The following is a 43521-nucleotide window of genomic DNA, read 5'->3' on the forward strand; positions in this document are numbered from 1 at the left end:
CCTATAATAGAATTACGACTAAAAACGTTTGCAATTACGCAACTACATGGGAGGGATAGTCGATCAACACTTGACTATCTGTCTGAGAAGAAAGAGGAGGACAATGATGAAACAACGACAGCATTCTCAAAAATTGATATTAGGAGGAGAAGTCCATAATTCCACTGCTTCATCTATCACTTACATGGAGGAAAAAGTATGGGATAAGATTGACAAAGTCGCAATCAATACCCTTTTGATACCTATTTATTGGGAGCTGATCGAACCAGAGCCTAATCAATTTGATTTTTCATTAATTGATTCCCATTTAGAAAATGCCGCTGAGAAGAAAATCGATGTGATTTTTTTGTGGTTTGGCCTTTGGAAGAATGGTTTATCCACGTATGTTCCTGAATGGATCAAAACGGATCCCAAATATTTTCGCATAGAGGATAGCGCCGGAAACAAGATGAATAGTTATAGTCCGCTATGTCAAGATGTGATAGCACAGGCTCAATCAGCCTTTGCCGCCATCTGCGACTATTTGGGAAGTCATCCTTTGCGGGCCTCCATCAGAATGGTGCAGATTGAAAACGAGATTGGTAGTCTTGGCACTAGTCGTGATCATTCGTCAGCAGCAGAAAAAGTCTATCAGATGGCGTTGCCGCAAGAAATCAGAAACCTCTATCCCGGAGCTAAACAATGGTCAGAAGTCCCCTCTGGAGATGAAGTGTTTATGGCCTATCATTATGCCGCAGCAATCCAAGACTATGCAAAAATTGCAAGAAAACGTTTAGCGTTGCCGTTATTTACGAATGTATGGCTCAAAAAGCCAGACAGACAGCCGGGAGAATATCCCAGTGGTGGCGCTGTATCCACCACTTGGCAAATTTGGAAAGTTATTGCCTCGCAGTTGGATTTTATTGCACCAGATATTTACGAAGAAGAAATCAAACCGATCATCGCGGAATATGGGAATGATCAGCCGTTGTTGATTCCGGAAACCCGAATTGACAAAAGATATATTTCGAATCTATTTTATGCTTTTGGTCAAGGAGCAATCGGCTATTCACCTTTTGGTATCGAAGATCTTCTAACGGATGATACTAGTCAGGATTACCGCTTTTTATCCCAGTTAGGTTTAGCAAAAGACGCCTTTGATTCTTCCGGTACACTGCCTCATTTAAACCAAGGGTATCGAATCATTGCTGCTCTTGAGCCAGTGTTGCAAGATCAGGAAGCTCAGATCTTTTCATTTAAAAAAGAAGGGTCTCAGAACCAAATTGTGTATGAAAATGGGCAGGATCGCTGGGTAATCAAATTATTTTCTCGAGACAAAATGATCAATTCCGCAGGTCTGATCATTAAACACAAAGAATATTACTATATCACCGGTGCTAATTTCGCATTGGATCTGCAAGCGCAGCAGGGTTCTAATCCCGTAGGTATCCTTTCTTTAGAAGAGGGGATTCTACAAGATGGGCAATGGCGGACAAATCGTCGCCTGAATGGGGATGAAGCCTATTTTCCATTTATCGGTGAAGATTTTAAAATTTTGCGCATGCGATTGTATTCTTATTAACGGATAGCAGTGAGATCTGCTTCTAACTGCTTTTAAAGCAGAGGCGTTTCGAGATAATCTTACTTATGATAGAATGGGGAGCGGATATACCTCGGATCAGGTTCATTTGCTGCGAGTCGTATTTATGCAGTTGAACGTTGATTTGATCTCTGAAAGGAATAAAAAAATGCAAACCATGAATAAGATTCCAATCAATACACTTCCCACCAGTACTTCTGCCTATATTCACATTCCATTCTGTGAACATATCTGCTATTACTGTGACTTTAATAAAGTTTTTTTAGAAGGGCAACCGGTAGATGAATACATCGACTGTTTGCTGAAAGAAATCGAATTGACGGTAAGCAAGCAGCCGATCACTACTTGTGAAACGATTTATATTGGTGGCGGAACGCCAACTTCTCTTTCCGCTGCACAGCTAGATCGTCTGATTACGGGCGTGCATGAATTGCTGCCTACCCAAACAACCAAAGAATTTACGGTAGAGGCAAATCCCGGAGATTTAACCGAGGATAAACTGCTGGTCTTGAAAAATCTGGGCATTGATCGGTTGTCTATGGGGGTGCAGACTTTTGATAACCGCTTGTTGAAGAAAATTGGCCGCAAACACACGGCAGAGGATGTCTATCAAACGATCCGTTTGTTGGATAAACATGATTTTCAAAATATTACGATCGATCTGATTTATGCGTTACCTGGACAAACGATGGAAAGTTTTCGGGATACATTGACACGTGCTATCGACTTAGGGTTGCCTCACTATGCTATGTATTCGCTGATTTTAGAGAATAAAACAATGTTCATGAATTGGGTAAGGCAAGGAAAAATGGAACTGCCTTCTCAAGAATCTGAGACGCAGATGTTTGAAGAAGCAATCACTGCCATGGCTAAAGCTGGCTTGTCGCAATATGAAATCAGCAACTTTGCCCGGCCAGGTTATGAGTCTCAGCACAATCTTGTTTATTGGAATAATGAACACTATTACGGCTTTGGCGCAGGAGCGAGTGGTTATATCGGACAGACGAGATACAAAAACTTTGGACCGATCCAGCACTATCTGCGTCCGTTGAGGGAAGGACAGCTGCCGATCCATGAAACAGAGTCGTTAACGACCAGCAACCAAATGGAAGAAGAAATGTTTCTTGGGTTACGAAAAAAACAAGGTGTATCAAAAGCTATTTTTGCAGAAAAATTTGCTTGTTCCTTTGATTCCATCTATGGTGATGTCGTCAATCAGCTTGCGCAAAAAGGCTGGCTTGTTTCAGAAGAAGAGCGTGTGTATTTAACAAAAGCAGGAATGTTTATCGGCAATGATGTCTTTGAAAAATTTTTATTGAGTGAATGAACGGTTATCGAAAGTGTGTCTGTGATAGAAGTGATGCGCTTCAAGAAATAAGCGAAGATTTCCAGAAATTATTTCTTGTTTTTCATGACATTTTGGTTTGATAGCGAAGGGAATACTGCTGATTAGTTGTTCTAGCAAGGCGCTGTGACAAGACTTTTGTCACAGCTTTTTGTTTTTCACCGATAAAAATGGGCGATTAGCACTCTCCATATAAGAGTGCTAAAAATGTGTGTCAAATTCTTGACATTCGTAAGAAATATGGTATATTAATAATCGTGTTAGCACTTAATGAGAAAGAGTGCTAACGGAGGAGTGGATAAGATGTTGACACAACGACAACAAACTATTTTACACCTCATCATCCAAAATTATACGGATACTGGTCAGCCTACGGGCTCCAAACGATTGATGGAGGATGGGGTTGAAGCAAGTTCGGCTACCATCCGCAATGAGATGAAGGCCTTAGAAGAAGCGGGTCTCTTATTGAAGACACATTCCTCTTCTGGACGTGTTCCTTCAATGGCTGGTTACCGCTATTATGTTGATCACTTATTAAAACCATCAAAAGTCAATCAAAATGAGATCAAAGCGATTCGCCATTCCTTTGGGAAAGAGTTTCATGAGATCAACGAAATTATTAAGCAATCTGCGACGATCTTGTCCAATCTTACTAGCTATACTGCATTGTCCCTTGGACCGGATGTAAAAGAACGGAAATTGACTGGCTTTCGGATCGTTCCTTTGAATGCGCGGCAAATCATTGCGATCATTGTTACGGATAAAGGCAATGTTGAAAATCAAGTTTTCTCATTACCTTCATCGATGGATAGTAGCGATTTAGAAAAGATGGTTCGGATCATCAATGAAAAATTAGTGGGGGAACCCCTCATGACGGTCTATCATCGATTGCGAACAGAGATTCCGATGATTTTGCACAAGTATTTTCAAACGACAGAAGGAATCATTGATTTATTCGATGATATGCTGAGTCATCTCTTTGAAGAGAAAGTTTATGTTGGCGGACGAATGAATCTGTTGGATTTTGAAGCAAGTCAAGATGTGCGTCAATTCAAATCGATGTACTCTTTCATGAAAAATGCAGAGGAACTTACGCAATTGTTGGCACCAAGAGATTCAGCGATTCAAATCCGAATCGGTCAGGAACTCGGGAACGAGTTACTTCAAAATATGAGTTTGATTCAGGCGAGCTATGACATTGAAGGTCATGGTCAAGGAACGATTGCGTTATTAGGTCCTTCCAGTATGCCTTATTCACGAATGTTTGGACTGATGGATGCCTTTCGAAGAGAGTTAGCAATGACATTGGCTGATTACTATCGCACACTAGATGCAAGCAGTGAATGATCAAATAAGTGAATTATAGAAGGGATGGTAAGCAAGTGTCAGAAAAAGAAGAACAGTTAGAAAAAGATTTAGAAACAACTGAAGAACCTCTGACAGAACCGTCAGAAGAAGCGATCGATGATGCTGGTCTATCAGAAGCAGAAGTAGAAAAAAGCGAAATCGATCTCTTAAAAGAAAAAAACAATGAATTAGAAGACCAATTTCTGCGAGCACGAGCGGAAATCGCTAATATTACAGCTAGAAACCGTAATGAACGCGAGTTGTTGCAGAAGTATCGTTCACAAGATTTAGGCAAAAAACTATTGCCGGCGATCGATAACTTGGAACGGGCGATGGCAGCAGATGTGGACAAAGACCAAGCGGCTAACTTGAAAAAAGGTGTCGAAATGGTTCTAGAAAGTTTACGTCAAGCGTTGAAAGAAGAAGGAATTGAAGAAATCCCTGCTGAAGGAGAACCTTTTGATCCAAATCTTCACCAAGCGGTACAAACCGTGCCTGCCACAGAAGATGTGCCTGCAGATACGATCGTGACAGTCTTGCAAAAAGGCTATAAGCTACATGATCGTGTCTTACGTGCTAGTATGGTTATCGTAGCACAATAAATAAAAAGACGATGAAGGAAAAGGAGCGTATTACTTATGAGTAAAATTATCGGTATTGACTTAGGTACAACTAACTCAGCTGTTGCTGTTCTTGAAGGCGGCGAAGCAAAAATCATTACAAATCCAGAAGGAAATCGTACAACACCATCTGTTGTTTCATTTAAAAACGGCGAGATCCAAGTAGGGGAAGTTGCAAAACGTCAAGCAGTTACAAACCCACATACGATTTCATCAATCAAACGCCACATGGGCGAAGCTGGCTACAAAGTAGAAGTTGAAGGAAAATCATATACGCCTCAAGAAATCTCTGCAATGGTCCTACAATACATCAAAGGATTTGCGGAAGATTATCTAGGCGAAAAAGTAGACAAAGCAGTTATCACTGTTCCTGCTTACTTCAATGATGCACAACGTCAAGCAACGAAAGATGCTGGTAAAATTGCCGGTTTAGAAGTAGAACGGATCGTCAATGAACCAACAGCTGCAGCATTGGCTTATGGATTAGATAAAACAGATAAAGACGAAAAAATCTTAGTGTTTGACCTTGGTGGTGGTACATTTGACGTATCGATCCTTGAACTAGGCGATGGTGTCTTCGATGTATTGTCTACTGCCGGAGATAACAATCTAGGTGGAGATGACTTTGATAACAAAATCATCGATCACATGGTTGCTGAATTCAAAAAAGAAAATGGCATCGACTTAGGCAAAGACAAAATGGCATTGCAACGTCTAAAAGATGCTGCTGAAAAAGCGAAAAAAGATCTTTCTGGTGTAACAAGCACACAAATCAGCTTGCCATTTATCACTGCTGGCGATGCAGGTCCATTGCACTTGGAAATGACTTTAACTCGTGCAAAATTTGATGAATTGACTGCTGATTTAGTGGAACGGACAAAAATCCCTGTACGTCAAGCATTGAAAGATGCTGGCCTTTCACAATCAGAAATCGACGAAGTTATCTTGGTTGGTGGTTCAACACGGATTCCTGCAGTTGTCGAAGCAGTACGTAAAGAAACCAACAAAGAACCAAACAAATCAGTGAACCCAGATGAAGTAGTAGCTATGGGTGCAGCAATCCAAGGTGGCGTGATCACTGGTGATGTCAAAGACGTTGTCTTACTTGACGTTACACCATTATCATTAGGTATCGAAACCATGGGCGGCGTGTTTACGAAATTGATCGACCGTAACACAACGATCCCAACAAGCAAATCACAAGTCTTCTCAACAGCTGCAGACAATCAACCTGCTGTAGACATCCATGTCCTACAAGGTGAACGTCCAATGGCTGCTGACAACAAGACATTAGGAAGATTCCAATTAACGGAGATTCCACCAGCACCTCGAGGAATCCCACAAATCGAAGTAACATTCGATATCGATAAAAATGGTATCGTAAATGTTTCTGCCAAAGATTTGGGAACTCAAAAAGAACAAAAAATCACCATCAAATCTTCTTCAGGTTTAACCGATGAAGAAATTGAACGGATGGTTAAAGATGCCGAAGCAAATGCGGAAGCAGACAAACAACGTAAAGAAGAAGTTGATTTACGTAATGATGTCGACGCATTACTCTTCACTGTTGACAAAACATTGAAAGAACTTGAAGGCAAAGTAGATGCTGATGAAGTGAAGAAAGCGGAAGAAGCTCGTGATGAGTTGAAAGCTGCTGTCGATGCAAACAATATCGAAGAAATGAAAACAAAACGCGATGCATTGAATGAAATCGTACAAAACTTGACAGTCAAGTTGTATGAACAAGCTGCACAACAACAAGCACAAGAAAATCCAGAAGCTGCACAAGGCGGCGCAGACGATGTGGTAGACGCCGATTTTGAAGAAGTAGACGGCGACGATAAATAATCGCTGTTTGTGAAAAAGCCAAAGTCACCACTTTGGCTTTTTCTTATGAATTTCTGAAACGTATTTTTCTGAAGCAAATTATATGCTAAAATACGAGGGACGCAAGAAAATAGTGGAGGGAAGCCAATGGCAGACAAAAGAGATTATTATGAGGTCTTAGGTCTACAAAAAGGGGCTTCGGATGACGAAATAAAAAAAGCATATCGGAAGCTTTCCAAAAAGTATCATCCAGACATCAATAAAGAACCTGATGCAGAAGCAAAATTCAAAGAAATTTCTGAAGCATACGAAATACTGAGCGATCCTCAAAAACGCGCTGCCTATGATCAGTATGGCCACGCTGGAACAGATCCAAACTACGGTGGTGGTTATGGCGGCGGCTTTGGCGGCTTTAACGGTGGAGGATTCTCCGGCGGCGGTTTTGGTGGTTTTGAAGACATCTTTGAATCTTTCTTCGGTGGCGGTGGCAGAACAGCGAATCCGAATGCTCCGCGACAAGGAGCTGACTTGCAATATGCTGTCGATCTTTCTTTCGAAGAAGCGATTTTTGGTGTGGAAAAAAATATCCAGTATAACCGCGAAGAAACCTGTCATACCTGTGGCGGGAATGGGGCAAAACCCGGCACGCAACCTGAGACCTGTCATAAATGTCATGGCTCAGGTACGATCAATGTGGAACGTCAAACACCCCTTGGTCGTGTCATGAGTCGTCAAACCTGTGATGTATGTCACGGTACAGGGAAAGAAATCAAAGAACCTTGTACAACTTGTCATGGAACAGGTCATGAAAAGAAAAAACACAGTGTGAAAGTCAATGTACCTGCTGGTGTGGAAGATGGCCAACAAATGCGCTTATCCGGCCAAGGAGAAGCCGGCAGCAACGGTGGACCTTACGGCGATCTATATGTCGTTTTCCGTGTTGAGGAAAGTGACATCTTTGACCGTGATGGCTCCGAGATTTATTACGAATTACCACTGAACTTTGTTCAAGCCGCTTTAGGTGACGAGGTCAATGTTCCGACTGTTCATGGAAATGTCAAATTGAAGATTCCGGCTGGTACTCAAACTGGCACGAACTTCCGTCTAAGAGGCAAAGGTGCTCCGAAATTACGGGGCAATGGCAATGGCGACCAACAAGTCAAAGTCAAGTTGATCACACCGAAGAATTTGAACGAAGAACAAAAAGAAGCGTTACGGGCCTATGCAAAAGCTAGTGGTCATGTAACGACTGAGCAACAACCCGAAGGTTTTTTTGACAAAATGAAAGATGCCTTTGGTGGCAAGAAAAAATAAAGAATGATGGGTCTTTGACATAAGTTTTTCAATTGATTATCCGTAGGCGGCTAGTATTTCTCGGCTTTGTATCTCCCTTTGAGAGTGCAGGGGAAAGGAGTACCTCGCCTGCGGAAATTCCAGTTGTTCCTTCTGTCGGAGACTCGTTCTTTTTTACTGATACTTGTGATTTTATTCACAATAAAAAGATCGAAAGAAGGAGATTTCGTGGAAAAAATATTTGTCAGTCCGCAACGGTATATCCAAGGAGAAAACTTATTAAAAAACGGATTGCATCATATCGTTTCGCTAGGAAGCAAATTGTTGCTGCTTACGGATCCTTTTGTCTGGAAGATCGCTGGTCAAGAACTAGCGGAGGATTTAGCCCACCAGGGAGTCCTAGTTAGTGTCAATTTCAGTGGCGAATCTTCACAGGAAGAAATCACGCGAATCGTCAAAGAGGAAAGTGCAGGAATCGAAGCAGTAGTTGCGCTTGGTGGTGGAAAGGTGATTGATACCGGTAAAGCAGTGGCTCATTTGTTAAAGGTAGCGATTGCAGTTGTCCCTTCAGTTGCCTCGACTGACGCCCCGACTTCTTCCATTTCGGTTCTTTATTCAGCGGAAGGAAAATTTGAACAGTATCATTTTTATCCCAAGAATCCAGAGTTGGTCTTGGTTGATACCGCTCTAATAGTCAAAGCACCTGCAAAATTATTAACTTTTGGTATCGCAGATGGATTGGCGACATATGTTGAAGCTAGAGCAGTGGCTAAAAGTGGCGCTCAGAATCTCGTGGGCGGACGACCGACTTTAGCTGCTTTGGCGATTGCTGAAAAGTGCGAAGCAGTGCTGTTTGCCAATGGATTGGCAGCGTATCAAGACAATCAACAGCAACAAGTGACGGATGCCTTCGATCAAGTTGTCGAAGCAAATACTCTCTTGAGCGGACTGGGCTTTGAAAGTGGCGGACTAGCAGCAGCCCATGCGATCCATAATGGCTTGACAGCCATCACTGGAACATTGCATCAACTTTCCCACGGCGAAAAAATTGCCTATACGACATTGATGCAATTGCTGCTTGAAGAAGATACCCAGGAATTGGATCGCTATATTACGCTATATCAAGCATTGGGATTACCGACAACGCTAGCTGAAATGCGGATGGCTACCCTCAGCGATCAGGAATTACTAGCGATCGGTGTCCAAGCGACTATTCCAAATGAAACGATTCATCGAATGCCATTTACGATCACAGCAGAAGAGGTAGCAAAGGCGTTTAAGGCTGTCGATGCATATGTCACCCAAAATTTTTCACAAAGAAAAAAAGATTGACTTCTATTTTTTCCCGTGCTATTTTGTTTACAAGCTTAAAAAGGAGGGAACGTAGACATGACAAACAACAACTTTGCATTGGAATGTTGTTGTTGTATGGTGCTAAAAAGCAGCATACAGATTTGTCATGCCTATTAATCGTTCCTTCATCTGGATAAATCACTCTAAGGGTCTTTTTCATCAAGGAAGGGTCTTAGAGTCATTCTCTAAGAGGTACTGATTGAATAGTCAGTGCCTCTTTTTGTTTGCTTAAATTTTCCTGGTAAGGATCGGCAGATGAGCACAGATGATGCTTTTTGAGCGGGTGATCACCAAAAAAACAGTGATAAAACGCAGTTTCTCTGATTTGCTGCAGCACTTTAGCGGACTGCTACCAATAATTTCATTGAAAAGAGGGTTGACCATGATTGTATCAGATATCAAAGAACTAATTGGCAAGACGCCGATTTTTCAGTTTTCAGCTACTGATTACGGGGGACAAGATCAAAGCCGAATTTATGCAAAATTAGAATACTTAAATCCAGGAGGAAGTGTCAAAGATCGCTTAGGGCATCATTTGATTACCAAAGGAATTGCTGCCGGACGAATCACAAAAGATACCACAGTGATTGAACCTACCGCCGGCAATACTGGGATCGGGCTAGCTTTAGCTGGCTTGGCATACGGATTAGAGATGATTTTTGTGATCCCAGATACATTCAGTCAAGAAAAGCAACAACTGATCAAAGCTTTAGGAGCACGAATCATTCACTCGCCTGGTCTTGAAGGGATGCAAGGAGCAATTGAGAAAGCAAAATTGCTTGCTGCCCAATTGCCAAACTCTTTTTTGCCCCTCCAGTTTGAAAACCAGCAAAATCCGGCTGCATATTATCGAACACTAGGCCCTGAAATTGCTCAAGAAATTCCTGGAAAAATTACCAGTTTTGTCGCAGGAGTGGGAAGTGGCGGGACTTTCGCCGGGACAGGCGCATATTTAAAGTCGATCGATTCTACGATACGTTTGATTGCTGTGGAACCTGAGGGCTCTACTTTGAATGGTGGGCCTGCCCACGAACATGCGATCGAGGGGATAGGCGTTGAAAAGAGGCCAGTCTTTTTTAAGAATCTTATGCTAGACGGCATTGAAACTATCAGTGATTCAGAGGGATTTTATTATACCCGGTTGTTGGCAGCTCGTTACGGTCTACTGGTAGGCAGTTCCAGTGGTGCAGCATTTGCGGCTACTATCCGAGAAAGCAAGCGACTGCCAAAGGGAAGCAAGATCGTCACCATTTTTCCTGATGGTGGAGATCGCTACTTGTCAAAAAATATTTATGGTCAACTAAAGGAGGCATCATCATGGAATTTCGCACAAAATTGATTCACGGTGGGATCAGTCAAGATCAAGAAACAGGGGCTGTGAGTGTCCCCATCTATCAAACATCTACCTATAAACAATTAGCTGTTGGGCAGCCAAAACAATATGAGTATTCTCGTTCGGGAAACCCTACTCGTTTTGCTTTAGAAGAACTGATTGCTGAACTGGAGGAAGGCGTAAGGGGATTTGCTTTTGCCTCGGGTTTAGCAGCTACCCATACTATTTTTTCTTTATTTCAGTCAGGGGATCACATTTTGTTGGGAGATGATGTCTACGGAGGCACCTTTCGGCTGCTTCAGCAAATCTTCAAAAAAAATGGACTAACCTATACTTTGATCAAAACAGATGGTCCCCAAGCCATTCAGAGGATTGCAGCAGCAATTCGGCCAGAAACTAGAGGAATCTTTCTAGAGACACCTACCAATCCATTGTTAAAAATCACAGATATTCAAGAAGTTGCCGCGATCGCCAAGAAAAAGGATCTCTTGACCATCGTTGATAATACATTTGCCACACCTTACTTTCAGCGTCCACTGGCATTAGGTGCGGATATTGTCATTCATAGTGCAACGAAATATCTGGGAGGACATAGTGATGTTGTTGCAGGTTTAGTCGTAACCAATCAACCGGAACTGGCAGAGCAAATCGGATTTCTCCAAAATGCTATAGGCGGTGTATTAGGCCCTCATGACAGCTGGCTAGTGCAGCGAAGTATCAAAACATTGGCTTTACGAATGGAAGCCCATCAAGCCAATGCCCTAAAAATCGCTAGGTTGCTTCAAGAACATGGGGCTGTAGCTAACGTCTATTATCCGGGGCTACCAAGCCATAAGGGGTATGAAATCGCCAAAAAACAAATGTCTGGTTTTAGTGGGATGATTTCATTTGAATTGAAGGCGGAAAAACAAGTCGCTAATTTTGTTGAATCCCTCACTCTTTTTACGCTAGCTGAAAGTCTGGGTGGCGTTGAAAGTTTGGTCGAAGTCCCTGCCATCATGACCCATGCTTCGATCCCATCTTCAATCAGAGAAAAAGCGGGGATCAAAGATGGCTTGATTCGTTTATCTATTGGTATTGAAGACGCTGCCGATTTATGGCGTGATTTGAAGCAAGCGTTGGAAAGGGTGAGCTAAAATGGGTCGTGAATTCATTCCGATTTTTTCTGAGTGGGCCGAAGAATATGACGAGACAGTCAAAGGGAAAGATGAAGAATATCGGGAGGTTTTTCTTCACTATTCAGAATTGTTAGCAGATATTGCTGAAAAAGCAGGAGATTCTGTGATAGAATTTGGTAGTGGTACAGGTAATTTGACGTTAGAGTTGATCCGCAGAAATAAAAAAGTTTTTGCAGTTGAGCCATCGGCTGCGATGCGAAAAGTAGCTGAGGCAAAGCCGGAGTTATCACAGGTAACTTTTGTGGATGGGGACATGGAACGATTTCCTCAGAATGATTTTCCGATTGATACGATCGTTTCTAGTTATGTCTTTCATCACTTGAATGAAACAGAGAAACTGCGAGTGATCAAGAAATACAGAGCACTGCTTCCTGAAGGCGGAAAAGTCATTCTGGGAGATACGATGTTCTTGTCCGCCAATCATAAAGAAAGTATCCTAAGACAAGCTGTCAAAGCCAATCACTTACGATTGGCAGCGGATCTGCAACGAGAATACTACCCCTTGATACCAGATATTGAAGCCTATTTTCGAGCCAATGGCTTTAGCATTCGCTTTAAGCAAATCAATGCTTTTGTTTGGCTCGTCGAAGCGAGAGGAGAAAAAGAATGAAAATGAACGTGGAAAGCTTTAATCTAGATCACACGAAAGTCAAAGCACCCTATGTACGGGTCGCAGACAAAAAACAAGGGACAAAGGACACGATTATCAAATATGATGTTCGGTTAAAACAACCAAATCAAGCACATATGGAGATGGCCAGTCTCCATTCGTTGGAGCATTTGACCGCAGAATTGATTCGTAATCATGCCGACTATATTGTTGATTGGTCACCGATGGGCTGCCAAACTGGCTTTTATTTAACGGTTTTAAATCATGAGGATTATGATGAAATTTTAGCCGTGTTAGAAAAAACGATGGAGGATGTGTTGAAAGCAACGGAAGTTCCAGCTAGTAATGAAGTTCAATGCGGCTGGGCTGCTAACCACACCTTAGAAGGCGCCCAACAATTGGCGAGGGAGTTTTTAGCTGAACGAGACAACTGGTCAACAGTCTTTGCGTAGATCCTTTCTGAAAAAGCTGTAAGTCACACGAAACGTTTCCGTGTGGTTTATAGCTTTTTTATTTTATTTTATTGTGTAGAAAGAATCTTCTCAATGCGTCAGCGACAGTGATATACTATTCTTACTTTACTATTTTTTTGCAACTTTCTTGGTCTTCGCCCGTCTATATAAGTAAGGAGGGAGCGTGTTGGAGGAAATCTATCAGAAATATTATGAGAAAATTCAGCGCTACTTTCAAAAAAGGGTGGTGGATGAGTACCAAGCAGAGGATTTAACACAGGATGTATTTATCAAAGTATTCTTAGCACTACCGAAAACCCAACCGGAAGACTTTGAACGATGGCTCTTTACGATTGCCAAGTTTACATTGTATGATTTTTATCGTCGTAAGCGATTTCTTTTGATCGCGGAAGAAGTCGACACTTTGATGCAAGCGATTTCTGCAGAGCCACAAGATCCTCTTATGAGAGAAGAAGCACTTCGCAAAGTAAACCAATTGCCAGGCAAATTCAGGCATCCTTTGATATTGGTGATTCGTGGCTATAGTTATCAAGAAATTGCGGAAATTCTTGATCTATCAGTAAGCACTGTCAAATCTCGTGTCTTTCAAGCAAGAAAACAAGTAAAAAGCAGGTGGTTAAATGGATAAAAAGCAATACCAGCAATTACAGAAATCAGTGAATCGTACAAAGAAAAGTATGCTGCTGCAAGTGGTTTATAGTGTGTTTTTTTGGGGACTAGTAGGGATTGTTTTAAGCTACTTTTTGCCGTTAGCCTATTATCGGGCAACGGGAGATGATCGTGAGGAGTATCAATCGATTCCATCAGCATTTAATGCCGGATATCAAGAAGACTCATTGAAAGATGATACCTTAGAAAAGTACCGCTATTATTGGTACGAAATGGGACAGAGAAACCTTCATTATGATCCGATTGATCGACAAGCACAGCTTGGCTTTTTAGGGAAAGAGGAAGTTTATCCAGTTATTTCCCGTTTAGGAAATCAAAAACGGGTTGCTTATACAGTTGAAGAACGCTATCTATTCAATCAAGTCATGAATACAACGGTTTCCAGCGACACATTGACCGCATTTGCGCCTTCGACGACAATTTATGAACCGGGCAATAGTGTTTTAACCTATGATTCTTTTCTCGACTATTTGCGTTCACTTGGTGAGTACAAACAGGCTGAAATTTCTATTACGTTAAAAAATGCCCAAATTCCTAGTGAACTCCGGGAAAAACTGGCTGATTTATTTGTCCAGCACTATAGCATTGACTACCGCTCAGGCAATATTTTTGGTTATTCGGATGAAATGGTTCGTCAGACAATCAGCAATGATTATGATCAGCAAGTAACAGAAAGCGTCACGCAAGGACTCGTCTTTTTGGAAAAGCATTACAAAGATTTTGGAAATTTAGGTTGGGATCGGCAAGATAATCTCCATTTCACCAATAATTTAACCGATCAAATCTATTTATACGACTTTGGCGACATCCTGGACTACGTCAAAGACAATGGTGTCAAGGTAAGTGCCGTTCATGTATCGGGGTCTTGTGCTGAATTAGCCCAGTGGTTAACAGAGAACCGTTCACTGGTCATGAGAGTTCAGTTGCAACAACTCTCAGATATCATGATCCAAGATGTGGTCACGGAAGGAGAATGAGGATTGATGAAAAAAATTCCCTATAGCAGAGTTTTACGTTGGTTTGTAAAAGGATATTCGTTGGTGTTTTTGTTTATTTATTCCGTCAACCGATTTCTTTTTTTTCAATTTAGCAATGTAGTTATCAGCACAAATACAAACGCTGTTTCTTGGCCTGCAAGCACAAATACATTTGGCTGGATGAGCTTTGTATTTAGCCCGATTGGATTGTTTTTGGTCACGATCAGTCTTTGTTTGCTTGCCTGGAAAGAAAAGCGTTGGATCAGTGATTTGATTTATCCTTTTGTTGTTTTGTTATTAGTAATCATTGGTATATTTCTGTATTGATCAAAGGAGGGAGTACGATGAGTTTTTTTAAGGAGCTAAAGGAGCAACGTCAGGAAAAAAAGGAAACGAAGAAGCAAGAATTGCGTAAAAAGAACGCTAAATTGCGGAAACAAGGAAAAGATCCGCTGAAAGGCTGGGGGCAAATGATGAATACTGGGGCTGGGGGATTCAATAAAGCCAATCCAATCGATACAAAAGTTTATTTTGGTGAAAAGCAGAAACGAATCGCTTCAGAAACACAGCACAAAAAGCAGCAACGAGAAACTAAAATGTCAGATGAATAACAAAATCCGCAGAAAACGACTAAGTTTTCTGCGGATTTTGTTTAGATATTCAAGACTTTGTCTAAAAAGTCTTTGGTCCGTTCGTTTTTCGGGTTAGTGAAAATTTGTTCTGGGGTGCCATCTTCGAGGAAGTTTCCACCGTCGATAAACATGACACGGTTGGCGACTTCTTTGGCAAAGCCCATTTCATGAGTAACGATCACCATCGTCATCCCTTGTTTGGCCAGTTTTTTCATAACATTCAAAACATCCCCAACCATTTCTGGGTCCAATGCTGATGTAGGTTCATCAAACAGCATGACATCCGGATTCATGGCTAATGCACGAGCGATAGCGACCCGTTGTTTTTGACCCCCAGATAGATTATCTGGGTACATGTCTTTTTTGTCGGCCAAGCCAACAGTATCCAATAGTTGAATCGCTTTTGTTTCAGCTTCATTGCGCGGCATCTTCTTTAGATCCATAGGTGCTAAGACAATGTTCTCCAGCACGGAAAGGTGAGGGAACAGATTGAAGTGTTGAAATACCATACCAATGTGCTGACGGACAGCGTTGATATTGGTATTTTTATCCATTAAGTGGGCGCCATCAATGATGATGTCTCCGCTGGTAGGTTCTTCTAAGCGGTTTAAACATCGCAGGAAAGTAGATTTACCTGATCCGGAAGGACCGATGACACAAACCACTTCGCCTTCTTGAATCGACACATTGATGTCATTCAAAACAGTATTATCGCCATATTTTTTTACAAGATTTTCGACTAAGATTTTTTCTTTCATTTACTTCACCTTCTTTTCTAAAACTTTAGCAAGTTTTGTTAAAGCTGTGATAACGACTAGGTACATAACTGCGACAATCAAATAAACATAGGTACTTTGTGTGGTTCTTGCCACAATGATCTTTCCTGTTTGCAGCAACTCCACGACTCCGATCACGGAAATGATTGTCGTATCTTTCAGTGAGATGACGAATTGATTGACGAAAGATGGAATCATAATTCTGATGGCTTGCGGTAAAACGATCTTTTGCATGGTCCGAGTATAGGTCAACCCTAAACTTCTGGAAGCTTCCATTTGTCCTACAGGAACAGCTTTGATCCCTCCGCGAACGATCTCTGCGATATACGCACTTGCATTTAGTGTCAAAGTAATCACACCGGCAGCAAAGTCAGGAATGGTAATTCCGATCGCATCGGAAAGGCCAAAGAAGATGAAGAAAGCTAGCACCATCATTGGGATTCCCCGAATGATATCCACATAAATCCCGGCGAAGATCCGTAATGCTCGGATTGGGGCCACACTGAAGAGCCCTAAGATGATCCCGATAATCAATGCTAGTGCAAAGGAGATCAATGCAAGGAGCAGTGTATTCCATAACCCTTTCAACAAGACCTTGTAATTGTTTTTGATTAGACCGGTAATCGTTGATTCATCGGCTTTCTTTTCAGTAGCTGACCCGTCTTTGATATAACGACCAACGATTTCATCGTATTCGCCAGTTCGTTTCATTTCTTTTAATGCTTCATTGAACATTTGGATCAATTCAGGATTTTGGCCTTTTTTGACGGCAAATCCGTATTGTCCGCCCACTTCTTTTTCAATCGGTGTGCTCAATTTTTGCCCTTGACTGATGGCATAGCCAATAACTGGATAGTCATCCATCATTGCATCGATTTGACCGCCACTAACAGCAGCATAGAGTTGATCAGCAGCGTCATAATACTTGATGGTATAGCCATATTTGTCTTCATTCGCAATCAAGAAATCTGCACTTTCGGTACCAACTTTTGCACCGACTGTTTTTCCTTTTAAATCTTTATAAGACTTGATACTGTCATTTCCTTCTTTAACGGCGATTTGAATACCACTTTCAAAGTAGGAATCAGAGAAGTCATAGGCTTTTTTGCGTTCATCATTGATACTCATACCAGCAATCATGCCATCCGCTTGATTACCGTCTAACGCTTGAAGCGCGCCCGAGAAACCGATAAAGTTAAACTTGATATTGAATCCTTGCATTTCAGCAGCTCTTGTTAAAAGATCGACATCGATTCCGACATATTCATTGTCCTCATTTTGAAACTCAAAAGGAGCAAATGCGGAATCACTGGCGATTCGATAAACGTCTTTTTTCGGTTCTACTTTGACCATTTCGCTTGAGGAGTCGGAAGCACTATCTGATGTACTTTCTGATGAAGCAATGTAAGTAGCAACGATCTCGTCGTATTTGCCGCTGGCTTTTAACTCTTTCAAACCAGCATTGAATTTAGCCAATAACTCTTGGTTTTGGCCTTTCTTGACGGCGAAGCCATATGAAGCACCTTTCTCAGGCTCACCCACAAGTTTCATGTCTTCTCCATTACTGATGGCATAACCTAAGACTGGATAGTCATCAAAGATCGCTGCAACTGTTCCGTTACGAACAGCGCCATAAAGTCCGCTGGCATCATCATAGTTTTTGACCGAGTAGCCATATTTTTCCTGATTGTTCTCTAGAAAACGAGCACTTTCCGTACCAACTTTAGCGCCAACCGTTTTCCCCTTCAAATCTTCATACGTTTTGATATCTTGATTGTCCTTTGCCACAGCCATTTGAATTCCGCTGTCGAAGTAAGGATCTGAGAAATCAAAATTTTCTTTTCGTTCGTCGGTGATGCTCATTCCCGCGATCATCCCGTCAAGTTGATTGGATTGGACGCCTTGTAACGAGGAATCAAAGCCTAATGGGCGCAAATCAACAGCGAAGCCTTGATCTTTCGCGATGGCATTTAACAGATCAATGTCGATCCCTACATACTCATTTTTTTCGTTTTGAAATTCGAAAGGAGCAAATGTCAGGTCTGTTCCGATTTTATACGTTGTTTCTGCTGCACTGGCTGGCTTGTTCGCGAAAGCGAAGAAGCAAAAAATCATTGAAAACAGTGCATAAAACATATGTTTTCTTTTCAAGAAAATTCCCCCTTTTGATTTTAACGTATTTTTAGATTATAGGTATTTTTACAAAAACGCACAAGTCTTTCAATCAAAATTTGCAAAAAACAGCGCTATTTCTGACATAGAGTGTTAGAAAATCTTACATATTAAGTAAAGGGAAAGGAATCAAATAGAAAGTACAAAAGATGGCGAAAGTATGTTCGCTATGGTATACTATTTTATGGAAAAGCGTCAGCTTTCTTTTTGTTTGTCGACGCTTCGCAAATATAAATACAGGGGGAATGAAGATGATCGAAAGAACGACTTCCCATGAATTTGAATTAGTGTCAAAATATCAGCCAGCAGGGGATCAGCCAGAAGCTATCCATCAACTGGTCGATGGTGTCGTTGGGGGCAAGAAAGCCCAAATTTTGTTAGGGGCAACAGGGACAGGGAAAACCTATACTGTTTCGAACTTGATCAAAGAGGTCAACAAGCCAACATTGATCATCGCTCACAATAAAACATTGGCTGGCCAATTATATGGTGAGTTCAAAGAATTCTTTCCTAATAATGCTGTCGAATATTTTGTCAGTTATTATGATTATTATCAACCAGAAGCGTATGTCCCTTCCAGTGATACTTACATCGAAAAAGATTCAAGTATCAACGATGAAATCGACAAACTGCGACACTCGGCGACTAGCTCATTGCTGGAACGCAACGATGTGATCGTGGTTGCTTCTGTTTCTTGCATTTTTGGTTTAGGTTCGCCGATCGAATATGCCAAACAAGTGGTGTCCTTGCGAGTGGGAATGGAAAAATCTCGGGATCAATTATTGAAAGAAATGATCGATATTCAATTTGAACGCAATGACATTGACTTTCAACGGGGACGTTTCCGGGTTCGAGGAGATGTGGTTGAAATTTTCCCAGCTTCGCGAGATGAGCGAGCTTTGCGTATCGAATTTTTTGGCGATGAGATTGATCGGATTCGGGAAGTGGATGCATTGACCGGGGAAATCTTAGGGGAAACAGAACATATTTCGATTTTCCCAGCTACTCACTTTGTGACCAATGAAGATCATATGGAACATGCGATTGCTTCTATCCAAAAGGAACTGGATGATCGACTAGCGATTCTAAAAAGTGAAAACAAACTATTGGAAGCACAACGTTTAGAACAGCGAACCAATTACGATATCGAAATGTTGCGAGAGATGGGCTATACATCTGGGATCGAAAACTATTCAAGACATATGGATGGCCGAAAAGAAGGCGAACCGCCCTACACTTTGCTGGATTTCTTTCCTGATGATTTCTTGATTGTGATTGACGAATCTCACGTAACGATGCCGCAGATTCGTGGCATGTACAATGGCGACCGTGCCCGCAAACAGATGTTGGTGGATTATGGCTTCCGTTTGCCTTCTGCTTTAGATAACCGGCCATTGCGTTTAGAAGAGTTTGAAAAACATGTGAATCAAATCGTCTATGTTTCAGCCACGCCGGGACCTTATGAGCATGAACAAACAGATACCGTCATCCAACAAATCATTCGTCCAACCGGATTATTGGATCCTGTTGTTGAGGTTCGCCCAATCATGGGACAAATTGATGACCTTGTAGGAGAAATCAATGAACGAGTTGAAAAAGATCAGCGGGTCTTTGTCACCACATTGACGAAAAAAATGGCGGAGGATCTGACGGATTACTTCAAAGAGTTGGGAATCAAAGTCAAATACCTTCACAGCGATATCAAGACATTAGAACGGACCGAGATCATTCGCGATTTACGTCTCGGTGAATTTGATGTATTAGTCGGCATCAATCTGCTTCGAGAAGGAATTGATGTTCCGGAAGTTTCTCTTGTAGCGATCCTAGATGCAGACAAAGAAGGCTTCTTGCGCAGTGAACGTTCGTTAGTTCAAACGATTGGGCGTGCGGCGCGAAATTCCGAAGGGAAAGTCATCATGTATGCGGACAAGATGACAGACTCCATGCAACGGGCCATCGATGAAACCGAACGCCGTCGCAGGATCCAAGAAGCCTACAATAAAGAACATGGCATCGAACCGAAAACAATCATCAAGGAAATCCGTGATTTGATTGCTATTACGAAAGTTGCTGAAGAAACCGGCGAGTATACCACGACTTCTTATGAAGAGATGACTCGGGAAGAAAAAGCAACTCTGTTATTGAAACTGGAAAAAGAAATGAAAGATGCCGCAAAAGCATTAGACTTTGAAACTGCAGCTACTTTACGAGACACGATCTTAGAATTGAAAGCAGCTGAGTAAAAGGAGACAAAAGAATGGCAAATGATAAAATCGTAATCCATGGCGCTCGCGCACATAATTTAAAGAATATTGACGTGACGATTCCGAGAGATAAACTGGTTGTTGTGACCGGTTTATCCGGATCAGGAAAGAGCTCCTTGGCGTTTGATACCCTTTATGCAGAAGGACAGCGACGGTATGTGGAAAGCTTGTCAGCCTACGCGCGACAATTTTTAGGTCAGATGGACAAGCCAGATGTGGATAGTATCGATGGATTAAGTCCAGCGATTTCCATTGATCAGAAAACAACGAGTAAGAATCCTCGATCAACTGTGGGGACGGTGACCGAAATCAATGACTATTTGCGTTTGTTGTACGCTCGTATTGGACACCCCATCTGTCCAAATGATCATATTGAGATCACTAGCCAATCTGTAGAACAAATGGTGGACGAAGTGTTGGCATTGCCAGATCGGACCAAAATTCAATTGTTGGCACCGATCGTTTACCAAAAGAAAGGCCAGCACAAAAAAGTTTTTGAAATGATCCAACGGGAAGGGTATGTAAGGATTCGCGTAGATGGCGAAATCTATGATGTTTCGGAAGCCCCTGAGCTAGAAAAAAATAAGAAACACGATATCGCCATCGTGATTGACCGAATCGTTGTGAAAGAGGGGATTCGTTCACGATTGTTCGATTCTTTTGAAGCTGCATTGCGTTTGGCTGATGGCTACGCGGTAGTAGATGTGATCGGTCAAGAAGAAATGTTGTTTAGTGAACATTATTCTTGTCCTTATTGCGGCTTTACAGTAGGCGAGTTAGAACCCCGTCTATTTTCTTTCAATGCACCTTTTGGGGCTTGTCCGGATTGTGACGGATTAGGGGTAAAACTGGAAGTTGATACAGATCTAGTAATTCCTGATACTAGCAAAACGTTGCGGGAAGGAGCCATCGTTCCTTGGAATCCCATCAGTTCGCAATATTATCCACAAATGCTGGAACAAGCTTGCTTGGAGTTCAATATTGATATGGATACGCCGTTTGAAGAATTGCCAGAAGAACATCAAGCCATTATTTTGAATGGTTCTAATGGCGAAATGTTCCATTTTCATTATGAAAATGATTTTGGCGGTGTACGGGATGTTGAAGTGCCTTTTGAAGGAATTCTTCCTAATATCAAACGTCGCTACCATGAAACCAACAGTGATTTTACCCGTGAGCAAATGCGTCTCTACATGACAGAATTGACTTGTAAAACCTGTCACGGCTACCGGCTAAACCCACAAGCATTATCCGTCAAAGTCAACGGCAAGCATATCGGCGAACTTAGTGAGATGGCCATCAATCATGCGTTATCATTTGTCGAAAAACTAACTCTCTCCGAACAAGAAACAATGATCGCCAAGCCAATCGTCAAAGAAGTCGATGACCGACTAAGCTTTTTGCGTAATGTGGGCTTGGATTATCTGACACTTAGCCGGGCTTCAGGAACTCTTTCTGGAGGGGAAGCACAACGAATCCGTTTAGCCACCCAGATCGGTTCCAATCTTTCTGGTGTGCTATACATTTTAGATGAACCCTCCATCGGACTTCATCAAAGAGACAACGATCGCTTGCTGGATTCCTTACGAAAAATGAGAGATCTTGGCAATACATTGATTGTGGTCGAACATGATGAAGACACCATGCGGGCGGCCGACTATTTGATTGATGTCGGTCCAGGAGCGGGCCATGCTGGCGGGGAGATCGTTGCAGCAGGGACACCTGCGGAAGTAGCTGCTAATGAAGATTCGCTAACCGGACAATACCTTTCTGGAAAACGAGAGATTCCAACACCGTCAGAACGTCGGACAGGGAATGGGCAATCCATTCGCTTGACTGGTGCGGCTGAGAATAATTTGAAAAATGTCAACGTTGATTTTCCGCTTGGAAAGTTCATTGCTGTCACGGGGGTATCTGGTTCTGGAAAATCGACATTAGTCAATGAAATACTCAAAAAAGCTTTAGCACAAAAAATCAACCGCAACTCTAACAAGCCAGGAAAATATAAGAACCTTACTGGCTATGAAGCAATTGAAAAATTGATCGATATCGATCAAAGTCCTATCGGACGGACTCCTCGAAGTAATCCTGCGACATATACCAGTGTTTTTGATGACATTCGCGACCTGTTTGCAAAAACCAATGAAGCAAAAGTGCGGGGATACAAAAAAGGACGCTTCAGCTTCAATGTTCGTGGGGGACGCTGTGAGGCATGTAAAGGGGACGGAATCATTAAAATCGAGATGCATTTCTTGCCTGATGTCTATGTTCCTTGCGAAGTTTGCCACGGCAAACGCTACAATTCAGAAACTCTAGAAGTACATTACAAAGGCAAGAATATCGCGGAAATCCTTGATATGACTGTCGAAGATGCGGTGGAATTCTTCAAGCATATTCCTAAGATCCATCGAAAATTACAAACCATTGTGGATGTTGGTTTGGGGTATGTCACCATGGGTCAACCGGCAACGACTTTGTCTGGTGGGGAAGCCCAACGGATGAAACTTGCCAGTGAACTCCATAAAAATTCTCATGGAAAAAGCTTCTATATTTTAGATGAACCTACCACAGGTTTGCACACAGATGACATTGCCCGGCTATTAAAAGTCTTGGAGCGTTTTGTGGATGCAGGCAATACGGTTCTGGTGATCGAGCATAATCTTGATGTCATCAAATCAGCAGATCATGTGATCGATTTAGGTCCTGAAGGTGGAGAAGGCGGCGGAACAATTCTGGCAACTGGTACACCTGAGGAGATTGCGGCCGTTCCTGAAAGCTACACTGGAAAATATCTCAAAAAAGTTCTGTGATCAAGGGCCCATAAAGACGGATTTGTCGGGGAATTTAGTAAAACTTAATATTTGCTGTAATAATTCTGCAAATTCTCAAATAACTCTTGTAATACAGCGTTTATTTGTTAAAATAGCAATAGGTAAATGTCTATTCGTACCAGAATAAACGACCTATAAGTTCTATCCGTTCAAAGAAGAAAAAAAGCAATCAGAGGTACATACTTTGATTGCTTTTTTCTTTATGGTATTATAGGTCTGTTGTAACAAAGCAAATCAGTTTAACAATTAAATTTATCTATGCAAAAGAGAGAGTGGTTTTATGAATTCAGAAAAATTCCTTCCTATTTTGTTGGGAAGTGATATGAATGTCTATGGTATGGCAAGAGCCTTTCACGAAGCATACGGCATCCAATCAATTGCTTATGCAGGGACACAGCTTGCCCCGACCCGCTATAGCAAAATCGTCAAAGTCAATGAAGTGGCAGGATTTGATCACGATCCTGGTTTTTTAAGTACCTTGATTGATTTGGCAAAAACCACTTATAACGATCCTGATATGACTTATTTGTTGATTCCTTGCGGGGACGGTTATGCGGAATTGCTCGCTAAACATAAAGCAGAATTAGCATCTTATTACACATTCATCGCAAATGATTATTCTCTGTTGAAGCGATTGATCAACAAAGTGAGTTTCTATGAAGTGTGTGAAGAGTTTGGCTTACCGTATCCTAAGACCTTTATTTTGACACCTGATCTGTTAGAAAATGGTCGCTTTACACAAGAATTGCCATTTGCGTTTCCGGTGGCGTTGAAACCTGCCAACAGTGTTGCTTGGTTATCCGTCGATTTTGAAGGACGCAAAAAAGCCTTTATTATTGAAGATCGTGCCGAGTTTGATACGATTGTCGAACGAATCTATCAGACCGGCTATCATTATGAGATGATCGTACAAGATTTTATCCCAGGTGACGACAGCAATATGCGTGTGTTGAACGCCTATGTCGATAAAAACCATAATGTCCGGGTGATGGCATTGGGTCATCCGCTATTAGAAGACCCAACCCCTGGTGCTGTGGGAAATTATGTAGTTATTTTGCCAGATGAAAACCAACAGATCTATCAAATGATTGCGGCATTTTTAAAACAGATTGAATACGTAGGCTTTGCCAATTTCGACTTGAAATATGACAGTCGAGATGGTCAATACAAACTATTTGAGATCAACCTGCGCCAAGGAAGAAGCAGTTTCTTCGTCACATTGAGCGGATTGAATCTTGCTAAATTTTTGACAGAAGATTTGGTATTCAATACACCTTTCAAAGAGACCATCTATGGAAAAGCCGATGCACCTACAGCGAAGCTATGGCTAGGTGTACCGAAAAATATTTTCTTGGATTATGCCAATGAAAATGAAGAAAAAGAACGGGCGAAAAAGCTGCTAGCAGAAAACCGCTGGGGCACTACCGTTTTTTATGATAAAGATCTTTCGATCAAACGTTGGATCTTACTAAAAAGAATGTTTTACCTTTACAACAAACGATTTAAATTGCATTTCCATTCGAAAGAAGGCTAGTCTATGGAAAACTTCTTTAGTATTTTAGGCGGCATGGGAACGATGGCGACAGAAAGTTTTGTGCGAATCTTGAACCATCGGACGGTTGCCCATAAAGACCAAGATTATTTGAACTATGTGTTATTCAATCATGCGACAGTGCCGGATCGCACGGCCTATATATTGAACAATGATTTAGAGGATCCCGTTCCTTATTTACTTGATGATATCGCGAAACAGAATCTCTTACAGCCAAACTTTATTGTATTGACTTGCAATACCGCCCATTATTTCTTTGATCGGTTACAAGAAGCAACACCGATTCCATTACTACATATGCCGCGGGAAGCTGCAAAATCGATGCAAAAAGAAGGGGTTACCGGAAAAGTGGCCTTTTTAGGAACAGAAGGTAGTATCAAGGCTGGGATTTATGAAGCTGAGTTACGGGCACATGGTTTAGATGTCTATTTGCCTGAGCCGGAATTACAAAAAAAAGTCACTACATTGATTTATGACCGCATCAAAGAATCTGCAACACTAGATCAAGAACTTTATTTTGAGATTTTAGAAGAAGTAACGCATAAAATCGGTTGTGAAAAAGCGCTTCTTGGATGTACCGAGCTATCATTGATGGAAGAATTCACGGAGAACAATCCTTATCCAGTGGTAGACGCGCAATCGATCTTAGTGGATCGAACAATTGAAAAAGCATTATCTTATCGAAATTGAGCGAGGCATTGACATGGGAGTCAACTCTCATGTTGGTGCTTTTTTTATGCGGTAGTGTTTTAATGATACGCCCGGCATGATATACTATGGATGAGTGAGGAAGGAGTTTTACCATGACAGAAGTAGATAATTTAGAGTTAGTCATCATTACTGGTATGAGTGGAGCGGGGAAAACCGTTGCCATTCAGAGTTTTGAGGATATGGGCTATTTTTGTATTGATAATATGCCCCCAAGTTTGATTCCTAAGTTTTGGGAATTGATTAAAGAATCAGGAAAAGTAACAAAAATTGCCTTAGTCGTTGATTTGCGTTCTCGGTCATTTTTCGAGGAAATTCAAAGTATGCTGATCGACATCGAAAATACCCAGTTTATCGATACTCGAATTTTGTTTTTAGACGCCACCGACAACGAATTGGTCTCTCGTTACAAAGAGACAAGAAGAGCCCATCCTCTTGCGATGGATGGTTTGGTAACAGAAGGAATTCGCAAAGAACGAGCGATACTGGAGGATTTAAAGACAAAAGCCAATATCGTGATCGATACCACGAAGTTAACCCCACGACAATTGCGGGAAAAAATCAATCAGGAGTTTCGTTCTTCCCATGAACATGGCTTTCGAGTGGAAGTCGTTTCCTTTGGCTTCAAGTACGGATTACCTATCGATGCAGACATCGTGATGGATGTGCGATTTTTACCTAACCCACATTACATCCCTGAATTGCGTCCGTTAACCGGAAAAGAGCAAGCTGTCTATGACTATGTCATGTCTTTTCCAGAAACAGAGACATTTTATCAGCAATTTGAAACACTGCTAGAGACAATCATGCCTGGCTACATCAAAGAAGGAAAAAGCAGTTTGACGGTTGCTATCGGCTGTACGGGGGGGCAACATCGCTCGGTTGCTTTATCTGAACGAATCAGTAAAGCTTTAGCAAAAAACTATAAAGTCAATGTGACCCATCGCGACAAGGACAAACGCAAAGAGACGGTGAATCGCTCATGAAAATGAAAACCTATCGGATTCGTAAGCCGAAAATCGTTGTCATTGGTGGAGGCACTGGTTTGCCCGTCATTTTAAAGAGCTTACGGAACCAAGGTGTCGATATCACAGCAATCGTGACGGTGGCTGATGATGGCGGCAGTAGTGGTGAAATCCGTAATCTCGTTTCCTCCATCTCACCGCCGGGGGATTTGCGAAACGTTTTGGCTGCCTTATCGGATATGCCTCAGCTGTACAATGATATTTTTCAATATCGTTTTAAAAAAGAAGACAAATTTTTGGCAAACCATGCCTTAGGGAATTTGATCATTGCAGCAATTTCAGAAATGCGCGGCAGTACGTATGAAGCAATCCAAATTCTTTCAAAAATCATGCATATCGATGGGCATGTCTATCCGTCTTCTGATCAGCCATTGATTTTACATGCCGTATTTAAAGACGGGACTGAAGCGGTGGGGGAATCCAAAATCGCCGTAGACCGTAAAACCATCGATCATGTATTTGTCCGCAATCAAGAGGACGAAAATGAACCTAAAGCAGCGCGTAAAGTGGTCACATCGATATTGGAAGCTGATATGATCGTGTTGGGACCAGGCAGCTTGTTTACCAGCATCTTGCCCAATTTGATGATCAGTGAGATCGGTCAAGCGTTATTGGAAACAGCAGCGGAGACTGTCTATATTTGCAATATCATGACACAAAAAGGTGAAACGGAACACTTTACGGATGCAGATCATGTTCGCGTGTTGCATAAACATTTAGGAAAAACCTTTATCGATACCGTATTAGTCAATACAGAGAGAGTACCGGAAGGCTATATGGATCCGGAAATTTACGATGAATATTTAGTTCAAGTCAAGCATGATTTCCAAGGTCTACGAGATGAGAGCTGCCGCGTGGTTTCAGCGGATTTCTTAGAATTACGTGATGGCGGTGTCTTTCATGATGGAGACAAAGTGATCGATGAATTACTGCGGATCGTCTACGGTGCCAAAATCTAGAAGGAGGTCTTGTCATGTCTTTTGCAGCAGAGGTCAAAAAGGAGCTCACAACGTTAGAAGTGCATCGCGAGCATGCAAAAGCTGAATTAGCCGCTTTGATTCGCATGAACGGCTCCTTGAGTATCAACAACCAACAGTTTGTTCTCAATGTTCAAACGGAGAATGCGGCAATTGCCCGCCGAATCTATTCGCTTTTAAAGGATCATTACAATGTCCGGAGTGAACTACTGGTTCGCAGAAAGATGAAGTTGAAAAAGAACAATGTCTATATTGTTCGGTTAAAACAAGACACGAAACGAGTGTTATTGGATTTGGATATTATGGATGGTCTGATGTTTCACAGTCACGTGTCGGATGAAATCATGGGGAATGCTCAAAAAATGCGCTCCTATTTACGGGGGGCGTTTATGGCGTCCGGATCCGTCAATAATCCGGAAACCAGCCGTTATCATTTGGAAATTTATTCAATCTATGAAGAGCACAATCAAGATATTTGCGATATGTTGAATTATTACGGTCTGAATGCCCGCTCTTTAGAACGAAGAAATGGGTTTATTTCTTATTTAAAAGGAGCAGAAAAAATTGCCGATTTTCTCACATTGATTGGTGCCACTAATTCGATGTTGAAGTTTGAAGATGTGCGGATCGTTCGAGATATGCGTAACTCAGTCAATCGTTTAGTAAACTGTGAGACGGCCAATATGAATAAGACCATCGATGCAGCTTCCAAGCAAATCGATAATATTGAATTCATTCAGCAACGAGTAGGGCTGGGAGCCTTACCGGAAAAATTACAGGAAATTGCGGAACTCCGTTTGGAACACCCAGAAGTCAGTTTGAAGGAATTAGGGGAGATGATCCCTTCTGGAGCAATCTCCAAGTCAGGAATCAACCATCGTATCCGCAAAATCAATGAGTTTGCGGATCGTTTACGTGAAAAAGTCAGTTAACTAAAACGGTGCCCTCCGTCTATTAAGACACTGCATCAGAGAATCGAAGCCAATGCAATGATTTTGCACTGGCTTAGTCAAATCATCTTGGTGATTCGATTGTTCTCTGCTGCGGTTCTCTTTTTTCGGAGGGCACAGTTTTTTTTTATTTATTGATCAGTTGTGACAACTCATCTCTAGAGATGGATTCATCAAAAATGCGGTCTCCAAAGATGACTGTGGGTACAAATTGAATGTTCGCTTGGCGAGCTTCGTTTACGATTTCATCAGCGGTAGAATGGGAATCAGTTAACCCTAACTGGTTTTGTGCAAAATCAGCAACCTCGTCTAGACTTAAATGGCCCCATTGGTCCTGTGTTTGAAAAATCTTGGTTATGTCAGCGATTGTTTGTTCGGGATCAGACCTTGAAACAAAACGGTGCATTACATTACCTCGTTGCAGAGACTCTTTCTCTTTATCGAGCAGTTTGATCACTCGTTGAATTTTTCCGGACGCAACGGCTTCGGATAAAATTGGCAGAGAATCTTCAAACCACATCCGGCAATAAGGACAACGCAGATTTAAGAACTCAATGATTGGCTGGGCGGTATCCGCACCAATCTTGATCCCAGTTGTGGTATTTGTTTTTTCAGCTTTGATAATTGAAATATCCATGTTTTTCCCTCCTTTTTTATAGTTTAACAGAATTTTAACTAGAAGGAAAAGAAGAAACGATTCGGCAAAATTTGTGAAATATCATCAAAAAGTAAAAAAAGTTATCGTTTATTTTTTCACTAAATCATGGGGATTTTCATTTGAAGTATTTATTCCCAGCCATCTTTCCGCTATAATAGATTGTGTGAAATTGTTCAAAATGGAAGATAAAGGAAGTTTAATCGATGCGCAAGAAAAAAACGATGGACGGAAATACAGCAGCCGCTTATATTTCTTATGCTTTTACAGAATTAGCCGCAATCTATCCAATCACCCCCAGCTCAACCATGGCGGAATTGGTAGATCAATGGTCTGCTAGCGGTAAAAAAAATATCTTTGGACAGCCGGTGAAGGTGGTTGAGATGCAATCAGAAGCCGGAGCAGCCGGTGTGGTTCACGGCTCGTTGAAAACCGGTGCGTTAACAACAACTTATACGGCTTCACAAGGATTGTTGTTGATGATTCCGAATATGTACAAAATTGCAGGAGAACGATTGCCGGGTGTATTTCATGTTGCCAGCCGTGCAGTCACTACCAATGCGTTAAATATTTTTGGCGACCACACAGATGTGATGGCCACTCGTCAAACAGGATTTGCCATGTTGGCTGAAAGCAGTGTGCAAGAAGTCATGGATCTTGCGCCGGTGGCTCACTTAGCTGCAATTGAGACTGGGATTCCTTTTCTCAATTTCTTTGATGGCTTTCGTACCAGTCATGAGATTCAGAAAATTGATGTCCTTGAATACGATGAGCTGGCCCAATTGGTAGACCAAGAGGAGTTGGCTGCTTTTCGCGAAAAAGCAATGAATCCGAATCATCCCACAATCAGCGGCACCAATCAAAATCCCGATATTCATTTCCAACAGCGGGAAACAGTCAATGCGCATTATGATGCATTGCCAGAAACGGTTCGAAAGTATATGAAGGCAATCAACGATTTGCGAGGGACTCACTACGATTTAGTAGACTATTATGGTTGTGAGGACGCAGAGGAAGTAATCGTTACCATGGGTTCTTCTGCACAAACGGTGCAACAAACCGTTGATCATCTAGTTAAACAAGGAAGAAAGGTCGGCGGGTTAACGATTCATTTGTATCGTCCTTTTCCATTAGCAGTCTTTTTGGAAAAACTTCCCTCAACGGTTCAAGCCATTGCCGTTTTAGACCGCAGCAAAGAACCAGGCGCCAATGGTGAATCCTTGCTGTTGGATGTGCAAAGTGCCATGTACGATGCCTCTATACGTCCGTCAATCATTGGAGGCCGTTATGGATTGGGATCGAAAGATGTTACTCCTGATCAAATCGTTGCGGTATTTGATGAATTGCTTAAACCAAAAGATGAACAAAAAAGACGCTTTACGATTGGGATCACAGATGATGTGACACACCTTTCTTTAACAAGTGAGGCTACGTTAGATTTAACCAATCCAAAGACCTTTCAGGCAAAATTCTGGGGGTTTGGCTCCGATGGGACAGTTGGTGCCAATAAGTCAGCGATCAAAATCATTGGTGACCACACGGATAAGTATGTCCAAGGTTACTTCTACTATGATTCCAAAAAATCTGGCGGATTGACAGTTTCTCATCTGCGTTTCGGAGATACACCGATTCGCTCCACGTATTTGATCGAACATGCGGATTTTGTGGCTTGCCATACCCCAGCCTATCTGCATACCTATGATTTGCTGAAAGGGTTGAAGAAGGGCGGTACCTTCTTACTGAATACTACTTGGAATCAACAGCAGATAGAAAACAACCTTCCTAAACACTTAAAACGCTACATCGCAGAAAACGAGATTCGTTTTTATACGATTAATGCGATGCAGTTAGCGATGGAAACCGGTCTTGGCCGACGGATCAATACAGCGATGGAAACCGCCTTTTTCTATTTGTCTGATATTATGCCTTTTGAGAATGTATTGCCGATTCTAAAAGACGAGGTAATGAAAAATTATGGCCATAAATCCATGGCAATCGTTGAAAAAAATTATCTAGCGATTGATCGGACCATTGAATTGCTTTGTGAGATCCAAGTGCCTGCTGAATGGGCAGTGATCGATGTACCTGAGCGAAAATCAACCGCCACTTCCCGCTATGTGCGAGAAATTGTTGAACCAATCAATCGGCAAGAGGGCAATGCGTTATCTGTCGGCACACTGGTTCAAAATCAGATGACGGAAGGAGCCATGCCACTAGGGACAACGGCCGTTGAAAAGCGTGGAATTGCCTTAGAAGTACCGGAATGGTTATCTGATCGTTGTACGATGTGTAATGAATGTGCCTTCGTATGCCCTCATGCGGCCATCCGACCTTTCTTAGCGGATGAAGACGAACTGGCAGAGGCACCAGAAGGCTTTATTGTCCGGGAGATGCGAGGAAAAGACGGACAAAAATACCGAATCCAAGTGTCGATCGAAGACTGTACAGGTTGCGGATTATGTGTGGAAGCTTGTCCAGCAAAAGACAAAGCGCTTGTTATGCGCCCTTATGAAAGCCAAAAAGAGCAGGCAATGAACTGGGCCTTTGCGATGACGTTGCGTCAAAAGGAAAATCCGGCAAAACCGGGAACTGTGATGGGCACGCAATTCAACAAACCTCTTTTAGAATTTTCTGGGGCTTGTGCTGGCTGCGGGGAAACCCCTTATGTCAAACTATTGACTCAAATGTTCGGAGACCGCATGATGATTGCCAATGCCACCGGCTGTTCGTCAATTTGGGGTGGTGCTGCGCCAGTTTCTCCGTATACGACGAATGATCAAGGACAAGGACCTGCCTGGTCGAATTCATTGTTTGAAGACAATGCCGAATTTGGTTATGGAATGTTCTTGGCGAATCAGACACGAAGAGAAGCGCTGGCGGAAAAAATGAAACAAGCAGCAGGTGAAGTTTCGGCAGAACTGCAAGAAATCATGAAGGATTGGATTGACCACATGGAAGATGGCGCAGGCACGCAACAACGGGCGGCTAAACTGCAGGCAGCATTACAGCAAGAAGCGCGTCAACACCCAAGCCTGCAAGCCATCCTTGATGACAGTGACTTGTTCGTTAAGCCAAGTCAATGGATGATTGGTGGCGACGGTTGGGCCTATGACATTGGTTTTGGCGGAATCGATCACGTTCTAGCTTCTGGTGCAAATGTCAACATTCTTGTTTTGGATAATGAAGTCTACTCAAATACTGGCGGACAAGTCTCCAAAGCAACGCCGACTTCAGCGATTGCCAAGTTTGCAGCCAGTGGAAAGTATGTGTCGAAAAAAGATCTTGGGATGATGGCGATGACTTACGGCCACGTCTATGTGGCACAAATTGCTTCCGGAGCCAACCAAATGCAAACAATCAAAGCGTTTGAAGAAGCAGAGAAATTCCCTGGACCATCACTGATCATTGCTTACACTCCATGTATTACCCATGGATTAGCAGGGGGCATGAGCCAGTCGATCAAAGAGGCAAAAGAAGCAGTCGCTTCTGGATATTGGTCGTTGTATCGTCACAATCCATTAGCAGCTGAAAAAGGGAAACCAGCGATGACATTAGACTACAAAAAGCCTGATTTTTCATTGATGCCCACCTTTATGAAGACACAAGTTCGTTTTTCCGCGTTAGAAGCAGCGAATCCGAATGCGGCAGGCTCACTGTTTGAGAAGACCGTCATGGATGCGAAAAACCGTTTTTATAATTATGCACGTCTAGCGGGTCAAGAAGAGAAGATTCGAGCAAAATTGGAAGCCGATTCGACTGAAAAAACGGTTGGGGAGAAACCAAAGGAGAAATCCAAGAGAAAAGAGATGGATCCAGAGGCTGAAGCAGCTCGTGCAGCAAGAAGGGCAGCGAGAGCCGAGCGCAGAAGAAAAGAATAAGAAAAATGATCCAGCAGCTCTGTCGATGAGAGGACAGAGCTGTTTTTTTGGGAGAAATCTTATAAAAAAAATAACAGAGTCATTCAACTGTCAGTAAATCATAGAAAAATGAGGATTTTTTCTGAAAAAAATAGAATAAATTTGCTTTTTCCAATCGGATAAAAGAAGTCCTATGTTATACTATTACATGAAGTCTTAAGAATAAAGGAAGGCTGTTTATGTCGATGAATTTTAGTAATTTTTTTAATTTTGATTATTGGAGAGAGTTCTTCTCATTTAATATATTTTCCCTTTCATTTTTGATTAATGTGTTGGATGTTTTAGTTGTTTGGTATGTGGTCTACAAATTGATCCAGTTGGTTAGAGGCACCAAGGCGATCCAATTGTTCAAAGGGGTCGGACTGTTTATTGTCTTGCGCTTTTTAGCCGGTCTGATAGGGTTGCGTACCCTCTCTTGGCTGATGGATCAAGTCATCACCTATGGAGTGATCGCAGCAATCGTGATCTTCCAACCGGAAATTCGTCGTGGATTGGAGCACTTAGGTCGTAGTTCGCTGTTTAAGACAACCAAGTCTGAAAAGCATGAAGACGAAGTAATGGTCCAGTCTTTGGATAAAGCGATCCAATATATGGCAAAACGTAAAATTGGTGCACTGATCACGATTGAACGCACCACTGGATTAGAAGAGTATGTCGAAACGGGAATTGCATTGGATGCGGATATCACGGGAGAATTATTGATCAATATTTTCATCCCCAACACACCATTACATGATGGGGCTGTCATCATCCGGGATGGAAAAATTGCTGTGTCGAGTGCCTATCTTCCTCTTTCAGAAAGCTTGCTGATTCCTAAGGAGTTCGGAACTCGACATCGAGCAGCAGTCGGTGTCTCAGAAGTCAGCGATGCGTTGACGATCGTTGTTTCTGAAGAAACTGGCGATGTCAGTATCACATTGAACAACCAATTGTTATCTGGATTGTCACGGGAGCAATATTTAGAAATTCTGAATCGCGAGCTGGTTCCGGAAGAAAAAGCGGCCAAGCGCAATCTATTGCAATCTTTCCTTGACGGTGTGAATAAAGGGGGAAGAAAATGATTAAGAAAGAGCGCCAACGCAATATTTTTTATGGTATACTAGCGCTGTTCTTTAGTTTGGTCCTGTTTTTTATCGCAAGTGGCTCAACACTCAAAGTCGATCTTTCCGGATCTACCAGTAGTTATGAAGAAAACTTAAGCAACATTCCAATCCAAACCACCTATGATTCGGATCGCTATTTTATTCAAGGCTTTGAAACGACAGTCAACGTTACCTTGAAAAGTCGAAACCGGGTTCAATTAAATGCCGAAAAAAATGACGAAACACGAAATTTTCGGGTGATGGCAGATCTCTCTGAATTAGGGGAAGGCACCCATGAGGTTCCTTTAGAAGTTCAAAACCTAAGTTCTGGCGTGACGGCTGAAATTGAGCCCAAAACCATTACTGTGACGATCGAAAAGAAAGTGTCGAAGACGTTTACCGTCGAGCCTGTCCTATCAAGTACCAACCTAAAAGAAGGCTATTCCATCGCTTCTTTAGAAGCAGATCCGCAAAAAGTTGAAATCACAACTGGTGACCGAACATTAAAAGATATTGATCGAGTTGTAGCTGTTATCGATCCGAGTGAGATCGGGACATCATCTTCTAAGGTCAAAGGAACGATTCAAGCTTGGGATTCAGCTAAAAATCCATTGGCAATCATACCAGATCCTGAAACAGTTAATGTTGCAGTGACATTGGACGCACCAACGAAACAAATCGAGTTATTTGTTAGCCAACAAGGAACAGTGCCCAATGGTGTCTCACACTTTATTTATCGGATGAGTGCCATCAGCGGTACGGTCTCTGGTGATCAGTCTATTTTGGATACATTGGAGCAAATTGGCGTACCAATTGATATTTCAAGGATTACCTCAACGGTTGAGCGGACGGTTGAAGTACCAGTACCAGATGGTGTGACCATCGATCCAAGTGTTGTCACAATCCAAGTAACGCCTGTTTTTCAAACAACGACTACGGATTCTCAGAAGGGCGCTGCGTCCTCTGACAATCCCCCTTCAGATGAGCAACCAGCAAGTGGGTCATCTAGTGAAGAAGCCCGCAACTCAGAAAGTGAAACAATCATGACGAGTTCGGACGAGAGTAAAGAATAAGAGAGGTTAATAATTATGGGAAAATATTTTGGTACAGATGGTGTTCGTGGAGAAGCAAATAAGGAGCTTACGCCAGAATTGGCATTTAAACTTGGCCGTTACGGCGGCTATGTCTTGAGTCAACATGAGACTGGTGATCGCAGACCCCGGGTTTTAGTAGGTCGCGACACGCGGATCTCTGGACAGTTATTAGAAAGCGCATTGATCGCTGGTTTGTTATCTGTAGGAATCGAAGTGTTTCAACTAGGTGTGATCTCTACACCAGGTGTCGCTTATCTGACACGGGTCCAAAAAGCGAGTGCAGGGGTCATGATTTCCGCTTCACATAATCCAGCACAGGATAATGGGATCAAATTTTTCGGTAACGATGGATTCAAACTGGTGGATGAACAAGAAGCAGAAATCGAAGCCTTATTGGATTCTGCAGAAGATACATTGCCTCGACCTTCTGCTGAAGGCTTAGGAACAGTGGATGAATTCCCAGAAGGACTCTTGAAATATTCACAATTTCTACGTCAAACGATCCCAGGTGACTTAGAGGGTATCACAGTCTGTGTTGATGCCGCCAATGGCGCGACTGCTACAAGTGTCAATCGCTTGTTTGCCGATTTAGAAACGGATTTTTATACCATGGGAACTTCTCCAAACGGGCTGAATATCAATGAGGGTGTTGGCTCTACTCATCCTGAACGATTAGCTGAATTTGTAGTCGAAAAAGGCGCCGATGTTGGATTAGCTTTTGACGGTGACGGCGACCGGGTAATCGCCATTGATGAATTAGGGAATATCGTTGACGGCGATAAGATCATGTATATTTGCGCAAAATACTTAGCTGAACAGAAGCGTTTGAAACAAGATACTATTGTGACAACGGTTATGAGTAATTTAGGATTTCATAAAGCAGTAGAAGCCATTGGCTTAAAAGATGTCATCACTCAAGTTGGTGACCGTTACGTTGTCGAAGAAATGCGTAAAAATGATTACAATTTTGGTGGCGAACAGTCAGGACACATGATTTTCTTGGATTTCAACACAACCGGGGATGGTATGCTGTCTGGTATCCAATTATTGAATATCATGAAACAAACGGGCAAAAAACTGTCAGAGCTAGCTGGAGAGGTCACTATCTATCCGCAAAAGTTAGTCAATATTCGTGTGACAGATAAAAATGGTGCCATGGATGTGCCTGCCATTCGCAAAATCGTCGAAGAAACAGAAGCAGAAATGAATGGGGAAGGCCGAATCTTGGTTCGCCCTTCTGGAACAGAACCTTTACTGCGAGTGATGGCAGAAGCGCCAACGACAGAAAAAGTAGATTATTACGTAGACAAAATTGCCGCCGTTGTTCGAGAAGAAATCGGGGCAGAATAACTGAAAAAGAAACCAACGGAAGGATCTTTCGTTGGTTTTTTTATATTGTAAAAATTTAAATATAATGGATTGAAAGAATCACATATGGTATATTTAGTATGTAGGAAAATTCGTACTTGTAGCACTTTGTAAATGTCATACTGGTTTGAAGAAGGAGAACATTATGGAGAATATTAGCGGATTTTTAATCGTTGGGTTGCTGTTTTTCGCAGGGATTCTATTTCTAAGTGGTCATGGCTGGCAATTGATTGCAGGGTATAATCTGGCTTCGGATGAGAAGAAAGCCCGTTACGATATAAAACGTTTGTATTTAGTAAATGGGGCAGGGGCATTACTCTTGGGTTTTTTATGCCTGTTAGCATTCTTTTTTAGTGATCAATGGGCTATGATTTCTCATATTCTATTAATCGGGTCTATCTTACTGACTTTAGTAGGAATAGTCATTTTGAACAGTACCTGGTGCATAAAAAATGTTACTAGGTCCCAGTGATTCCAAGAGGCGATAAGTGGTTAAGTGCCTTCCAACAATCTTTTTCAGAAAAAAGAATATTCTTTTGTTGTTATCCGTCCATTCGCAGGCGGGGGACTTTCTTATTGAAGATGGAAGTCATATTAGAAACATTGCCTAACGCTAGATATCATTGATCAGCCGTTTGAAGCCACCGCAGCTGCAGATAAAACGTTTAAAAAACAGATCAAAAAAGACCAAATACCTACTGACAGGCATTTAGTCTTTTTTGATTTGTTCTTACGAAAAAAACTTTTAAAAGTCTTATTCAACAGTTACTGATTTTGCCAGGTTTCGTGGCTTATCCACGTCATAGCCCCGTTGTAATGTTGCATAGTAAGCCAACAATTGTGTAGGAATCACGGCAACTAGGCTAGTCACCAACGGATGGACAGCAGGCAAGATCAATTGATCTGTTGCTTTTGCTAGTTCTTGACTGACGATCACGAGAGTATGGGCGCCGCGAGATTCAACTTCTTTCAAGTTTCCTCTCGTGTGAGAGCCAGTGACTTCTTCAGTGATGATGCCGATTACTGGTGTTCCTTCTTCGATCAATGCGATGGTCCCATGCTTCAATTCTCCGGCGGCAAATCCTTCTGCTTGAATATAAGAAATCTCTTTTAATTTCAATGCTGCTTCCATTGAGACATAGTAATCATTGCCGCGACCAATATAAAATGCATTCCGGCTAACGGATAAATAATCTTCTGCCAATTGACTAATGAGCGCTTTTTCGTCTACCAATGTTTCCATTCCAGAAGCAACAAGACTTAATTCATGGAAAACATCAAAATCAAGAGCAGTCGAAACGCCTTTGGCATCGCCGATCGCTTTGGCTAACAATGAAAGGACAGCAATTTGAGCAGTGTAGGCTTTGGTAGAAGCCACAGCGATTTCAGGGCCTGCATGAAGCAGCAATGTATGATTGGCTTCCCGCGAAAGGGTCGATCCAGCTACATTGGTAATCGTCAAACTTGGCAAATTCAGTTGATTGATTTTTACTAGCACTTGACGGCTGTCAGCTGTTTCTCCACTTTGTGAGAGGAAGATGAAGAAAGGTTTTGCAGAGAGCAAAGGCATGTTGTAGCCGAATTCACTAGACAAATGTACTTCAACAGGAATTTGTGTTAAAGATTCTAGAATCGCTTTTGCAGCCCAGCCAGCATGATTACTGGTTCCGCAGGCGACAATATAAATGCGGTCACTGGCGATCAGTTGGGCTTTCAACGCCTCATCAATTTTCACAGCGCCAGAAGCTTCTTGATATTCTTGAACAAGGCGACGCATCACAGCTGGTTGTTCATCGATTTCTTTAAGCATATAGTAAGGATAGGTTCCTTTTTCGATGTCCGTTAAATCGAGTTGCGCTTCGTAAGAGTCACGAGAGACGCTATTTCCCTCAGCATCTTCGATTTCGATCTTAGCTGCTGTCACGGTTACCATCTCACCGTCTTCAATTTCCACAAAACGAGTGGTTTGATCCAACATCGCCAATGCATCGCTACAAATCACGTTAAAACCATCCCCAAGTCCAATCAATAATGGGCTTTTGTTTTTTGCTACATAGATGGTTTCAGGATCATTTTTGTCCACTAATGCAAAGGCGTATGAGCCGCGAATCAAAGAGAGGGCTTTTTTGAACGCTTCTTTAGTGGAGTGGTCTTTCAATGCTTCGATCAAGTGAACAACGATCTCTGTATCCGTTTGACCTTCAAAATGATGATCACTTAAATAAGTCTGGTGCAATTCTTCAAAATTCTCAATCACTCCGTTGTGAACCAAGACTAACTCTTGATTCGAAGAAGTATGGGGATGAGCATTTTTTTCTGACGGTTTTCCGTGGGTTGCCCAACGGGTATGTCCGATACCAATCGTTCCTGTTACTTCTGGCGTCACTTTGTCTTCTAAATTTTTGATGCGACCTTGTGCTTTGACTAAATGAGCAGAAGTACGATCAGCAACAAAGAGACCTGCTGAGTCATACCCACGATATTCTAAACGTTCCAAGCCATTTAAAATGACCCTTTCAGCATTTGATTTTCCGACAATTCCTACAATTCCACACATAATGACAAATCCTACTTTCCACTACTTAATTTAGTATTCATTATGTATTTCTACCTGCGGAGCAAGAGGTTTGTTTTCATCTCACGATGAGGTTTGTTCTTGCCTATAGAGTGCAGTCCCTAGAGTTACCCGCCGAAACCTTCGATAAACTCTTTCCTCGTCATCTGTTGTACAGATCAGGCGCTATTCCTATTGGTCTATCTATCCTCCTTAGCTTATTTTGTAGAAATACAAGCATTATAATAATGGTTATATGGTTAATAGTCAAGAGAAAAAGAATAAAAAATAAATTGGTATAGATGTAACCGATGTGAAACGTTGTTTTGTTATTGCGTTTTCTTTCAGAAGTTTTCTCTAATGCTCCATTCAGTAAAATTGGAATTGTCTTTTTTGACTATCCTTTTTTTTTTAATTTCGATACAATGACAGAAGAAAGTGAGGGATGAAGATGTCAGAAACTGTCCAATGTATGACGTTTTCCGAGTTGAAGAAAATGGTTGAACAATTAGAGAAACAAGAGAATGTGCATGATGAAACAAAAATCATGTTGGATACTGGCTGGGATAGCCTGCAAGAAGTTCTTCCAGGGGCTATTTCCGTTCAAGAAGCGCAAGAGTTTCGCGTACAAGATGAATTAACAAAAGAATATTTCGGCGGCTATGCATTGAAAGAAAAAAGCTACAAATTTGCTGCGGATGGACCGGTTGAAACAGTGATTGTGATTGAAAACCGCTACTAAAAGACGAAACGTAAAGGAACAGACAAGGATAATAGGGGTGAAAAAATGAATAAAAGAAGATGGATAGCTGTTGGGATTGCTATTGGATTGTTTGTATGCTCAGGGGTTTTCGCATTAATGACTCCGACAACTAATGAAGAAAACTCACTGGATGGATGGAATGCGCTATTGTATGGGAGTAACGAGTTGGAGGAAAACCAATTAGCGGCGGGAGACACCAATAATCGAATCCTACGTTTATCACTGGAGGGTACTATTGCCAACACGACAAGTGGAGGATTGTTTTCAACGGAGAGTTATGATCACCAGTTATTTCTTGAAGAATTACGGGCTGCACAAGAGGATCCGACCATTAAAGGAATATTGTTCGAGGTGAATTCACCGGGAGGCGGCGTTTATGAGAGCGCAGAGATTGCTCGGGAAATGAAAAAGATCAAGGACATCGGGATTCCTCTTTATGTCAGTATGAAGAACACTGCAGCCAGCGGCGGATATTATATTTCTGCTGGGGCGGATAAAATTTTTGCTACCGATGAAACCGTAACAGGATCGATAGGGGTCATTATGTCGGGATTAAATTATTCAGGTTTATTGGACAAATTAGGGATCGAAGATAGCACTTATAAGAGTGGGGCTTTGAAAGATATGGGTTCCTCAACACGAGAAGCCACTCAGGAAGATAAAAAGGTTCTGCAAACTTATGTAGACAATGCCTATGGACGCTTTGTGTCTGTTGTTGCCGAAGGAAGAGGAATGTCGGAAGAAGCGGTTAGAAAAATCGCTGACGGACGGATTTATGATGGCCAACAAGCGCTGGAGAATGGCTTAGTTGATGAAATCGGCTTTCCAGAAGATGCCCTTGCAGCATTAGAAGCTGACCAAGGGTTAGAGGATGCGGAAATTTTTGAATATGGTGTGGGCTCAACAGGATTTGCTTCGACATGGCTGGGCTCGAAACTGGCAGAGTTTCAAGGATTGAAATCCACTGATTCTAGTCGTCTTCTGCAAGTTGTTGAAAGTCTAGGAACAATGGATGCGCCGAAACCTCTTTATTATTATGGAGGTGAATAAGCATGTCTGAAAAAGAAACAGAGACACCCATCCAACAAGACATGAATCAAATGGCCGAAAACGCGCCACAAGAAAATTTGAATTCTGGAACGGAGATGTCAAAGACACAAACCAAGCAAGAATTGACATCGTCGAATACCGAAAACCAACAATCAGCAGAAGCGGATCATCCCGATGATTTCTTTCAACAAGTATTGGGTTCATTTAAGCGAAACGAATATAGCGAGGAAGAAATCCAGCTTCGACAAAAGGAATGGCAACGTTATGAGGGACAGGAAAACGAAACAGAGGATCGAAAACGCGTCAATGATTTTCCAGATTATTTCTTCGCCGGATTTTGGATTCGATTGTTTGCTTATCTTGTTGATGTGTTATGTATCGGTGCTGTGACAGGTATCACCCTGGATACAATCTATCACTTAGGAGGGTGGTCAAGTAGTGGTCATCCGTTTGGATTGTATCAACTACTTTCATTGGCGATCTATTTAAGCTATTTTGTTTTGTTGACAAAATTCAACCAAGGGCAAACGATCGGCAAGATGATTTTTGGCATTCGGGTGGTTTCCTTCACAGAAGCAGAGTTGAGTTGGAAAACGGTATTGATTAGAGAACTATGCATGCGGTATGTGTTGCAATTCAATCTTTTCTTTTATTTAGGTTATTTGCCTGTGATTTTTACAAAAGAAAAGCAGCATGCTGGCGATTTCTTCTCTGAGACCAGCGTTGTGACGATCAATTTGATCAAAGCATTCAACAAACAAGTCAGTGCGGATAGTTAATGATAAAGGCTGGATTTCTTCTTTTGTTGAGATAACTTAGCGAATTCTGTTCTCTGTCAACTTCTTCTATCAAAGCACAGCAATCAATTAAGGGATCTGCCTTTGCAGATAAAGGAGCGTGTATATGGGAGACACGATCGAGTTTCCAAAACCTGAAGACCGCCTGCGGCATGCAGCAGAAAAAGCTTATCAAGCTAAAGATTATTTAAAAGCGTATCAGTATTATCAAGAAATTTATACCCAACAATCTTCTTTTGAAATCAACCAATGCCTCGTTGACTGTTTACAGCAATTGGCTGATTTTTCAAAAGCCTTGGAAGTGGCAGATGATTTCTTGGATGATTACTTGCAGGAGGAGCAGGGATTTATTCAAATCGGCCATTTACTGATCCTTGCAGGTCAATACTTGCAAGCAAGAAAATGGCTTATGCTTGCCGAGAAGTCTTCTGCAATCTCCCCAGCGGCAGGAGAGAACTTCGTGAGAGAGTTGGATAAAGTAGAAGAGGTTCAACAAATTTTGGGACTGGAAGATTTTTTAGGCAAAAAGCAGGCACTAAGCAGGATGGACCAAAGCAACCAGCCGGTCAGCGGAGCTATTTGGCATCATTTTTCGCAAGGCCTTACCAAGAACCAGTTTTTGTCCCTCATGAGTGATTTGTTACCTCAGCTTCATAACCCCTTCTTGTTGCCTAAATTAGTTGAGGAGCTGGTTTGTCTGAGGACGTCACAGCCTTTTGAACTGATCGATTACATGGGGAATAAACAGCAGATTATTCCCAGTGAGTTATTTCCATTAAGGGAAATGCCAGTTTTTAAGCAAATGCATCAAGTCTTAGATGAACAGATAGGGCAAGAAAATCCTATCTTAGCAGAAAGTATCTTGGAAGAATTGAATGATCATTTTGCAGTGAGCTATCCATTCCTGCCTGCCACGGAAGAAATCGAGCCTTGGGTGCAAAGTTATATCGACGAGTACCAGAACCTTTTTTCGGGAAGTTCGCCGCAAATAATCAATGAAGAAATATTGCGTAAGAAAACACGATTACGAAAGATTTTAGCTTCTATTTGAATTCCAGAGCGGATTACGCAAGAAAAAAACGAGAAGTTTCTAGGTAAAATGTTTACAATTAAAGAACGTTAGTGTACTATTTAAAGGTATGCATGAAACTATTTCATATGTAAAATATAATTGTTATTCGGAGGGAAATAAATGACTGCAAAATGGGAAAAAACAGGCACCAATGATGGTGTATTGACATTTTCGATCGAGCAAGCTGAAATCCAAAAAGGCTTGACGACTGCATTTAATAAAGTGAAAGGCAACTTAAACGTACCTGGTTTCCGTAAAGGAAAAGTATCTCGCCAAGTGTTTAACCGTATGTACGGAGAAGAAGCATTGTATGAAGATGCTTTGAACGCTGTATTGCCAGAGGCTTATGAAGCAGCAGTAAAAGAAGCTGGTATTGATCCAGTATCACAACCAAAAATCGATGTTGACAGCATGGAAAAAGGTCAAGATTGGGTAATCAAAGCAGAAGTGACTGTGAAACCAGAAGTAAAACTTGGTGATTACAAAGACCTAACTGTTGAAAAACAAGACCGTGAAGTAACAGAAGAAGACGTTGATGCACGCATCAAACGCGAACAAGAAGCTCAAGCTGAGTTAGTTATCAAAGAAGACGAAGCTGCTGAAAATGGCGACACAGTCGTCATCGACTTCGAAGGTTTCTTAGGTGAAGAAACATTTGAAGGCGGCAAAGGTGAAAAC

36 protein-coding genes are annotated in these 43521 nt (G+C 41.9%); 32 read left to right on the plus strand and 4 right to left on the minus strand.

The window, feature by feature from the left end:
* The first annotated feature begins 106 nt into the window (after window positions 1–106).
* The 15 genes from Q0A12_RS05160 (at window position 107) to Q0A12_RS05230 (ending at window position 15215) form a co-directional block, all read left to right on the plus strand.
* Window positions 107–1561 carry a DUF5597 domain-containing protein gene (locus tag Q0A12_RS05160; protein WP_291291598.1) on the plus strand — a complete coding sequence of 485 codons (1455 nt, stop codon included), beginning with the start codon at window positions 107–109 and terminating at the stop codon, window positions 1559–1561.
* Between the two features lie 166 nt (window positions 1562–1727).
* Window positions 1728–2906 (plus strand): radical SAM family heme chaperone HemW, encoded by a 1179-nt coding sequence (hemW, locus tag Q0A12_RS05165; RefSeq protein ID WP_291291599.1) that lies wholly within the window; start codon window positions 1728–1730, stop codon window positions 2904–2906.
* 321 nt (window positions 2907–3227) lie between these two features.
* Window positions 3228–4271 carry a heat-inducible transcriptional repressor HrcA gene (hrcA, locus tag Q0A12_RS05170; RefSeq protein ID WP_291291600.1) on the plus strand — a complete coding sequence of 348 codons (1044 nt, stop codon included), beginning with the start codon at window positions 3228–3230 and terminating at the stop codon, window positions 4269–4271.
* A 35-nt stretch (window positions 4272–4306) separates the two neighbouring features.
* Window positions 4307–4873, plus strand: a complete 567-nt coding sequence (gene grpE, locus Q0A12_RS05175; RefSeq protein WP_291291601.1) for a nucleotide exchange factor GrpE — start codon at window positions 4307–4309, stop codon at window positions 4871–4873.
* Window positions 4874–4909: 36 nt separating this feature from the next.
* Window positions 4910–6739, plus strand: a complete 1830-nt coding sequence (gene dnaK / locus Q0A12_RS05180) for a molecular chaperone DnaK (RefSeq protein WP_291291602.1) — start codon at window positions 4910–4912, stop codon at window positions 6737–6739.
* A gap of 126 nt (window positions 6740–6865) precedes the next feature.
* Window positions 6866–8032 (plus strand): molecular chaperone DnaJ, encoded by a 1167-nt coding sequence (gene dnaJ / locus Q0A12_RS05185; protein WP_291291603.1) that lies wholly within the window; start codon window positions 6866–6868, stop codon window positions 8030–8032.
* Between the two features lie 207 nt (window positions 8033–8239).
* Complete coding sequence (locus Q0A12_RS05190; protein WP_291291604.1) at window positions 8240–9343, plus strand: glycerol dehydrogenase; 1104 nt, start codon at window positions 8240–8242, stop codon at window positions 9341–9343.
* 403 nt (window positions 9344–9746) lie between these two features.
* Window positions 9747–10703 carry a cysteine synthase family protein gene (locus Q0A12_RS05195; protein WP_291291632.1) on the plus strand — a complete coding sequence of 319 codons (957 nt, stop codon included), beginning with the start codon at window positions 9747–9749 and terminating at the stop codon, window positions 10701–10703.
* Window positions 10682–11833, plus strand: a complete 1152-nt coding sequence (locus Q0A12_RS05200; protein ID WP_291291605.1) for a cystathionine gamma-synthase — start codon at window positions 10682–10684, stop codon at window positions 11831–11833. Before Q0A12_RS05195 ends, Q0A12_RS05200 begins: the two co-directional genes overlap by 22 nt.
* Window position 11834: 1 nt before the next feature.
* Window positions 11835–12485 carry a class I SAM-dependent methyltransferase gene (locus tag Q0A12_RS05205; RefSeq protein ID WP_291291606.1) on the plus strand — a complete coding sequence of 217 codons (651 nt, stop codon included), beginning with the start codon at window positions 11835–11837 and terminating at the stop codon, window positions 12483–12485.
* On the plus strand, window positions 12482–12937 hold the full coding sequence (locus Q0A12_RS05210; protein WP_291291607.1) for an S-ribosylhomocysteine lyase: 456 nt from the start codon (window positions 12482–12484) through the stop codon (window positions 12935–12937). The genes Q0A12_RS05205 and Q0A12_RS05210 overlap by 4 nt, the downstream gene beginning before the upstream one ends.
* Before the next feature lie 184 nt (window positions 12938–13121).
* The gene (locus Q0A12_RS05215; RefSeq protein WP_291291608.1) at window positions 13122–13586 is read left to right on the plus strand and encodes an RNA polymerase sigma factor; all 465 of its coding nucleotides are present in this window, start codon (window positions 13122–13124) and stop codon (window positions 13584–13586) included.
* Window positions 13579–14604, plus strand: coding sequence for a hypothetical protein (locus Q0A12_RS05220; RefSeq protein ID WP_291291609.1), 1026 nt, complete (start codon window positions 13579–13581; stop codon window positions 14602–14604). The genes Q0A12_RS05215 and Q0A12_RS05220 overlap by 8 nt, the downstream gene beginning before the upstream one ends.
* 6 nt (window positions 14605–14610) lie before the next feature.
* Window positions 14611–14931 carry a hypothetical protein gene (locus tag Q0A12_RS05225; RefSeq protein ID WP_291291610.1) on the plus strand — a complete coding sequence of 107 codons (321 nt, stop codon included), beginning with the start codon at window positions 14611–14613 and terminating at the stop codon, window positions 14929–14931.
* Window positions 14932–14948: 17 nt separating this feature from the next.
* Window positions 14949–15215, plus strand: coding sequence for a hypothetical protein (locus Q0A12_RS05230; RefSeq protein ID WP_291291611.1), 267 nt, complete (start codon window positions 14949–14951; stop codon window positions 15213–15215).
* A gap of 41 nt (window positions 15216–15256) precedes the next feature.
* On the opposite strand, the gene Q0A12_RS05235 is transcribed toward Q0A12_RS05230, so the two are convergent.
* A complete protein-coding gene (locus Q0A12_RS05235; protein WP_291291612.1) occupies window positions 15257–15994 on the minus strand; it encodes an amino acid ABC transporter ATP-binding protein in 738 nt (245 codons plus the stop codon).
* Window positions 15995–18163, minus strand: coding sequence for an amino acid ABC transporter substrate-binding protein/permease (locus tag Q0A12_RS05240; protein ID WP_291291613.1), 2169 nt, complete (start codon window positions 18161–18163; stop codon window positions 15995–15997).
* A gap of 272 nt (window positions 18164–18435) precedes the next feature.
* Between Q0A12_RS05240 and uvrB the strand changes: the two genes are divergently transcribed.
* The 7 genes from uvrB (at window position 18436) to whiA (ending at window position 28473) form a co-directional block, all read left to right on the plus strand.
* On the plus strand, window positions 18436–20427 hold the full coding sequence (uvrB, locus tag Q0A12_RS05245; RefSeq protein ID WP_291291614.1) for an excinuclease ABC subunit UvrB: 1992 nt from the start codon (window positions 18436–18438) through the stop codon (window positions 20425–20427).
* Between the two features lie 14 nt (window positions 20428–20441).
* Complete coding sequence (gene uvrA / locus Q0A12_RS05250) at window positions 20442–23258, plus strand: excinuclease ABC subunit UvrA (protein WP_291291615.1); 2817 nt, start codon at window positions 20442–20444, stop codon at window positions 23256–23258.
* A 301-nt stretch (window positions 23259–23559) separates the two neighbouring features.
* Complete coding sequence (locus Q0A12_RS05255) at window positions 23560–24813, plus strand: carboxylate--amine ligase (RefSeq protein ID WP_291291616.1); 1254 nt, start codon at window positions 23560–23562, stop codon at window positions 24811–24813.
* 3 nt (window positions 24814–24816) lie between these two features.
* Entirely contained in the window at window positions 24817–25521 is a 705-nt protein-coding gene (locus tag Q0A12_RS05260; protein WP_291291617.1) for an amino acid racemase, read from the plus strand.
* A gap of 113 nt (window positions 25522–25634) precedes the next feature.
* The gene (rapZ, locus tag Q0A12_RS05265) at window positions 25635–26525 is read left to right on the plus strand and encodes an RNase adapter RapZ (protein WP_291291618.1); all 891 of its coding nucleotides are present in this window, start codon (window positions 25635–25637) and stop codon (window positions 26523–26525) included.
* Window positions 26522–27523, plus strand: coding sequence for a YvcK family protein (locus Q0A12_RS05270; protein ID WP_291291619.1), 1002 nt, complete (start codon window positions 26522–26524; stop codon window positions 27521–27523). Before rapZ ends, Q0A12_RS05270 begins: the two co-directional genes overlap by 4 nt.
* Before the next feature lie 14 nt (window positions 27524–27537).
* Window positions 27538–28473 (plus strand): DNA-binding protein WhiA, encoded by a 936-nt coding sequence (gene whiA, locus Q0A12_RS05275; protein ID WP_291291620.1) that lies wholly within the window; start codon window positions 27538–27540, stop codon window positions 28471–28473.
* Window positions 28474–28618: 145 nt separating this feature from the next.
* Here whiA and Q0A12_RS05280 read toward each other — a convergent pair whose 3' ends face one another.
* A complete protein-coding gene (locus tag Q0A12_RS05280; protein WP_291291621.1) occupies window positions 28619–29128 on the minus strand; it encodes a DsbA family protein in 510 nt (169 codons plus the stop codon).
* Window positions 29129–29352: 224 nt separating this feature from the next.
* On the opposite strand from Q0A12_RS05280, the gene nifJ reads away from it, so the two are divergent.
* From nifJ to Q0A12_RS05305, 5 genes are all read left to right on the plus strand, one after another.
* Window positions 29353–33024 (plus strand): pyruvate:ferredoxin (flavodoxin) oxidoreductase, encoded by a 3672-nt coding sequence (gene nifJ / locus Q0A12_RS05285; protein WP_291291622.1) that lies wholly within the window; start codon window positions 29353–29355, stop codon window positions 33022–33024.
* Between the two features lie 218 nt (window positions 33025–33242).
* On the plus strand, window positions 33243–34124 hold the full coding sequence (gene cdaA, locus Q0A12_RS05290; protein ID WP_291291623.1) for a diadenylate cyclase CdaA: 882 nt from the start codon (window positions 33243–33245) through the stop codon (window positions 34122–34124).
* The gene (locus Q0A12_RS05295) at window positions 34121–35218 is read left to right on the plus strand and encodes a CdaR family protein (RefSeq protein WP_291291624.1); all 1098 of its coding nucleotides are present in this window, start codon (window positions 34121–34123) and stop codon (window positions 35216–35218) included. Before cdaA ends, Q0A12_RS05295 begins: the two co-directional genes overlap by 4 nt.
* A gap of 15 nt (window positions 35219–35233) precedes the next feature.
* Entirely contained in the window at window positions 35234–36589 is a 1356-nt protein-coding gene (gene glmM / locus Q0A12_RS05300) for a phosphoglucosamine mutase (RefSeq protein ID WP_291291625.1), read from the plus strand.
* A 163-nt stretch (window positions 36590–36752) separates the two neighbouring features.
* Window positions 36753–37079: a DUF3784 domain-containing protein gene (locus Q0A12_RS05305; RefSeq protein WP_291291626.1), complete on the plus strand. Its 327-nt coding sequence runs from the start codon at window positions 36753–36755 to the stop codon at window positions 37077–37079.
* Between the two features lie 282 nt (window positions 37080–37361).
* Here the strand turns inward: Q0A12_RS05305 and glmS are convergent, their stop codons facing one another.
* On the minus strand, window positions 37362–39164 hold the full coding sequence (glmS, locus tag Q0A12_RS05310) for a glutamine--fructose-6-phosphate transaminase (isomerizing) (RefSeq protein WP_291291627.1): 1803 nt from the start codon (window positions 39162–39164) through the stop codon (window positions 37362–37364).
* A 448-nt stretch (window positions 39165–39612) separates the two neighbouring features.
* Here glmS and Q0A12_RS05315 point away from each other — a divergent pair, with 448 nt between their 5' ends.
* The 5 genes from Q0A12_RS05315 to tig all read left to right on the plus strand — a co-directional run.
* Window positions 39613–39903, plus strand: a complete 291-nt coding sequence (locus Q0A12_RS05315; RefSeq protein WP_291291628.1) for a hypothetical protein — start codon at window positions 39613–39615, stop codon at window positions 39901–39903.
* 45 nt (window positions 39904–39948) lie between these two features.
* Entirely contained in the window at window positions 39949–40974 is a 1026-nt protein-coding gene (sppA, locus tag Q0A12_RS05320) for a signal peptide peptidase SppA (RefSeq protein ID WP_291291629.1), read from the plus strand.
* 95 nt (window positions 40975–41069) lie between these two features.
* On the plus strand, window positions 41070–41753 hold the full coding sequence (locus Q0A12_RS05325) for an RDD family protein (RefSeq protein ID WP_291291633.1): 684 nt from the start codon (window positions 41070–41072) through the stop codon (window positions 41751–41753).
* Between the two features lie 124 nt (window positions 41754–41877).
* Window positions 41878–42822: a hypothetical protein gene (locus Q0A12_RS05330; RefSeq protein ID WP_291291630.1), complete on the plus strand. Its 945-nt coding sequence runs from the start codon at window positions 41878–41880 to the stop codon at window positions 42820–42822.
* A gap of 141 nt (window positions 42823–42963) precedes the next feature.
* Window positions 42964–43521, plus strand: a 558-nt coding sequence (gene tig, locus Q0A12_RS05335; RefSeq protein ID WP_291291631.1) for a trigger factor, incomplete at its 3' end; no start/stop codon positions are given.

Source organism: Enterococcus sp. (assembly GCF_022711995.1).
Taxonomy (GTDB): Bacteria; Bacillota; Bacilli; order Lactobacillales; family Enterococcaceae; genus Enterococcus_D.

What these genes read in the sequence shown, in the direction of transcription:
- Q0A12_RS05270 (WP_291291619.1), top strand. Translation starts at nt 26,522, where the DNA reads ATGAAAATGAAAACCTATCGGATTCGTAAGCCGAAAATCGTTGTCATT.
- Q0A12_RS05295 (WP_291291624.1), top strand. Translation starts at nt 34,121, where the DNA reads ATGATTAAGAAAGAGCGCCAACGCAATATTTTTTATGGTATACTAGCG.
- Q0A12_RS05205 (WP_291291606.1), top strand. Translation starts at nt 11,835, where the DNA reads ATGGGTCGTGAATTCATTCCGATTTTTTCTGAGTGGGCCGAAGAATAT.
- hrcA (WP_291291600.1), top strand. Translation starts at nt 3,228, where the DNA reads ATGTTGACACAACGACAACAAACTATTTTACACCTCATCATCCAAAAT.
- Q0A12_RS05210 (WP_291291607.1), top strand. Translation starts at nt 12,482, where the DNA reads ATGAAAATGAACGTGGAAAGCTTTAATCTAGATCACACGAAAGTCAAA.
- whiA (WP_291291620.1), top strand. Translation starts at nt 27,538, where the DNA reads ATGTCTTTTGCAGCAGAGGTCAAAAAGGAGCTCACAACGTTAGAAGTG.
- dnaK (WP_291291602.1), top strand. Translation starts at nt 4,910, where the DNA reads ATGAGTAAAATTATCGGTATTGACTTAGGTACAACTAACTCAGCTGTT.
- nifJ (WP_291291622.1), top strand. Translation starts at nt 29,353, where the DNA reads ATGCGCAAGAAAAAAACGATGGACGGAAATACAGCAGCCGCTTATATT.
- Q0A12_RS05315 (WP_291291628.1), top strand. Translation starts at nt 39,613, where the DNA reads ATGTCAGAAACTGTCCAATGTATGACGTTTTCCGAGTTGAAGAAAATG.
- Q0A12_RS05225 (WP_291291610.1), top strand. Translation starts at nt 14,611, where the DNA reads ATGAAAAAAATTCCCTATAGCAGAGTTTTACGTTGGTTTGTAAAAGGA.
- glmS (WP_291291627.1), bottom strand. Translation starts at nt 39,164, where the DNA reads ATGTGTGGAATTGTAGGAATTGTCGGAAAATCAAATGCTGAAAGGGTC.
- hemW (WP_291291599.1), top strand. Translation starts at nt 1,728, where the DNA reads ATGCAAACCATGAATAAGATTCCAATCAATACACTTCCCACCAGTACT.
- Q0A12_RS05330 (WP_291291630.1), top strand. Translation starts at nt 41,878, where the DNA reads ATGGGAGACACGATCGAGTTTCCAAAACCTGAAGACCGCCTGCGGCAT.
- cdaA (WP_291291623.1), top strand. Translation starts at nt 33,243, where the DNA reads ATGTCGATGAATTTTAGTAATTTTTTTAATTTTGATTATTGGAGAGAG.
- Q0A12_RS05230 (WP_291291611.1), top strand. Translation starts at nt 14,949, where the DNA reads ATGAGTTTTTTTAAGGAGCTAAAGGAGCAACGTCAGGAAAAAAAGGAA.
- Q0A12_RS05305 (WP_291291626.1), top strand. Translation starts at nt 36,753, where the DNA reads ATGGAGAATATTAGCGGATTTTTAATCGTTGGGTTGCTGTTTTTCGCA.
- dnaJ (WP_291291603.1), top strand. Translation starts at nt 6,866, where the DNA reads ATGGCAGACAAAAGAGATTATTATGAGGTCTTAGGTCTACAAAAAGGG.
- sppA (WP_291291629.1), top strand. Translation starts at nt 39,949, where the DNA reads ATGAATAAAAGAAGATGGATAGCTGTTGGGATTGCTATTGGATTGTTT.
- Q0A12_RS05325 (WP_291291633.1), top strand. Translation starts at nt 41,070, where the DNA reads ATGTCAAAGACACAAACCAAGCAAGAATTGACATCGTCGAATACCGAA.
- Q0A12_RS05260 (WP_291291617.1), top strand. Translation starts at nt 24,817, where the DNA reads ATGGAAAACTTCTTTAGTATTTTAGGCGGCATGGGAACGATGGCGACA.
- Q0A12_RS05160 (WP_291291598.1), top strand. Translation starts at nt 107, where the DNA reads ATGAAACAACGACAGCATTCTCAAAAATTGATATTAGGAGGAGAAGTC.
- Q0A12_RS05235 (WP_291291612.1), bottom strand. Translation starts at nt 15,994, where the DNA reads ATGAAAGAAAAAATCTTAGTCGAAAATCTTGTAAAAAAATATGGCGAT.
- rapZ (WP_291291618.1), top strand. Translation starts at nt 25,635, where the DNA reads ATGACAGAAGTAGATAATTTAGAGTTAGTCATCATTACTGGTATGAGT.
- Q0A12_RS05195 (WP_291291632.1), top strand. Translation starts at nt 9,747, where the DNA reads ATGATTGTATCAGATATCAAAGAACTAATTGGCAAGACGCCGATTTTT.
- Q0A12_RS05280 (WP_291291621.1), bottom strand. Translation starts at nt 29,128, where the DNA reads ATGGATATTTCAATTATCAAAGCTGAAAAAACAAATACCACAACTGGG.
- Q0A12_RS05220 (WP_291291609.1), top strand. Translation starts at nt 13,579, where the DNA reads ATGGATAAAAAGCAATACCAGCAATTACAGAAATCAGTGAATCGTACA.
- glmM (WP_291291625.1), top strand. Translation starts at nt 35,234, where the DNA reads ATGGGAAAATATTTTGGTACAGATGGTGTTCGTGGAGAAGCAAATAAG.
- Q0A12_RS05255 (WP_291291616.1), top strand. Translation starts at nt 23,560, where the DNA reads ATGAATTCAGAAAAATTCCTTCCTATTTTGTTGGGAAGTGATATGAAT.
- uvrA (WP_291291615.1), top strand. Translation starts at nt 20,442, where the DNA reads ATGGCAAATGATAAAATCGTAATCCATGGCGCTCGCGCACATAATTTA.
- uvrB (WP_291291614.1), top strand. Translation starts at nt 18,436, where the DNA reads ATGATCGAAAGAACGACTTCCCATGAATTTGAATTAGTGTCAAAATAT.
- Q0A12_RS05200 (WP_291291605.1), top strand. Translation starts at nt 10,682, where the DNA reads ATGGAATTTCGCACAAAATTGATTCACGGTGGGATCAGTCAAGATCAA.